Source organism: Halobaculum sp. MBLA0143 (genome assembly GCF_041361465.1).
In the GTDB taxonomy this organism is placed as follows: domain Archaea; phylum Halobacteriota; class Halobacteria; order Halobacteriales; family Haloferacaceae; genus JAHENP01.
Map to the genome: position 1 here is coordinate 1,525,150 of NZ_JBGKAC010000001.1, position 56,373 is coordinate 1,581,522.

At 69.5% G+C, this 56,373-nt stretch carries 57 protein-coding genes (2 of these 57 cut by a window edge); 30 read left to right on the forward strand and 27 right to left on the reverse strand.

Features of this window, described 5'->3' with window-relative positions; genetic code table 11:
* Both RYH79_RS07890 and RYH79_RS07895 read right to left on the reverse strand, forming a co-directional pair.
* Nucleotides 1-104 carry the 5' end (the start) of an ATP-binding protein gene (locus tag RYH79_RS07890; RefSeq protein WP_370897892.1) on the reverse strand. The gene continues 1,579 nt to the left of window position 1, outside the view, so the window shows 104 of its 1,683 coding nt (coding positions 1-104); its start codon is at nt 102-104; its stop codon lies off the left edge, out of view.
* Nucleotides 101-1,849: a PAS domain-containing protein gene (locus RYH79_RS07895; RefSeq protein WP_370897894.1), complete on the reverse strand. Its 1,749-nt coding sequence runs from the start codon at nt 1,847-1,849 to the stop codon at nt 101-103. Before RYH79_RS07895 ends, RYH79_RS07890 begins: the two co-directional genes overlap by 4 nt.
* A gap of 506 nt (nt 1,850-2,355) precedes the next feature.
* On the opposite strand from RYH79_RS07895, the gene RYH79_RS07900 reads away from it, so the two are divergent.
* Together RYH79_RS07900 and RYH79_RS07905 are read left to right on the forward strand one after the other, a co-directional pair.
* Nucleotides 2,356-3,420, forward strand: a complete 1,065-nt coding sequence (locus RYH79_RS07900; RefSeq protein WP_370900815.1) for a sensor histidine kinase — start codon at nt 2,356-2,358, stop codon at nt 3,418-3,420.
* Nucleotides 3,417-5,027, forward strand: coding sequence for a bacterio-opsin activator domain-containing protein (locus tag RYH79_RS07905; RefSeq protein ID WP_370897896.1), 1,611 nt, complete (start codon nt 3,417-3,419; stop codon nt 5,025-5,027). The genes RYH79_RS07900 and RYH79_RS07905 overlap by 4 nt, the downstream gene beginning before the upstream one ends.
* A gap of 7 nt (nt 5,028-5,034) precedes the next feature.
* Here RYH79_RS07905 and RYH79_RS07910 read toward each other — a convergent pair whose 3' ends face one another.
* Nucleotides 5,035-5,622 carry a response regulator transcription factor gene (locus tag RYH79_RS07910; RefSeq protein WP_370897898.1) on the reverse strand — a complete coding sequence of 196 codons (588 nt, stop codon included), beginning with the start codon at nt 5,620-5,622 and terminating at the stop codon, nt 5,035-5,037.
* Between the two features lie 167 nt (nt 5,623-5,789).
* On the opposite strand from RYH79_RS07910, the gene RYH79_RS07915 reads away from it, so the two are divergent.
* Nucleotides 5,790-6,167: an ArsR/SmtB family transcription factor gene (locus RYH79_RS07915; protein ID WP_370897900.1), complete on the forward strand. Its 378-nt coding sequence runs from the start codon at nt 5,790-5,792 to the stop codon at nt 6,165-6,167.
* Here RYH79_RS07915 and RYH79_RS07920 read toward each other — a convergent pair.
* The 12 genes from RYH79_RS07920 to RYH79_RS07975 all read right to left on the reverse strand — a co-directional run bounded on the left by RYH79_RS07920 (nt 6,134) and on the right by RYH79_RS07975 (nt 16,670).
* The gene (locus tag RYH79_RS07920; RefSeq protein ID WP_370897902.1) at nt 6,134-7,201 is read right to left on the reverse strand and encodes a nicotinate-nucleotide--dimethylbenzimidazole phosphoribosyltransferase; all 1,068 of its coding nucleotides are present in this window, start codon (nt 7,199-7,201) and stop codon (nt 6,134-6,136) included. The genes RYH79_RS07915 and RYH79_RS07920 overlap by 34 nt on opposite strands.
* A 1-nt stretch (nt 7,202) precedes the next feature.
* Nucleotides 7,203-7,931, reverse strand: coding sequence for a cob(I)yrinic acid a,c-diamide adenosyltransferase (locus tag RYH79_RS07925; protein ID WP_370897904.1), 729 nt, complete (start codon nt 7,929-7,931; stop codon nt 7,203-7,205).
* 31 nt (nt 7,932-7,962) lie between these two features.
* The gene (locus tag RYH79_RS07930) at nt 7,963-8,775 is read right to left on the reverse strand and encodes an adenosylcobinamide amidohydrolase (protein ID WP_370897906.1); all 813 of its coding nucleotides are present in this window, start codon (nt 8,773-8,775) and stop codon (nt 7,963-7,965) included.
* Nucleotides 8,759-9,775 (reverse strand): pyridoxal phosphate-dependent aminotransferase, encoded by a 1,017-nt coding sequence (locus RYH79_RS07935; protein ID WP_370897908.1) that lies wholly within the window; start codon nt 9,773-9,775, stop codon nt 8,759-8,761. Before RYH79_RS07935 ends, RYH79_RS07930 begins: the two co-directional genes overlap by 17 nt.
* Before the next feature lie 46 nt (nt 9,776-9,821).
* The gene (locus RYH79_RS07940; protein WP_370897910.1) at nt 9,822-10,448 is read right to left on the reverse strand and encodes an NTP transferase domain-containing protein; all 627 of its coding nucleotides are present in this window, start codon (nt 10,446-10,448) and stop codon (nt 9,822-9,824) included.
* Nucleotides 10,433-11,182, reverse strand: a complete 750-nt coding sequence (gene cobS / locus RYH79_RS07945) for an adenosylcobinamide-GDP ribazoletransferase (protein ID WP_370897912.1) — start codon at nt 11,180-11,182, stop codon at nt 10,433-10,435. The genes RYH79_RS07940 and cobS overlap by 16 nt, the downstream gene beginning before the upstream one ends.
* On the reverse strand, nt 11,173-12,090 hold the full coding sequence (locus RYH79_RS07950; protein WP_370897914.1) for a CobD/CbiB family cobalamin biosynthesis protein: 918 nt from the start codon (nt 12,088-12,090) through the stop codon (nt 11,173-11,175). Before RYH79_RS07950 ends, cobS begins: the two co-directional genes overlap by 10 nt.
* Before the next feature lie 146 nt (nt 12,091-12,236).
* Nucleotides 12,237-12,611 carry a P-II family nitrogen regulator gene (locus tag RYH79_RS07955; protein WP_370897916.1) on the reverse strand — a complete coding sequence of 125 codons (375 nt, stop codon included), beginning with the start codon at nt 12,609-12,611 and terminating at the stop codon, nt 12,237-12,239.
* Nucleotides 12,608-14,044 carry an ammonium transporter gene (locus RYH79_RS07960; protein WP_370897918.1) on the reverse strand — a complete coding sequence of 479 codons (1,437 nt, stop codon included), beginning with the start codon at nt 14,042-14,044 and terminating at the stop codon, nt 12,608-12,610. Before RYH79_RS07960 ends, RYH79_RS07955 begins: the two co-directional genes overlap by 4 nt.
* A 231-nt stretch (nt 14,045-14,275) precedes the next feature.
* A complete protein-coding gene (locus RYH79_RS07965; protein ID WP_370897920.1) occupies nt 14,276-14,860 on the reverse strand; it encodes a magnesium transporter in 585 nt (194 codons plus the stop codon).
* Nucleotides 14,861-14,946: 86 nt separating this feature from the next.
* Nucleotides 14,947-15,504: a magnesium transporter gene (locus RYH79_RS07970; RefSeq protein WP_370897922.1), complete on the reverse strand. Its 558-nt coding sequence runs from the start codon at nt 15,502-15,504 to the stop codon at nt 14,947-14,949.
* The gene (locus RYH79_RS07975) at nt 15,501-16,670 is read right to left on the reverse strand and encodes a potassium channel family protein (RefSeq protein ID WP_370900817.1); all 1,170 of its coding nucleotides are present in this window, start codon (nt 16,668-16,670) and stop codon (nt 15,501-15,503) included. The genes RYH79_RS07970 and RYH79_RS07975 overlap by 4 nt, the downstream gene beginning before the upstream one ends.
* A 306-nt stretch (nt 16,671-16,976) precedes the next feature.
* Between RYH79_RS07975 and RYH79_RS07980 the strand changes: the two genes are divergently transcribed.
* The 5 genes from RYH79_RS07980 (at nt 16,977) to RYH79_RS08000 (ending at nt 19,784) form a co-directional block, all read left to right on the forward strand.
* Nucleotides 16,977-17,501 carry a DoxX family membrane protein gene (locus tag RYH79_RS07980; protein WP_370897923.1) on the forward strand — a complete coding sequence of 175 codons (525 nt, stop codon included), beginning with the start codon at nt 16,977-16,979 and terminating at the stop codon, nt 17,499-17,501.
* Between the two features lie 13 nt (nt 17,502-17,514).
* On the forward strand, nt 17,515-17,811 hold the full coding sequence (locus RYH79_RS07985) for a hypothetical protein (protein ID WP_370897925.1): 297 nt from the start codon (nt 17,515-17,517) through the stop codon (nt 17,809-17,811).
* A 3-nt stretch (nt 17,812-17,814) separates the two neighbouring features.
* Complete coding sequence (locus RYH79_RS07990; RefSeq protein WP_370897929.1) at nt 17,815-18,078, forward strand: hypothetical protein; 264 nt, start codon at nt 17,815-17,817, stop codon at nt 18,076-18,078.
* A gap of 409 nt (nt 18,079-18,487) precedes the next feature.
* On the forward strand, nt 18,488-19,198 hold the full coding sequence (locus RYH79_RS07995) for a ferredoxin--NADP reductase (protein WP_370897930.1): 711 nt from the start codon (nt 18,488-18,490) through the stop codon (nt 19,196-19,198).
* A gap of 331 nt (nt 19,199-19,529) precedes the next feature.
* Complete coding sequence (locus tag RYH79_RS08000; RefSeq protein WP_370897931.1) at nt 19,530-19,784, forward strand: hypothetical protein; 255 nt, start codon at nt 19,530-19,532, stop codon at nt 19,782-19,784.
* Between the two features lie 13 nt (nt 19,785-19,797).
* Here the strand turns inward: RYH79_RS08000 and RYH79_RS08005 are convergent, their stop codons facing one another.
* From RYH79_RS08005 to RYH79_RS08015, 3 genes are all read right to left on the reverse strand, one after another.
* Complete coding sequence (locus RYH79_RS08005) at nt 19,798-20,760, reverse strand: CPBP family intramembrane glutamic endopeptidase (RefSeq protein ID WP_370897932.1); 963 nt, start codon at nt 20,758-20,760, stop codon at nt 19,798-19,800.
* Between the two features lie 26 nt (nt 20,761-20,786).
* Nucleotides 20,787-20,990 (reverse strand): hypothetical protein, encoded by a 204-nt coding sequence (locus RYH79_RS08010; RefSeq protein ID WP_370897934.1) that lies wholly within the window; start codon nt 20,988-20,990, stop codon nt 20,787-20,789.
* Between the two features lie 142 nt (nt 20,991-21,132).
* Nucleotides 21,133-22,032, reverse strand: coding sequence for a DUF5694 domain-containing protein (locus tag RYH79_RS08015; RefSeq protein ID WP_370897936.1), 900 nt, complete (start codon nt 22,030-22,032; stop codon nt 21,133-21,135).
* Nucleotides 22,033-22,436: 404 nt separating this feature from the next.
* On the opposite strand from RYH79_RS08015, the gene RYH79_RS08020 reads away from it, so the two are divergent.
* A complete protein-coding gene (locus RYH79_RS08020; protein WP_370897938.1) occupies nt 22,437-23,558 on the forward strand; it encodes a pyridoxal phosphate-dependent aminotransferase in 1,122 nt (373 codons plus the stop codon).
* 2 nt (nt 23,559-23,560) lie between these two features.
* On the forward strand, nt 23,561-24,748 hold the full coding sequence (locus tag RYH79_RS08025; protein WP_370897940.1) for an aminotransferase class V-fold PLP-dependent enzyme: 1,188 nt from the start codon (nt 23,561-23,563) through the stop codon (nt 24,746-24,748).
* A 474-nt stretch (nt 24,749-25,222) separates the two neighbouring features.
* Here RYH79_RS08025 and RYH79_RS08030 read toward each other — a convergent pair whose 3' ends face one another.
* Nucleotides 25,223-25,651 (reverse strand): SHOCT domain-containing protein, encoded by a 429-nt coding sequence (locus RYH79_RS08030; RefSeq protein WP_370897942.1) that lies wholly within the window; start codon nt 25,649-25,651, stop codon nt 25,223-25,225.
* A gap of 117 nt (nt 25,652-25,768) precedes the next feature.
* Nucleotides 25,769-26,950 (reverse strand): redox-regulated ATPase YchF, encoded by a 1,182-nt coding sequence (locus tag RYH79_RS08035; RefSeq protein ID WP_370897944.1) that lies wholly within the window; start codon nt 26,948-26,950, stop codon nt 25,769-25,771.
* 496 nt (nt 26,951-27,446) lie between these two features.
* Between RYH79_RS08035 and RYH79_RS08040 the strand changes: the two genes are divergently transcribed.
* Both RYH79_RS08040 and kynU read left to right on the forward strand, forming a co-directional pair.
* On the forward strand, nt 27,447-29,048 hold the full coding sequence (locus RYH79_RS08040; protein WP_370897946.1) for a DNA polymerase Y family protein: 1,602 nt from the start codon (nt 27,447-27,449) through the stop codon (nt 29,046-29,048).
* 74 nt (nt 29,049-29,122) lie between these two features.
* A complete protein-coding gene (kynU, locus tag RYH79_RS08045; protein ID WP_370897948.1) occupies nt 29,123-30,538 on the forward strand; it encodes a kynureninase in 1,416 nt (471 codons plus the stop codon).
* A gap of 84 nt (nt 30,539-30,622) precedes the next feature.
* On the opposite strand, the gene RYH79_RS08050 is transcribed toward kynU, so the two are convergent.
* Both RYH79_RS08050 and RYH79_RS08055 read right to left on the reverse strand, forming a co-directional pair.
* Nucleotides 30,623-31,486, reverse strand: coding sequence for a cytochrome C biogenesis protein (locus tag RYH79_RS08050; protein WP_370897950.1), 864 nt, complete (start codon nt 31,484-31,486; stop codon nt 30,623-30,625).
* A complete protein-coding gene (locus RYH79_RS08055) occupies nt 31,483-32,061 on the reverse strand; it encodes a TlpA family protein disulfide reductase (RefSeq protein ID WP_370897952.1) in 579 nt (192 codons plus the stop codon). The genes RYH79_RS08050 and RYH79_RS08055 overlap by 4 nt, the downstream gene beginning before the upstream one ends.
* Before the next feature lie 102 nt (nt 32,062-32,163).
* On the opposite strand from RYH79_RS08055, the gene RYH79_RS08060 reads away from it, so the two are divergent.
* Together RYH79_RS08060 and RYH79_RS08065 are read left to right on the forward strand one after the other, a co-directional pair.
* Nucleotides 32,164-33,384, forward strand: a complete 1,221-nt coding sequence (locus tag RYH79_RS08060; protein ID WP_370897954.1) for a DUF3179 domain-containing protein — start codon at nt 32,164-32,166, stop codon at nt 33,382-33,384.
* Nucleotides 33,385-33,453: 69 nt separating this feature from the next.
* Nucleotides 33,454-34,500, forward strand: coding sequence for a zinc-binding dehydrogenase (locus RYH79_RS08065; protein WP_370897956.1), 1,047 nt, complete (start codon nt 33,454-33,456; stop codon nt 34,498-34,500).
* Between the two features lie 124 nt (nt 34,501-34,624).
* Here the strand turns inward: RYH79_RS08065 and RYH79_RS08070 are convergent, their stop codons facing one another.
* Genes RYH79_RS08070 through RYH79_RS08080 form a run of 3 tightly spaced genes read right to left on the reverse strand, consistent with a single transcriptional unit; the run spans nt 34,625 to nt 37,090 of the window.
* Nucleotides 34,625-35,233, reverse strand: a complete 609-nt coding sequence (locus tag RYH79_RS08070; RefSeq protein ID WP_370897958.1) for a TetR/AcrR family transcriptional regulator — start codon at nt 35,231-35,233, stop codon at nt 34,625-34,627.
* Nucleotides 35,234-35,240: 7 nt separating this feature from the next.
* A complete protein-coding gene (locus tag RYH79_RS08075) occupies nt 35,241-36,032 on the reverse strand; it encodes an ABC transporter permease subunit (protein ID WP_370897960.1) in 792 nt (263 codons plus the stop codon).
* Nucleotides 36,029-37,090: an ABC transporter ATP-binding protein gene (locus tag RYH79_RS08080; RefSeq protein WP_370897962.1), complete on the reverse strand. Its 1,062-nt coding sequence runs from the start codon at nt 37,088-37,090 to the stop codon at nt 36,029-36,031. Before RYH79_RS08080 ends, RYH79_RS08075 begins: the two co-directional genes overlap by 4 nt.
* A 116-nt stretch (nt 37,091-37,206) precedes the next feature.
* Here RYH79_RS08080 and RYH79_RS08085 point away from each other — a divergent pair, with 116 nt between their 5' ends.
* From RYH79_RS08085 to RYH79_RS08105, 5 genes are all read left to right on the forward strand, one after another.
* Nucleotides 37,207-37,434: a hypothetical protein gene (locus tag RYH79_RS08085; RefSeq protein WP_370897964.1), complete on the forward strand. Its 228-nt coding sequence runs from the start codon at nt 37,207-37,209 to the stop codon at nt 37,432-37,434.
* Between the two features lie 70 nt (nt 37,435-37,504).
* The gene (locus RYH79_RS08090) at nt 37,505-40,837 is read left to right on the forward strand and encodes a DEAD/DEAH box helicase family protein (RefSeq protein WP_370897966.1); all 3,333 of its coding nucleotides are present in this window, start codon (nt 37,505-37,507) and stop codon (nt 40,835-40,837) included.
* 129 nt (nt 40,838-40,966) lie between these two features.
* Nucleotides 40,967-41,359, forward strand: coding sequence for a hypothetical protein (locus RYH79_RS08095; protein WP_370897968.1), 393 nt, complete (start codon nt 40,967-40,969; stop codon nt 41,357-41,359).
* Nucleotides 41,359-41,778 carry a hypothetical protein gene (locus RYH79_RS08100; RefSeq protein ID WP_370897970.1) on the forward strand — a complete coding sequence of 140 codons (420 nt, stop codon included), beginning with the start codon at nt 41,359-41,361 and terminating at the stop codon, nt 41,776-41,778. Before RYH79_RS08095 ends, RYH79_RS08100 begins: the two co-directional genes overlap by 1 nt.
* Nucleotides 41,765-42,625, forward strand: coding sequence for a PH domain-containing protein (locus RYH79_RS08105; protein ID WP_370897972.1), 861 nt, complete (start codon nt 41,765-41,767; stop codon nt 42,623-42,625). The genes RYH79_RS08100 and RYH79_RS08105 overlap by 14 nt, the downstream gene beginning before the upstream one ends.
* A gap of 3 nt (nt 42,626-42,628) precedes the next feature.
* Here RYH79_RS08105 and RYH79_RS08110 read toward each other — a convergent pair whose 3' ends face one another.
* Nucleotides 42,629-43,249: a hypothetical protein gene (locus tag RYH79_RS08110; RefSeq protein WP_370897974.1), complete on the reverse strand. Its 621-nt coding sequence runs from the start codon at nt 43,247-43,249 to the stop codon at nt 42,629-42,631.
* 106 nt (nt 43,250-43,355) lie between these two features.
* Here RYH79_RS08110 and RYH79_RS08115 point away from each other — a divergent pair, with 106 nt between their 5' ends.
* From RYH79_RS08115 to RYH79_RS08140, 6 genes are all read left to right on the forward strand, one after another.
* Nucleotides 43,356-44,924 (forward strand): FAD-binding domain-containing protein, encoded by a 1,569-nt coding sequence (locus tag RYH79_RS08115; RefSeq protein WP_370897976.1) that lies wholly within the window; start codon nt 43,356-43,358, stop codon nt 44,922-44,924.
* Nucleotides 44,925-44,958: 34 nt separating this feature from the next.
* Nucleotides 44,959-47,796: a DEAD/DEAH box helicase gene (locus tag RYH79_RS08120; RefSeq protein ID WP_370897978.1), complete on the forward strand. Its 2,838-nt coding sequence runs from the start codon at nt 44,959-44,961 to the stop codon at nt 47,794-47,796.
* Nucleotides 47,797-48,385: 589 nt separating this feature from the next.
* Nucleotides 48,386-49,669, forward strand: a complete 1,284-nt coding sequence (locus tag RYH79_RS08125) for an ornithine cyclodeaminase, nickel-pincer nucleotide-dependent (protein WP_370897980.1) — start codon at nt 48,386-48,388, stop codon at nt 49,667-49,669.
* A gap of 66 nt (nt 49,670-49,735) precedes the next feature.
* Nucleotides 49,736-50,104, forward strand: coding sequence for a universal stress protein (locus RYH79_RS08130; RefSeq protein WP_370897982.1), 369 nt, complete (start codon nt 49,736-49,738; stop codon nt 50,102-50,104).
* 2 nt (nt 50,105-50,106) lie between these two features.
* The gene (locus RYH79_RS08135) at nt 50,107-50,643 is read left to right on the forward strand and encodes a GNAT family N-acetyltransferase (protein WP_370897984.1); all 537 of its coding nucleotides are present in this window, start codon (nt 50,107-50,109) and stop codon (nt 50,641-50,643) included.
* Nucleotides 50,644-50,791: 148 nt separating this feature from the next.
* A complete protein-coding gene (locus RYH79_RS08140; RefSeq protein ID WP_370897986.1) occupies nt 50,792-51,367 on the forward strand; it encodes a response regulator in 576 nt (191 codons plus the stop codon).
* A 4-nt stretch (nt 51,368-51,371) separates the two neighbouring features.
* Here the strand turns inward: RYH79_RS08140 and RYH79_RS08145 are convergent, their stop codons facing one another.
* Nucleotides 51,372-51,824 (reverse strand): universal stress protein, encoded by a 453-nt coding sequence (locus RYH79_RS08145; protein ID WP_370897988.1) that lies wholly within the window; start codon nt 51,822-51,824, stop codon nt 51,372-51,374.
* Nucleotides 51,825-51,975: 151 nt separating this feature from the next.
* On the opposite strand from RYH79_RS08145, the gene RYH79_RS08150 reads away from it, so the two are divergent.
* The 5 genes from RYH79_RS08150 to RYH79_RS08170 form a co-directional block, all read left to right on the forward strand.
* A complete protein-coding gene (locus RYH79_RS08150; protein WP_370897990.1) occupies nt 51,976-52,452 on the forward strand; it encodes a universal stress protein in 477 nt (158 codons plus the stop codon).
* A gap of 156 nt (nt 52,453-52,608) precedes the next feature.
* On the forward strand, nt 52,609-52,836 hold the full coding sequence (locus RYH79_RS08155; protein ID WP_370897992.1) for a hypothetical protein: 228 nt from the start codon (nt 52,609-52,611) through the stop codon (nt 52,834-52,836).
* A 192-nt stretch (nt 52,837-53,028) separates the two neighbouring features.
* A complete protein-coding gene (locus RYH79_RS08160; protein ID WP_370897994.1) occupies nt 53,029-54,336 on the forward strand; it encodes an NADH-quinone oxidoreductase subunit B family protein in 1,308 nt (435 codons plus the stop codon).
* Complete coding sequence (locus RYH79_RS08165) at nt 54,333-55,868, forward strand: nickel-dependent hydrogenase large subunit (protein ID WP_370897996.1); 1,536 nt, start codon at nt 54,333-54,335, stop codon at nt 55,866-55,868. Before RYH79_RS08160 ends, RYH79_RS08165 begins: the two co-directional genes overlap by 4 nt.
* On the forward strand, nt 55,865-56,373 hold the 5' portion of the coding sequence (locus RYH79_RS08170) for a hydrogenase maturation protease (RefSeq protein ID WP_370897998.1). Its footprint extends 187 nt past the window's final position; 509 of the gene's 696 nt are visible here — the first part of the coding sequence; its start codon is at nt 55,865-55,867; its stop codon lies beyond the right edge, outside the window. The genes RYH79_RS08165 and RYH79_RS08170 overlap by 4 nt, the downstream gene beginning before the upstream one ends.

The window sequence follows — 56,373 nt, forward strand, 5'->3', positions numbered from 1 at the left end:
CCCGCACCCGGGACCGACCGCCGCCAGGCGGCGAGTCCACCGACGACCGAGAGCCCGGCCACGGCGACCACGTTGACGACCACGAGCGGATCGACCCCCGTCACGTGCTACCCCTCCGTGCCGGAACGGTGATTCGTCCGTCACGCACCGGGACGGACAGGGTGACCGCCCAGCCGCCGGCGTCGGACGGATCCGTCGGGTCGTCCGTCCCAACCTCGCCCGCACTCGACCCGTCGTCCGTTCCGACGCCCGTCCGGCCGTGTTCTGTGACGCTCCCGCCGAGAGTGTCGGCGACGATCCGGGCCACCGCGACCGCCGCGTCGGGGTCGATCGCGTCGACACTCGTCGTGTCGACATCCGGCGCGTCGACATCCGCCGCGTCGACACCCGCCGCGTCCGTCGGGCGGTCCCCCGCGACTCGGATCTCGACGCCGTCGGCCGTCGTCGTGGCCGTCACCGTCGCTCCGGTCGTCGCCTCCGTCAGCGACTCGACGGCCGTCCGGACGAGCGGCGCGTCGGCAGCAGCGACGGTGACGCCGTCGTCGACCGCCGACGTGTCCGTGTCGTCGACCGCCGACGTGTCCGTCCAGTCGACCGCCGACGTGTCCGTCCAGTCGACCGCCGACGTGTCCGTCCAGTCGACGCTCGCCTCCGCGAGCAGCGTCGACAGCCCCACGGGACCGTCTGCACCGCCGTCTGCGAGCGCCCGTTCCAGGCTCCGGACCCGCCCGACGACCGTCGTCAGCGTGGTTGCCGTCTCCTCCGGGTCCGCGTGGGGCGCCGACTGCGTCCGTCTCCTCGAAGCCGTCTCTGCGACGGCACTCATCCGGTCGTGGACCGTGTCCGCCAACAGCTGTGTGACGAGCCGGAGACGACGCTCCCGCTGTCGGCGGTCGGTCACGTCTCGACAGACGAACAACCGGCCGGCACGGTCGCCGCGGTCGTCCGTGACCGTCGTGACGGAGACGGCGAGGTGTCGCCCGGCGTCCGTCCGCGTCCGGAAGTCCGCGCCACGCCCGGCGACCAACGACGGCGCGACGGCGGACAACGGCTCGCCGACGGCCGCCGCTGTCGGCCCGAACACGGACTCGGCGGTCGTGTTGAGATCTCTGATCACGCCGTCGTCGTCGGCGACGACGACCGCCGCCGACATCTCGGCGATCGCTCGGTCACGCCCGACTAGACTCGCCGCCGGCACCCGTTCGAACGGATCGTACCGAGCGACGATCACCCACAGCAGCCCGACGGAGCCGGCGAGCGCCGTCGAGAGAGCGACGACCCCCGGCACGATGCTGGAGGCAGTTGGGAGCAGCGCCACGACGGCGAGCCCGAACCCCTGGCCGGTCGGCACGGACGTGTCGCCGACGGACCCCCAGGCGACCGTGACGGCGACGACGGCGACGATCCCTCTGGCGATCAGGAGGCCGGAGGCGCCCGCGACCGAGACGACCGTCTCCGGCGTCGGCCCGCCGGTCCGGGTGACGAACGCCCCCGCGGCCGTCAGACAGACGAACGCCGTCGCCAGCCCGACCTGGAGCGGTCTCCCGGCGAGCCGGTCACGACCAGTGTACCGGAGCACGAACCGGAGCCACGGCACGCTGACGGCCGCCAGCAGCCCCGTCACGGCCCGGTTCGCGATCTCGTCGACTACCGGCGTGTGCCAAGCCACGTCGGCGGGCAGGGCGGCGACACCGACCGCCAGCGCGGTCGCCGCGACCACGGCGACCACCGGCCGGAGTCCGCGAGCGACGGACGACTCCGAGCGGTCGAGCCGCCACACGAGTCCCGCGGCTGCGAGCGTCGTCAAGCCGGCGACCGCAGCCTCCGGCGGGAGCCGTGTCGGGCGCATCTTCGTGGTACTGTCTGTCGGTTGCGGTGAATTCCGAAGTAATCTTCGCTCCGGAGGGGAGCGACGGTAGTTGGAGGACCGAACGCCGGGAACCACGGCGTGAGGTCGGGTCGAAACGACAGGGGGGGGGAGGGAGTGCGTCGTGGCGGCTGACGGCCGGACCGGTGTGGGGGGTCCGAGGTCCGTCGACCAGCCGCCTCGGCGCGATTAGGCGTACAGCCCACCCACACCTATCACCCGTTGCTCGATGCGCAGACACCCCGTCGAGCGCCGAGTCTGCACTCGCAGACACGGGGGTGTGTCTGCACTGTTGGACTGTCGCCGTCGACGCCGACTCTGGACACACAGTAGCTGGGATTAATTGTCCGGAGTGTCTAATCGTTCGGTGTGCCAACTCGTGTGTCCGTCTGCGGGTCCGTGTCCCACCCCCGCTCGCTACGGGAAGTGTCGTTACCAGAGCCAGCCCTCCCTCACCGTCGCCGGGACTGGAGGGAGTGCGTGTGACAATGGCAGATAGCACTCCCGGCGACGGGGCCGGCGGCAAGGCACCGCCCGACCGCGAACAGGGGGTCGCAGAGTACACGGAGCCGGCGATCGCGTATCGGGAGGCGGACGACGACGGAGAGGCAGTCGTCGTCGACACGAACGCCGCCTTCGAGGCCGTGGCCACCGGCGACGGCGGCAGTCTCGCCGGACTCCTGGACGACTGTCTCCCCGACCGAGACGGTGAGGCGGTCGCCGGGCGGCTCGTCGCCGGCGACCGGACGGAACCGGTCGCGTTCCACGACCCCGACGCCAGTTTCCTCCCGCGAGTAGTCGTTCGCCGCGACACGGTGTGTCACCTCCTGTTCGTCGAACTCGAGCCCGTCGCCGACGCCGGGGACACGGACGGCGACGAGCCAGTGGCCGAGACGGACGCGCCGGCCGTCGGCGACTCCGAGGCGGTCGCACACGTCGTGAGCCACGACCTCCGGAACCCGTTGGACGTGGCGGGCGCCCACCTCGAGCTCGCGCGCGACGAACACGACGGCACCCACCTCCGTCGGGTTGCAGAGGCACACGAGCGGATGGAACAGATAATCAGAGACGTGCTGACACTCGCGCGGGGCGAGCGGGCGATCGACGCCTCCGAGGGGGTCGACATGGGCGCGGTCGTAGAGACCGCCTGGGAGAGCGTCGCGGCCGACGACGTGACCGTGACCGTCGGCGACGTGCCGACGACGACCGCCGACCGTCCGCGGGTGGAGCGACTCGTCGAGAACCTGCTGCGCAACGCCGTCGACCACGCGGGCGACACGCCGACGGTGGAGGCGGGCGGACTGCCGGACGACGCCGGCTTCTACGTCGCCGACGACGGGGACGGCATCTCGGCGACGGCCCGCGACGCGGTGTTCGAGCCGGGGTACACGGAGAGCGGCAGCGGCACGGGTCTCGGCCTGGCGATCGTCAGGCGGATCGCCGCCGCCCACGGCTGGACGGTGAAGATCACGGACAGCGAGACGGGCGGCGCCCGCGTGGAAGTGTGGTTCGACGACCCCGAAGGACACACGACGGAGGGGACCACACAGTGACCGACGACCCCACACGAACCGACGGTGGGACGGAGACGGACCCCACCACGAGCGCGGGCCGCCCGGCGCTACGGCTCGACGCCTGCCCGTACGGCGTGGTGATCGTCGACGACGGCACCGTCGACGCGGTCAACGACATCGCCGCGGACCTGTTCGACGTCGACGCCGACGACGCCGTCGGCGCGTCCGTCGAGTCGGTCACGCCGGTGTCTGTCGAGTCGACGCTGCCGTCGTTGTTCGCCGGCGGCGACCCGACGACCGACCACGAGTTCGAGGAGTACTACCCGGAGCTGGAGCGGTGGCTGTCCGTGACAGTCGTCCCGACGGACGGCGGCTGTGCGGTGTACGTCGACGACGTGACCGACCGCGTCACCGCCGAGCGGGAGACGGAACGGCTCCGCGAGGAGTTGGACGACGTCGTCGGCGTGACGGACCTGTTGTCGGCAGTGTTGGTCGAGTTGGTGGACGCGACGGACCGCGAGGCGGTCGCAGAGACCATCGTCCGGACGCTGGGCGAGCGCGAGGAGTACGAGTTCGCCTGGCTGGGCGAACGGGAGCCGGGCGGCGACCGGCTCCGCGTCCGGGCGGCCGCCGGGGACACCGGGAACCTGTTCGAACAGGTGGAAGATCACCTCGGCGAGATCCCGGAACGGACGGCCGTGGAACGCGACGAGGCGCGAGTGATCCAACCGATCACGGAGTCGGAGGCGGTGCCGGCGCCGGTGCGGCAGGCGGCGTTCGCCGACGGCGTCCAGTCGTTCGTCGCCGTGCCGCTCACGTACGGCGGCACCGCCTACGGCGTCGTCGGCGTGTACGCCGCCGGGAAAGACGCCTTCTCCGAGCGGGCCCGCGAGGCGTTCGAGACCCTGGGGTCGATGGCCGGCTTCGCCGTCAACGCCGCCCGCAACCAGAACCTCCTGTTCGCCGACACGATCACGGAGTTCACCGTCGACGTGATGGACGCCACGGCGCCGTTCGTCGGGCTCGCCCGCGAGTTCGACGCGACGTTCGACGTGGACGGCACCGTCCCACAGGGACGCGACCGCGTGGTGGCGTACCTCACGACGGAGGGCCCCTCGGCGACGGCCGTCGCCGACTCGCTCGCCGACCACGACGAGGTCCGGGACGTGCGTGTCGTGACGGACACGGAGACGACCGCCCGGCTGGAGGTGACGCTCGGCGAGGGAACGCCGCTCCAGACGGTGGCGACGCTGGGCGCGTCCGTCGGGCGGGCGACGTACTCGGAGGGGCGAGGCCGGATCGGCGTCGAACTCCCGTCGGGCGAAGAGGTGCGACAGGTGGGTGAGGCGCTGCGGCGGCAGTTCGACGCCGACACGGTGTCGAAGGTGCAGCGCGACCGCTCGGTCACGACCGCCGGCGACATGCGGTCGGAGCTGGGCAGCGATCTGACGGAGCGACAGGAGACGGCGCTGCGGACGGCCTACCTCGCGGGCTACTTCGAGTCACCCCGCGACAGCACGGCCGAAGAGGTGGGTGAGGCGTTGGGGATCACCGGCTCGACGCTGTTGCACCACCTCCGGACGGGACAACGGAAGCTGTTGGACATCTACTTCGACGGCGAAGACACCGGGCGCCGCGGGGACTGAGCGTCGCCTACGCCTCCTCGCGCTCGATCTCGGCGAAGTTCTCCACGACGGACGTGTCCTCGCCGAGCAGCCGGCTGACGCGCTCCTCTAGCCGTTCGACGCGCGCCGCCAGCTCGCGGTACTCCTCGCGGTCGTCGCGGTGCTCCTCGGGGATCTCCGCCGCCAGGACGGCCCGCTTCGACTCGGCGCTGAAGAACTCCCCCAGCGTCTCGTACGCCAGCACGCGCCGTTGGTGTTCGACGGCCGCGTGGAGGTCCTCCCGGTTCATCGGCTTACAGAGGTACTCGTCGAACGGCATCTCTACCACCCCGAAGTCCGGGTCCACCGCCGTCACCATGATGATCCGGCCGTCGAACCCGCGGTCCCGCAGCTCCTCCAACACCTCGTCGCCGGACATCCCCGGCATGTGTCGGTCGAGCAACACGAGATCGACGGTCGACTCCGAGGCGATCTCCAGCGCCTGTTTGCCGGTGTAGGCCGTCTCCGTCTCACACACACCTTGGAGGCGCAACGCGTACGCGTCTGCCACCTCCTTCTCGTCGTCGACGACGAGTGCACGAATCTCTGCCGTCGAATCGACAGTCACCAGAGCCATTTTGCCGTTCGTAACGAACACAGCCACCTAACTCCACGGGGTCGCCGCCGACCCCTCGGACAGTACAGGGACCGGTCGTGTCTGCATACGCAGACAACCCCCCGGCGGTCGACTCCAGATACTGGGCTGGAGTGTACGTAGGGATGTAGGTCTCAGGAGTAAGTACGATGTCCGAGAGTGCTGTCAGTTCCCGCGTCGCCGAGGCGGCCGCACGACCGACCGCAGACGACGGTACGGAGGTCGCGACGGCCGGCCTAGAGCTTCTGAGTGACGACTGCGCCCGGTCGATCCTGTCGACGGTCGCCAGAGAGCCCGTGCCGGCTCGCACGATCTCCGAACGGCTCGACGTGTCGCGCACGACCGTCTACCGCCGGCTCGACCGGCTGGAGGAGGCCGGGTTGTTGACCGCGAACGTGGAGTACGACCCGGACGGCCACCACCGGAAGGTGTTCCGGTTGGCCGTCGACGAACTCGCCGTCACGGTCGGCCCGGACGGCGTCTCCGTCGAGTGTCACGACGACGACGACTCCGAGAGCCGTTCGTAGACGCGTTCGACCCGGCTCCGGACGGCCGCCAGCGCGCCCGCCTCGTCTGCGACCGCCAGCGCACCGCCGGCGCCGACGCCCTCCTTCCCCGCTCCCGCGGCGTACCCCGCCGCGACCGGGTGGTCACCCAACTCCGCCAGTGCCGGGTCCGTGACTGTCCACGCCAGCGACAGCGCCGTCCCGAGCCGGGCCAGGTCCGCCGTCTCGTCGGCCGCGACGTACGCGGTCGTCGCCGCCCGCAGCGGCGTCTCGACGCCCAGCCCACGCAGCAGTGCCGCGACGGCCGCCATCTGTGTCCCACCGCCCAGGACGACTGTCGTGTCCGTGGCCGTGGCGCCGCGGACGACGCCGGCGACGGCCGGTAACACCGGGTCGCCGACGGCCCGAACGGCCGCCAACGGCCGGCCGGCGAGGTCGCCGGGCGCGATGCCGCTGGCCGCGAGCGCGTCCGCGACCACCGTGTTCTTCAGCGCGGTCGGGTTGTCCGGCAGCGACGAGGAGACGGCCGTCGGCCGGCCCAGCGCCCGCAGCACTGCCATCGCCGTCGTCGTCCCGCCGGGCACGGTCTCGCCGATCACGACCCTGTCGGCCGACAGCGACCGTCCGACCGCCCGTGCTCGGTCGTAGGTTCCGGCCGCGTCCGGCACCGCTACGGCTTCGCGGATGTCTGCTCCCGAGCGGTCGGCGACACGTCTGGTCTGGGTCGCCGGCGACGCGGCGAGCCCGGCGTCGACCACGAGCGTTTCCAGTCCCAGCGTCTCCACGACCGCTCGCGACAACACCGCCGGCGTCGGACAGCCGTTCGGGCCGACCGGGAGCGTCGCCGCCGACCGGACGCGCCCGCGAGTCAGAATCTCCGTGTCGGCGACCGGAGTGTGGACCGCCGCCGCGGGGTCGCCGCCGGCGGCGCTGATCCCCTCGATCTCGCCGGTCGCCGTCGTGCCCGCGACCACGACCAACGCCGTGTCCGCCGTGTCGCCGTCCCGTGGCTCCGCGAGGCCGTCGTCGACGCTCGACGACCCCCTGCGGGTCACGTCAGAACTCCGTCCCCTTCCGGGCGCGGCCACCCTCGTCGAAGTGGTGGCGTCGTTTCTCGACGTGCGTGACGAGATCCGCCTCGCTCGTCGCGTACGTCGGCTCCTCGTGGCCGCCGGTCAACACGAGCTCCAGCTGTTCGGGGGCTCGTTCGATCAACTCGACCACGTCGTCGGGGTCGATCAGCCCCCGGTTGGCGGCGTACAGGATCTCGTCGAGGATCAGGAGGTGGACGCCCGCCTCCGGCGGGGCGTCGAGCGCGACCTGGGTCGTCGGGTCGCCGTCGGCGGCGGCGTCGAGCAGTTCACGAGTGCGCTCCAGTCCCGCCGCGGCGCGGGCCTCGTGGGCGTCCTCGTCGGTGCCGTCCAGCGAGCCGTGCCAGCCGTAGTGACCGGAGTTCTCGTAGCTGAACCCCGACAACGCCGCGATGGCGTTGTACTCGCCGCGCACGTCCTCGACGCTCGCGGCCCCGCCTTTCATGAACTGGAGGAGGTGGACGCGGTAGCCGTGACCGGCCGCCCGCATCCCCATCCCCATCGCGGCCGTCGTCTTCCCCTTGCCACCACCCCACCACACCTGGACGCGCCCGAACGCCTCCGGGGCGGCCGGGGTGATCGGCTGTGGCTCGACTGGCCCCGACGGCGCGTCTGCGTCCTGCTCTCCGTCTGCCGTCTCGTTCGTCGCTCCGTTCGACTCCGTCGCCGTCTCGTCGTGTGTGTCGTCTGTCATGTTGTGTCGTCGGTGTCGTGTGTGTCGTCTGTTATACTGTGTGATCGGTGTCGCTCCAGGCGTCGTCGCTGCGCGGGTCGAACGCGGTTGCGCGCTCGTCCGTGACGACACCGTAGTCGGCGTCGGCAACGGCGGTCGGCGGGCTCGCGTCCGCGTAGCGGGCCGACACGGTCGCCGTCACGGCCCGACGGACACACGCCCTGGCGGCGGCGCCGACCGTCGTCGCCGCGCCCGCGAACGACGCCGGCTCTCCGTCCGTCGCGGTGCCGACGATCACCGCGTCCGTCGTCGTCCCCGTGAACCCCGTCCGGGCAAGCAGCGTCGCCGTTTTCGCCTCCACGACCGTCGTCAGCAGCTCCGCCAGCACCCCGTCGTCCAACGCCCGGGTCGTCGCCACGACGACGTTCACCGTCCCGTCGTGGCGAGGGTGATCGTCGGTCGTCGTGCTGTCGTCCGACGTCGGTGACGAGGTCGTCGTCCCCGGGTCGTCGTCCGGCGTCGACCGAGTCGGCGCGTCGTCCGCTCGTTCGTCGTCGACTGCCAGCACCGCGGGGTTCGACACGCCGGCCGTCGCGTACGCGGCGACCGGGCCGTGTCGCGCCCCGCGGACGTGCCGCATCGCCACGCCGGTGAGGAGCCCGGGGCCGTCCGCGTCGAACCCCACGCGTCGCCGTCGCTCCCGGAGGTACGCCCGGAGGTCCGTCCGGTCGAACCCGGTCGGGACGGTGACGTTGTACGCCGCCGGCGCGTCGCGGTAGCCGCCGCCGAAGCCGGTCGACAGCCACCGCGTGTCCGGTCGCCGGAGGCGGAACACCTCCTCCCGCACCTCACTCTCGAACGGCACGCACCACCTCCAACAACCGGTCGTTCTCGGCCGGGCGCCGGACCGCGACTCTGACGTGGCTGTCCAGCCGGCGGAACGTCGTCGCGTCCCGGACGGCGACGCCCCGCTCGCGGGTCGCCGCGACGAAGTCGGCGACGGACTGCTCGCCCACGTCGAACGTCAGGAACGGTGCCCGAGAGTCGACCACGTCGAACCACTCCGACAACGCCGCCGCGAGCCGCGCACGCTCGTCGACCACCCGGTCGCGCGTCTCCCGGACGAACTCCCGTTGCCGGAGACAGTGAGTGCCGACCGCCAGCGCCGGCGTCCCGAGGTTCCAGGTCCGTCGGCTCCCGCGCAGCGCCTCGCCCAGTTCCCCCGTCGCGACCGCGTAGCCCGCACGAATCCCGGGGAGGCCGTACAGCTTCGTCAGCGCCCGCGCGACCACCACGCCGTCCGTCCCCGAGAGCGACGGCCGGTCGCGGAACCCCAGGAACGCCTCGTCTGCCAGCAACGGCGTGTCGGCGGCGCGACACCGACGGGCGAACGCCTCCAGTTCCGTCAGTTCGTAGCCCGTGCCGGTGGGGTTGTTCGGCGTGCACACCACTGCGAGCGCGTGGTCGGACGGGTCCGCGTCGGTGACGGTCTCCGCCGGGTGGAACACCGGTTCGCCGCCCTGGAGCCGCACCTCGCGGGCGTACTCGCCGAAGCTCGGCGCCGGAACGAGCACGCTGTCGCCGGGCTCGACCGCCAGCGCGACGGTCCGTCTGATCGCCGCCAGCCCACCGGGCGTCGGGACCACTGCCCCGGGGTCACAGTCGACCGCCGACGCCGCCGCCTCGCGGTAGTCGGCCGGCGGCTCCGCCGGGTAGCTCCGTGCGTCGTCGAACGCCGCGCGGTACGCCGCCTCCGTCCCGGGCGGCACCGCCGGGTTCGTGTTCGCCGAGAAGTCCAGCAGTTCCGGGTCGTCCGTCGAGCCGTGTGGTTCCCTATCGAGACGGCCCGCGGCGTCTCGTCTCACGGTGCACCCTCCGTCGTCGTGCCGTGTTCCGTCGTCGTGTCGTGGATCACGTCTCTGCACCTCGCTGTCGTTCCGCGAGCAGTCGCGCCGCGACGCGCCGGTCCCGCGAGCGGTTGACGTTCACCGCCAGCCGGTCGTCCGCACGGACGAGTCGCCGGTCCGAGCCGTCCGGCTCGCCGACGACGTTCACCCCCGTCGGCGCGAGCGAGCGTCCGTCGGGCGCGAACGTCGTGTCCAGAGTCGCTCCCAGCGCCCGGACGCGGTCCGCAGGGACACAGACGGACAGTGAGGGAGCAGTGCCGTCGGCCTCGGACGCGACACGCTCGTAGGCCGTCACGACCGTCTCGACGGCCTCGCCGTCGAGCAACGGCAGGTCGGCCGCGACCGTCAGCGCCGGCCGCGAGACCGCCGCGAGCGCGTCGTCCAGGTCCGCGACGTACCCCTCGCCGGCCGTCTCGACGACGGTCGAGGCTGCCTCGCGCTCGCGGAGGTGTGCCCGCGTCGCCGGCGTGTGCGGCGACACGGCGGCGACGACGCGGTCGACGCCGGCCGCGGCGACGAGCGCCTCGACCACGCGATCGACCATCGGTCGGTCCCCGACGGCGACGAGTGGCTTCTCCGTCGCCGTCGCCAAGCGAGTGCCGCGCCCGCCACACATCACGACAGCGTCCACGCCACCACCCCCGCGTGGATCGCAACGAGCCGCGTCAGTTCGTTCGCGGCCCCGAACACGTCGCCGCTCACGCCGTCGAGCGTGCGCCGGGCCCACCACAGCAGCGCGCCGGCGACGACCGCCCCCGTGGGGACGGCGACCAGCGTCGCCGCCGGCGCGGTCCACGACAGGGCCGTCGCCGGCGCGGCCGCGACCACGACCGGTCCGAGGTCGCGGGCGTCCGTCGTCGCCGTCAACGCCGACGCCAGCCCCTCGTGGGTGGCCGTCCCGAGACAGACGAGCGTCGCCATCGCGGTCTTGGCGGCCACCTCGCTCGCGACGACCACCGCGACGGCCGTCCGGACCGGCAGCGACCCCAGCGACAGCCCGGCCGCGAACAGCCCGCCGACGACGACCGTCAGCGCCAACGCCCCGCCGGCACCCAGGTCGCTGTCCCGCATCACCGACCGTCGTCGCTCCGGGTCGCCGTGGACCGCCGCGGCGTCACCCAGGTCCGCGACGCCGTCGGCGTGCGTCGGGCCAGTGAGGAGGTACGTCGCCACGACGAAGACGGTCGCGACGGTCGCGTCCGGTCCGGGGAGGAGCGTCACCGTCGCCAGGAGCCCCCCCAACAGCCACCCGGCCAACGGGAACGCGACCGGACGGTCGCCGAACGCCCGCCAGGCGACCTCCGACTGCCCGACCGGCAGTCGGGAGAGGAACCCCACCGCGCCGCGGACGGCCGTCAGGGCCACACGACCACCCCCACGAGCAGGCCGACCAGTCCGCCGGCGACGGCGACGACCCTGACCCCCCGGCGCGCTGCCGTCACCGTCGGCAGCGCCGGCCCGGCCACGAGGTCGTACGCCCCGGGCTTCCGGAGCCGCACTCCGAGCACGGTCGCCAGCGTCGCCATCGGCCACCCGGAGTTGGGCGAGGCCGGCTCGTCGGCCCACCGTCGTGCCCGCGCCAACGACCCCGGAGCGCGGCCGGCGACCGCCAGCAACGCCGCCGTCGCGCGCGCCGGCAGCCAGACGACGGCGTCGTCCAGCCGGGCGCTGGCCCGCCCGACCGGCTTCGAACGGTACCCCAGCATCGAGTCCATCGTGTTCACCGCCTTCACCCAGCCCGCGGCGGCGGCGCCGACGGCGAGTGAGACCTGCGCGCCGACGGCGAACGCCGACAGCGGCGCGACGAGCCCGTCCGCGAGGTTCTCGGCGGCGCTCTCGACGGCCGCGCTCCGGAGGTCGGCCGCGTCCAGTCCGTCCGTCTCCCGACCGACGAGCGCCCGCACTCGCTCGCGGGCGACCGCGAGGTCCGTCTCCGTCGCGTCGATCACGTCGCCGGCGACGGCCAACAGCATCCGGAGACTCGTCGTCGAGAACAGTACCGTCCCGGCCGCGACCGCGGTCGCCGCCTGCGCGAGCGTCGCGTCGCCGAGCCGCGCGGGACCGGCGACGACCGCCCAACAGACGCCGGCGGCGACGAGCGGCAACGCCACTGTGGCCGCGGCCCCGACGACCCCCGGTCGCGTCCACTCTCGGTCCAGCGGCGCGACCGCGCGTCCGAACGCCGCGACCGGGTGGACCCGACCGGGGAACTCGCCGACCACGGCGTCGGCCGCGTACGCCACTGCCACCGCCGCCGTCGCCGCCGCCGTCACCGGCGTCTCACCCCACCGTGTGTCCCGTGCATCGCTCCAACGTGGTGAACTTCGGACAAGAACACTTGAACCGCTCGGTGGTCGGTCGGCGACTGTCGAGCAGTCGAGCAGAAGGGTGATCCGGTCGGGCCGGGTCCGGGCGGCGTCTACACCGCGTCCGTCCCGGTGGCGCCCGTCCGGATCTGGTGGGCGTCCGCGACGGGTAAGACGAAGATCTTCCCGTCGCCGGGCTCGCCCGTGTTGGCGGCGTCGGCGATGGCCGAGACCACGTCGCTCGCGGGAATATCCGCGACGATACACTCGATCCGGGTCTTCTGGTGGAGGTCGACGGTGTACTCCTCGCCGCGCCACTGGCCGACCTTCTCCGGCTGTGACCCGCGGCCGGCGACGTCGGCGACCGTGAGCGACGGCGCCCCGACCTCCGCGAGCGCAGTCTTGACCGCCCCGAGCTTCTCCGGGCGGATCACCGCGACGACCATCTGGAGCTCCGCGTCCGTCTCCTCGTCGGGTGACTCGCTCACGCCCCGTCACCCCCGTCGACCGCGCCGTCGTCCGGCGCCGTCGGGTTCGCGTCCGCGCTCTCGCCGGACGTGACGCCGCCGTCCGTCGCCACCTCCTCGTCGGTGGTCGTGACGCCGCCGTCTGCGGTGACGGCGCCGGATTCGGACTCACCGAACTCGGGGTAGGCGGCGATGCCGTGTTCCACGCGGTCGAGCCCGGTGAGTTCGTCCTCGTCGGACACCCGGAGCCCGAACAGTTCGTCCGCGACGAGCAGGACGACCATCGACGTCAGCACGGTCCACGTGCCGATGACGGCGACGCCGACGATCTGCATGACGAGCTGCGACACGGAGAAGCCCGCCACGTCGAAGAACGGGATCAGCATCGTCCCGAGGAAGCCGGCAGAGCCGTGGACGGCGAACACGCCACACACGTCGTCGATTCCCAGCGAGTCGACGACCCAGCGGTAGACGATGGGCGTCTGTGCGCCGCCGAGCACGCCCAGGGCGATTCCGCCGACCCAGGTGACGTGGGCACACGCGCCGGTGATCGCCACGAGTCCGGCCAACAGGCCGTTGGCGGCGAACAACGGATCGGGCTTCCCCTCCCAGTACGTCGTGACGAGCGTGGACGCCACCATCCCGGCGCCCATCGCCAGCGTCGTGTTGAGCGCGACCCGACCGAGCTCCGCGCCGGCGAAGCTGCCGTCAGAGAGGAACAGCCCCTGTGTGCCGACGTTGAACGCGTACCACCCGAACGCCAGGAACAGCGTCCCGATCACGGCGAACAACAACGAGTGGCCGGGGATCGGCCGCGGGTTCCCCTCGCTGTCGAACCGACCGTTGCGCGGCCCGACCATGTACGCGGCTGTCAGCCCGGCGATGCCGCCGAGCGCGTGGACGACGGTCGCGCCAGCGAAGTCCTTGTAGCCGGCACCGATGGCCTGGCCGAGGTAGCCGGACGACGACAACAGGCCGTTACCGCCCCAGGCGAACCCCTGTGCGACGGGGTAGATCACGGCAACGAGCGCGACCACGTAGAACACGTAGGCGGCGTAGCTCATCCGCTCGGCGACCGCGCCGGAGACGATGGTGGCGGCGGTCATGGCGAACACGGCGCCGAACAGCCAGCCGATCCAGGCCGTCGGCGTCGTGATGTAAGTGAACGCCCCCGCGAGCGTGTACTCCGCGCCCGGCGTCGTGACGAAGCCGGCGACGGCCGCGACCCCGGCGCCCGCGACGTAGTACACCAGAACCCCGAGCGACCAGTCGGTCATGTTCTTCATCACGACGTTGCCGGCGTTCTTCGCGCGCACCTGGCCGGCCTCCAACAGGGCGAACCCGGGCTGCATGAAGAAGATCAGGAACGACACGACCAACACCCACACCGCGCTGGCCGCGTCCGTCACCGCGGTCACGTCCGACTGGAGGAGTACCCATTCGGGCGTCACCACGGATCACCCCCGCGTTCACTCTTTTCGGAAATCGGTGTAGTTTCGTTTGGATCCTGTCTCACACGGCACGCGTCTGTCCAATCCATCACGAGAAACTGTGAACATCAGCCAGTACTTAGCTGTTCGGGGGAAGGTGTCAATACGGAGCCTATCCATAATATGTGTCAAAGGGACTTAGAAGGGGTAGCGGTGCCGGACCGCGTTCGACTCGTCGCGCCGTCGGTGTGGCGATCAGAGTAGGTCGGCGAGCCAGCCCACCACCCGCACGGCGACGACGAGCGACGCCAGGCCGAACAGGTCGCCGGCGGTGGTGACGGCCGGGCCGACGAGGTCGTCCGGGTCGACGCCCCGCCGGAACCCCAAGAACACGACGGCGACGACGACGGCAGAGAGGACGGCGCCGGCGAGGAGCGCAGCGACGAGCGCCACTCCGGCGAACACCGCCGGCGACGCCGCCGGGCGTCCGAGCGTGGGCAACAGGAGCGCTGCCACCCCGGCCGCGAACAGACTGGAGAGCACGCCGACGGACAGCGACCCGACGACGACACGCCAGAGCCGTCCACGGCCGTCGCCGTCCAGCGTCGGTCCCACGAGCCCCTGGTGGAGCCCGGTGGACAGCCGGGAGCCCAGTGAGCCGTAGACGCTACCACGGATGGCCAGAAACGCCGGCACGACGACGAGGAGCCCCGGCACGGCCGCCAACTCCGCCTGCATCCCCGAGAGAATCGCGCCCGCGACCAGTCCGCCGAGCGCGCTGGCGCCCACCGTCGGGAGTGCGTTCCGGTACCCCTCCACGGCGACGCTGCGTACGGTCACGGTTGGAACCCAGCCGCCGCCGGCAAGTGTCTGTCGCCGCGGCACAGTTGCCCCGACACACACGCTGTCGGCCGCTCGACAGCCGTTCACACGAGCAGCGCGACCGCCAGGAACAACACGACCACGCCGAGCACGTCACAGACGTTCGTCACGACGGGGACGACGAACTCGTCGGGGTCCAACCCGAGCCGGTAGGCGACGTACGTCGCCAGGACGGCGACGACGGTCGCGGCGACGCCCAGGGCGACGCCGCTCGTGGCCGCGACGGCGACGACGGTGGTGACGGAGAGTCTGGGTGCGCCCGTGAGACTGACGACCGCCCAGCCGCCGGCGCCGACGACCGGGAACACGGTCACCGCGAGCCCGAGCGTGGCGGCGGCGTTGCCGACCAGTCGGTCGTCCGTCGGCGCGAACCGGAGCGTCCCGAGGTGGAACGCCGTCGACAGCCGTGCCGCGAGCACGCTCCCGAGGTTGCCCGCCGTCCCGATGGTGACGGGCACGAGCACGAGCAGCGTGGGGTAGCGCAACAACGTCGCCTCGAACGAACCCAGCGCCAGCCCACCCAGGAGCTCCAGCGTCGTCAGCGCCAACAACACCGGGAGGAGGCGTCGGACCGTGCCGCCGACGGACCAGTCACCGGTCATGCCGTCCAGTCGGCCAGCCGCGTGGCGCCCGCTCGGGTCCCCTTGGCGATCACCACGTCCCCGGCCGACAGCGTCGTCCCCGGCGGCGGCGACAGGACGTACCGCCGGTCGCTGTTCGCGTCTGCTCGCCGCACCGCGACGACCCGCATCCCGGTCTGTGTCTCGATCGCGGCGTCGCCGACGGTCGTCCCGTCCAGTTTCGACCCGGGGGCGACCGTCTCCCGCACGAGTACCTCGTCGGACTCCTCGACCACCTTCTCCACGACCGGGTGGCTGCCGAGCCCGCGGAGGACCCCTTCGCTGATCTCCAGGGCGGCGTCGCTGATCGCCTCCGTGCTCGCGCCGATCCGGAGGAGCCCGCGCAGCCGCACCGGGTCGGCCACGTCCGTGGCCGCCCGCAGCACCCACGCTTCGAACCGGGACTGGAGTGCGTCCACCTCCACCTCCAGTTCTCGCACCTCGCGGGCCAGGGCCGGGCTGTCGAACAGGACGCTGCCGTACGCCAGGTCGACCGCGAGTTCGCTGGCGTCTTTCATCGTCACGACCGTCTCGACGGCCCGCTCCAGGTCCGGGACGTCGGCGACCGCCGTCGCGGGGTCACCGTCGGCGCCCATCGCCGCGTCGTCGTCCGCCAGCGGCTCCCCGGTCGCGGTCTCGTACACGCCGGCGAGCCCGTCGGCCGGTCCGCGACACAGCAACACGTCGTCGGCCCGGACGACCGTGTCACGGTCGGGGTGTAACAGCCAGTCGTCCGCCCGGCGGACGGTGAACACCCGGACGCCCGTCTCCGTCTCCAGGCCGAGTTCGCCCAGGGACCGGTCGACGTAGTCGGCGCCGGCCGCGACGGGCACGCGGGCCAACGGCTCGACCGCCTCCGGCAGCGCGTCCGCGAACGCCGCCGGCAGCCCGATCTCGCCGAGCACGACCCCGGCCACGTCGCCGGCGGCGTCACTCACCTTCTCTGCGGCGTCGACGACACCGAACACGGGCGCTAGCCGTTCTGCCTCCTCCGGACTCCGTCCGGCCATCACCAGGCTCATCCGGGCCTGGAGCTGGAGGAGGTCCATCTCCTCTTCCAACGCCAGCGCCTCCTCCGCGAGCTCGCGGTCCTCGAACACGACGGCCGAGTACGACAGGTCGATCAACAGCTCCGCGGTGTCTTTCATCTCCGCGAGTACCGCCACCACGCTCACCGGCCTGTACGACACCGTCGGCCCGTCGTCATCGGTCACGTCCGGAGTGGCGTCGCCCGGGGGCTTGAATCTGCCCGCCGGGTCGGCGGCGGAGCCGTTCGCCTCTCGCCCGCCCGTTCTCTCTGCCACAGGCCGTCTCTACCGTCCCCTCCGAAGCCGGCAACAGTTGCTTCTATCCCGGCCGACTCCCGGCGGCTGGGAGCGCGAACCAGCCGTTGGGAAACGGCTTCTCGTTATACTACCCTGCCGGCGAGACGTAGAACCGTGAGGTGACAGCAGATGTCCACACAATCGGCGACTCGGCTCTCGGGGACGTTCGAGTTCACGTCGGGCGGTGAGCTCCAGAGCTACTGGATCGCGTTTCTCCGGCTGGTGACGGGGTGGTGGTTCTTCCACGCCGGGGTGACGAAGCTGATCGAGGACGGCCTGGCGTTCTCCTACGGGCCGATGTACCTGCGGGGGATGACGGGCACGGCACTCGGTCCGATTCCGGTGTGGATGGGTGAGAACCTGGCCCCGCTGATCCAGGCGGGGGTCCCGCTGGGCGAGACTGCCATCGGTCTCGGGCTGATGGTCGGGGCGCTCGTCCGGCTGGCGGCCTTCTTCGGGGTCTTCTTCATGACCCTGTTCTGGGTCGGCAACGCCGGCTTCGGCCACGGCCTGGTGAACGCCGATCTGATGGGGCTGCTCCTGTTCGTCACGACGATCGTGTTCGCGGCCGGCCGGCACTACGGTCTGGACGCGATCCTGGAGCGGACGGCGTTCGTCCAGCGACGACCGCGTCTGAGGTACCTGCTCGGCTAGGAGGTGACAGATCATGACACAGTACGACACCGTCGACCGAATCGCACTGGGCGTGAGCGGCGCGCTGGCGACGATCGGGATCGTCGTCTCGGGCGTCGTGGAGATCGTCGCCGGCGAGCCCTACGGGGCCGCGCCGGTGACGAACGACGCGGGCGAAGTGGTGGCGACTCCCGCGGTCGACCCGACGATCAGGACTGGGCTCGTGATCGCCGCACTGGTCGTGCTCCTGGTCTGGGGGCTCTACCGCGTCGCCACGACCGAGCCGGACCAGCCCAGCGAGACCGCGGACGGCCACGTCACCGCGGACTGAAGCGTGGACGCCGGTGACGCGGTCGTTCGCGGTAGTCGGGATTCCGTTCTCGCCGTCCTCGTCACGTTCGAGGAACGGCCGTCGGCGAGCGTTGTCGCCGCGTCGACACCCACCCCTGACGGGTCCGAAACCATCGTGCAGGAACCGGACACGGCGCTCGGAGACTGTGTGACCCTTCTCGAGCCTGTTGCCGAACGTGAGCTGACAGCCAACGGCGAGCGAGCCAGAGACGTGGTAGTCGACGTAGTGGACTACGGACAGTTCTGACGGCACTGAACGACGGCGAGGGACGAACCTACACGGAGACGGTCGGCAGGGTGATCGAGTACCTCGACGAGCCGGGACCCCGTTCTCGTCGGGTTTTCCTGTCCTTTTATTGGAGTGAATGCATACGATAGTAGCAGCACAGTCCGATTATCAGAGATAATACTTAGATAAGAATTTATTAAGAAGTAGAACGAAAGGAGACGTACGTCACGAGTTCGACCGTACAATCGGCAGGACTACCCCGTACTCACGGAAGGTTCGCGAGAAGCTAGACGAACTGGGTGTAGAGTACGCCGGGACGCTCGTGCCAGACGCCCACATCGATGGTCACGCCGCGGTTTCGGTAGTCGTCCGAGGACTGTCGACGGTGTATCACGCAGTTCGAACGAACTGAGGTTGGAGCACACGAATGACACACGAAGCAACAGTCGTCGACGCATATCGGATCACACCACAGGTCTCGGCATTTCGGCTACAGGTGCCTGGCCACGAGTTCGACTACGAGCCCGGCCAGCACACGACAATTCGGTTCGAGTCGGGCGGCGAGGAGGTCGTTCGGCCGTACACGCCGACGAATCTCCCTGGCTCGGACGAGCTGTCGCTCACGATCAAACGATACGACGACGGGTTGGCGTCGTCGTACATGCACCAGAAACGCCCTGGTGACACGGTGACGGTCGGCCCGATCGACGGCAGCCTGACGCTGGCCGACACTGACCGTGACGTCGCGTTTCTCGCCTCTGGCACTGGACTGACGCCGATGATGGCGATGGTCCGACAGTATCTCCGAGATGGATCCGGCCACGCACACGTGGTACTCGGTGAGAAGCGAGAGGAGACGATCATCCACCGCGAGACGCTCAACGAACTCGCCGCGAACAATCCCGAACTGGACGTCACGTTCGTGCTCTCAGATCCCAACTGGGAGTGGACCGGCCACGCCGGCTACGTTCAAGATCACCTCGAATCGTTGTTCGACGACTTCGACGATCGAGACTTCTACGTCTGTGGTGTCCCACCGATGGTCGTCCAGACGAAACACCGACTCGCCGAGTTGGGTGCACCGGAGGAGCGAATCCATAGCGAGGGCTGGGAGGATGGTGTCGTGGGAGACGAGTGATCGGCGACGTCGGTCAACACCGCCGAACCGAACAACTCCCTCGGCCGAGCAGATTGAAGAACTCACACCACCCTGACCGAGTGTGCTACTGGATTGAACACGGGATGAAGCTAACTATCACCCGGGCGTAGTACACACCACCCCACGGGGTCACACGACTGGTTCTCACCGATCTCCCTGATTACGACACAGCGACAGTCGAGTGTGAAACGAGTCGATTCGACCCGCTTGTTCGGGGTGTGATCGAGCCGAGCGGCCTACCCGAGCCGACCCGAATCGACCCGAGATCGCGTCTCCAGTGGCGCGCTCGGACACCCGAGTCGGCGTACGTGTGCGACGAGCCACCGGCCTTTCGACCCGTGAGACCCGACTAGGAGGTGCGCGTATCCGAACCACCGACGAGCGACGACGACCCTTGAGAGACCTCGAAGGAGCGACCGGCCACGGACACACCAGCCAGGCGCTCGACGACACCGCGCGACTGTGCGCGAAGCTTCGCAGTGACACGAGGGTAGTGCCGACCGGCCGGGCCAAGCTGCTCGTCGACGCCTCGACGACGACCGACGTCTCCGTCGGCGACAACTGACCAGCGTCGCGCGTCAGGGACCGACGAACTGCTCGGACACCGAGGCCACGTCTCCGTCGGTGTACCGACCCCACGCGAGGATCAGCCCCATCAAGAGCACTGTTGGCAGGAGAAAGACACTCGTCTCTCCCAGCCCCGGGGCAACCCGTTCGGCGGCGACGAGTTTCGGGTAACCGGTGCCAGGCTCCCCGACGACGATCCGCACCCAAGCGTTGCTGACGAAGTGGATACCCACAGAGAGCCCGAGTCGTCCGGTCACCACGTACGCCAACACGAAGTACGAGACAGACGCGAACGCTTGCACCGCACCGAACACCGGATTGGTGAACGCAACTGCAGCACCGAACGCGTGAATCACTCCGAACACGGCACCGACTCCCAGCAGGGACGCACCGACCGCGGTTCGGCGAGACACACCACGTCCCGCGAGCCCTTGAGCGACGTTGCGGATCGACAGACTCCGGAACACGTACTCTTCCCACAGCCCCACGACGGCGAACTTCACGACGACCGCGATCACCAGGGCGGTGAGTGAGACGACACCGGTCCCGATGCCGGGTTGCAACGTCGCGGTGAAGCTGAGGTCACCGACCGCCAGCCAAGCGGCGGTCACAGCCAGTTGGAACACCACGCCGAACACGATCCCGACGAGGAGATCCCGGACCCACGCACCACTGGGTTCGAGTCCGAGGTCCGCGAGTGACCGGTCGGCGAGTCGACACTCGGTGATCACGGCTCCGACCGTGCCAGCGAGCAACGCGAGGTTCGTCTCCGTCACCAACACCGTATCCGGGCCGACCGCCTCGATCAGCCGACCCAGTCCGATCCCGAGAGACGCGAACACGGCGACCGGAACGAGTATCCGCCAGATCGCCCGCGGTCGTCCCTCCGAGGTACGCCACACCCGCGCGAGCAACGAGTCACTGTCCGATCGATCCTGTTCGTCGGGCTGCACCCGTCCGTTCGTCGAATCCATGTACCGACTGTTCTCGGCTCCGATGTTCAGTTCCGAGGCTCCCCATCGGCAACTCTCTCGGTCTGGACTGTGAGACCGACCGCGAGCCGGTGTAGCTCGCCGACTCGCCAGTCGTCGCCGTCGACGAACGCCGTCGCCCGAGAGCCGTCTGGGCCGTCGCCGACCTCCGCGAGCCGGTCGGTCGGGCCGTCGACGGCGGCTAACGGGTCGTCGCGGACGTAGCAGAACACGGACGTCGCCCCACGCGCCCGACTGGTCGGCTCCGGTGCCCGTCCGAGGAGAAGCTGCGACGCCGGTACAGTGCGTTCCGGGTCAGTCGGCGGAGGTGACACAGTCGGGGTCGCCGAGACGCCTGGAGAGACTGGTCTCCCGTTACTCCACGCGGAGAACGGGCAACGGACTCACCGGGTGGAGGGCAGGCGACTCCGTCAGGAGGTGTCTGAGCACCCGGACGTGACCCGAGCCGACGACGAACAACAGTCGGTCGCCGGCGCCGTCGGCGACCCGCCAGAGGTGGTGTGCCATCCGCAGGTTCCTGTCGTACCAGAACGTTAGATTCACCGGGCTTCCGAACTGCTCGTCCGCCGCACGGAGACCGCGGTCGAACATCTCACGGTGGTTCTGGGACAGACGTTCCTCGTCGTTCTGGTACCGGAGCGCCTCGACGACCGTCTTCCTCTCGAGTTGTGCTGTCCTCTTCTGCTCCATCTCCTCGGGCTCGGGCCACGTCGGGGGGGTCTTTCTGGAAGTGTCGATCTCCCGGTCGTCGAACGGGTCCGTCTCCGGCACGTCTGGGAACTCGTCGACGGCCCGGACCCGGTCGTGCCCGAGTCGATCCGCCAGCCGGAACGCGATCTGCACCACCTCACTCCGGCACTCCGTGTCCGGTTCGTCCCGTCCGGGGTCGGGGGGCGTCACTCGGACCTCCTCGTCGTACGCCTGTCCGTCACGGTAGGTAGCGTACAGGTCGTTCACTGCCGACTCCCGGTCGTGTGGGCGTTCGACCGCGACGGTGTCCGGCCGAAGTGGTTCCAGACGGTCTGCCAGCGTCGAGAGCTGCGCCTGCTGGTCCGGCGCCAGTGGGTCTGGAACGGCCGGGTCGGCCTCGTCCAACCCGGGTTCGTCCATGTGGTGCGTGCCCAGCAACACCACGTCGATTCGTTCGTCAGGCGGGGACTCCGACTCCGGCCAACCCTCCGGCGGGTTGCGCGCGATCTCGCACGGGTCGACTTCGGGCAGTCCGTCTCTCGTCTGCTCGGGGTCCGGGGACACGACAGTTCGGTGGGGCCAACTCCACGTGAGTGCTCGCAGAACTGCGTTTCTGACAGATAGCATACAGGAGAGGCTACGCCCCGTACTCCCCGACGAGTGTCGGGTCGGGGCCGAACACGGGGACACGACGGGTACCGTCGAGCGAGACGGGGACAGCGACCCGGAGTGGATCAGTCGAGACGAGATCGGTACTGTCTCGGTCGAACCACTCCGGTACCAGCTCGTCGTCCGGTGACACCGGCTTGGACATACGCACCCACTACACGACGGGCACAGTCCGATAGATTCCGTGAGAGCCCGTGCTCGTTCACCGAACGATCACCTCGCCGGCCGCCCCGAGCGGCCACCTCTCGCCGTTCTCGCCGTGGCAAAGACATTTCACCGCTCGCGCCGCGAACGACAGTATGCCAGAGTTCTCCGACAGCGTCGAGCAGATCTCCATCAGCGGTATCCGCGAGGTGTTCGAGGCCGCCGGCGAGGACGCCATCAACCTGGGACTGGGCCAGCCGGACTTCCCGACCCCGGAGCACGCGCGGCAGGCGGCCGTCGACGCGATCGAGTCGGGCGCTGCCGACGGCTACACCTCGAACAAGGGCACACTGGAACTCCGCGAGGCCATCGTCGAGAAACACAAGCGCGACGAGGGGTTCACCGTCGACCCCGAGGACGTGATCGCCACCGCGGGCGGGAGCGAGGCGCTCCACCTGGCGATGGAGGCACACGTCGACCCGGGCGACGAGGTGCTGATGCCCGACCCGGGGTTCGTCTCCTACGACGCCCTGACGAAGCTGGCGGGCGGTGAGTCCGTCCCCGTCCCGCTGCGGGACGATCTCACCCTGTCGCCGGCGGCAGTCGAAGACCGGATCACGGACGACACGGCCGCGTTCGTCGTGAACTCCCCGGCGAACCCGACGGGGACGGTCGCAGACGAGGCGGACATCAGGGCGTTCGCCCGGATCGCGGACGAACACGACGTGTTGTGTATCTCCGACGAGGTGTACGCCCAGATGGTGTTCGACGGCACCCACTACAGCCCCTACGAGTTCGCGTCGTCGGACAACGTCGTCGTCGTCGGCGCCTGCTCGAAGACCTACTCGATGACGGGCTGGCGGCTGGGCTGGGTGACGGGCAGCACGGAGCGGATGGAACGGATGCTCCGCGTCCACCAGTACGTCCAGGCGTGTGCGTCGGCGCCGGCACAGTACGCCGCCGAGGCGGCGCTGTCCGGGCCACAGGAGCCGGTCGCGGAGATGAACGCCGCCTTCGAGCGCCGGCGCGATCTCGTCGTCGACGGGCTCGAAGACGCCGGGCTGGCGTGTCCCCGCCCGGCCGGTGCCTTCTACGCCATGCCGGAGGTGCCCGAGGGGTTCGTCGACGAGGTGATCGACCGTGGTGTCGTGGTCGTGCCCGGCGAGGCGTTCGGGGAGCACGGCGCCGGTCACGCCCGTATCTCGTACGCTACCGGGGAAGAGGAGCTGAAGGCCGCCCTGGAGATCGTCGCCGACGCGGCCGCGGCGGTCCGGTGAGCATGGAGCCGCCAGACCCACCCGCGTCCGTCGCCGACCGACCGCCGTTCACCCCTGTCGACCCCGGGATCGCGGACCTCGCGGATCTCCGGGCCGACATCCCCGTCACCGGCGAGGTCGCGTACTTCAACACCGGCGCGACCGGGCCGTCACCGACGTTCCTCCTGGACGCCGTCGACGGCTGGACCCGTCGTCACAAGACGGACGTGTTGGCCGACGGGGACGCCTACGCCGTCGGCTTCGCCGCCTACGAGGCGATCCGGGAGCGTGTCGCCCCGTTCGTCGGCGCGACGGCCGACGAACTCGCCTTGACGGAGTCGACCTCCGACGGGCTGAGCGCCGTGCTCGCGGCACTGGGACTCGAACGGACTGACGACGCCGTCGTCGTCACGACGGACCTCGAACACCCGGCCGCGGACGTACCGCTGGCACGGCTGGCCGAACAGGGCGTGACGATCCGGCGTGTCGAGACGACCGCCGGCCGGATCGACACGGACGCGTGGCAGACGGCCGTCGCGGACGCCGACGCCGCCGTCTTCTCGTCGCTGGCGTGGAACTACGGCACCCGGCTCCCGGTCGCCGAGCTGGTCGCGGCCGCCGAGGAGGCCGGCGCGTTCACGCTCGTCGACGCCGTGCAGGCGCCCGGCCAGCACCCCGTCGACGTGACGGCCTGGGGCGCCGACGCCGTCGTCGGTTCTGGTCACAAGTGGCTGTTGGGCGTCTGGGGGTCGGGGTTCCTCTACGTCGACGGCGACGCCGTCGCCGACCTCCGGCCGGCGCAGTTGGGCTACCGGAGCGTGACGGACCCCGGCGGCGCGTTCGAGCGGAAGCCGACGGCCGCGCGGTTCGAGCGCGGGACGACCGCGATCGGCGCCCACGTCGGCCTCGCGGAGAGCGTCGCCCTGTTCGACCGGCTCGGCGTGGAACACGTCCACGAGGAGGTGCTCCGGCTGACCGACCGCCTCGTCTCGCAGTTGCCCGCAGAACGGGTCGTCAGCCCGGCCGAGCCGGAGACGGGGCTCGTCACCGTCGACGTTCCCGAGCCGGAGGCGACCGTCGAACGGCTCCGGGACGACGGCGTCGCCGTCCGGTCGCTGCCCGACCCCGACTGTGTCCGGGTATCCGTTCACGCGTTCAACACGACCGCCGAGGTGGAGCGGCTGGCCGACGAACTGGCGGCGATCTGGTGAACGAGAGTCGACTGGTGAGTGGTGATGCACGGGCGGAGACGATCACCTCACTTCGGCGTCACGAGAGCGGCACACTGCGGCCGAGTGGTGTTCCGTAGCCACGCCCGACACAGGCAACACGGTCGTTCGACTCGTCGACGCACCGTTCGACGCGCACGAAACGTCCGCCGAGTTCGGCGTAGTGTCGTCGGCGGACGGTCCGTCACCGTCGATCACCGCTGCCAGCACGTCGCAGGGGACGGCGGGCTCGCTCCGGCCGTCGCCCACGTCGGACTGGGCCCACTCGGCGTGGTGCTCTGGCACACGCGCTGTCAGTCGTCCAACGCCACAGCGCGCGCCGCCGAGTACCGACGACGGGACGGGGTGAACGTGTCGGACGAACACCGGGCAGTCTCCCCGAACGCAGTGCACGAGTGTCTCGTGGGTGTCTCGCGCGGCTCGATCCGGTGCCGGTCGCACGACCGGCGTTCCGTGTCAGGTCCGTTCGCGCTCGCGGCGTCGCTCGCGTGTCCCGTCGCCGGTTCCCCCCGTGTCGCCCGTCCGTCGCGTGCCGCCCTCGGTCCGGATGTCGTCCAGGCTCAGCCCCTCCGTCGCCAGGAGGTCGTCGAGACGGCGCTCGAACTCCTGGCGCGACAGTTCTCCGTTGGCGTAGCGGTCTCGGAGGTCCGCAACCGGATCGCCGCTGGGCTCGCGTCTGGGCGGGGCGGGCTCACTGCCGTCGTCGACGTACGGCACGAGCTCCGGGGTGAGCACGATCAACGGGATCAGGATGAACAGCCCGATCGACGCCAGAAACGCGGAGAGGAAGCCGCCGACGAACGGCGCGACCGCGACTGCTCCAGACGCACCGATCGTGAGGAAGAACGCCAGCGCCGCAGCACGCCACCGACTGATCGTCTCCATGCGTAGATCTTTACTCGGAGACTCTTATCTCCACCGCCGGGTGTCTGGAGACGACACGCGCAGTCGAGAGGCGGGGTCGATCGGTCGGTCACGCACGCGGGGCGGACAGCGTCCCGTTCAGTTCGCCGTCGACACCACCTTCACGACGTCCCCCTCCGCCAGTTCGTGCCCTTCGCCGATCCGGCGATCCGAGCGAGCGTCGACGGCGTGGAGGTAGCCCTCGCCGATGTCCGTGTGGACGGCGTACGCCAGATCCTGGGGGCCGCTCCCCCTCGCCAGGAGGTGTGCGTCCGGCAGCATCCGGCCCTGGCCGTCCGTCCAGTGGGTCTCGCTCTCGACGGGGTAGACGGTGATTCGATCCAACAGGTCGTAGACGGCCGTGTTCAGCGCCGTCTGCACGCCCGTGCCGTCGTACTGTGTCATCACCTCGCCGATGCGCTCCAGTCCGGCCGCCTGTGAGTCGCTCAGATCGCCGCGGACCTCGAACGCCTCGTCGCCCGTGTCGTAGTCGATGGCGCCCGCCGCGGCGGCGCGCTGGAGCGCCAGCTCCCCGTCGGCGGTCGTCGGCACCACCGGCTTGTCCGTCTCTCGGAGGCGTTCGACGTTGTCCTCGGGTGCGATGTCCGCCTTGTTGGCCACGACGACGATGGGCTTCGTGCGCTCGCGGACCCGTCGCGCCAGCTCCGCGCGGTCGTCGTCGTCCCACGACCCCGGGTCCGCGGGGTACTCCATCGCCCGGAGGACGTACGTCACGTCGTGTTCCGTCGCGCCGAATCCCGTCAGCATGTCCACGAGCGCCTCGTCGATGTCGAAGTCCGGCGACCGGCCCTTGCGGACGACCGACTCCCAGTTGCGGTCCACGATCCCGGCCAGCCACTGGTCCATCTCCGACTCCACGAAGTCCACCTCCTCCACCGGGTCGTAGTCGCCCACCTCCACCGGCTCGCCTTCCGCGTTCGTCTCGCCGGCGGCGTCCACCACCTGGAGGATCACGTCCGCGTCCGTCAGCGCGTCCAGGAACTGGTTGCCCAGCCCCCGTCCCTCGTGGGCGCCCGGGACGAGTCCGGCCACGTCCAACAGCTCCACCGGGACGTAGCGCTTGCCGTCGCTGCAGTGGTCGCTGCCACACCGCTCGTCGCGCGCCAGACACGGACACTCCGTCCGGACGTGTGCCACCCCCCTGTTCGGGTCGATCGTCGTGAACGGGTAGTTGCCCACGTCCACCTCCGCGTCCGTCGCCGCCTCGTAGAACGTGGACTTGCCCGCGTTGGGCTTGCCCGCCAGCGCTATCGAGATCATGCAGGGGGGTTCTCGGGAGACGACCCTGTGGGTTTCGGTCGCTATTCGTCGTGTTCGGTGTGTTCGTCTCGTTCGAGTGACGATCCGCTCGTCGCGGGACTACGAACGGCCCGAAACCCCCGCTATCAGTTGTTGGCTCGGACGAGCATAGGACCACGAACAGGCTGAAAGCCCCGCCGGGCTGTGGGACGCTCACTCGCTGCGCTCCTCGCTTCGCTGCGGTGGCGTGCGGGCGACCCGCGAGGCGGGTGTGTACTGAACCCCGACTGTCGAACGAGGTGTCGTCGGTCGACAGTCGGGCGAGCGAACGCTCGTTGGGACTTCCGACAAGGTGGGAATGGAAGGGGCGCGGCTTCCACCCTGTTCGCACACACCGTGCAAACACAGAGTCCGACGAATCACGAGGGTTCCACCCGAACGACACAGACAGATACCCAGTTTCACTTCCGCCGTAGGAGCCGAAGGTTCACGTCTGCCCCACACGAAGCCCACGCGAATGACAGAGACGCTCCCCGGGGTAGACGACGGGCCGGGCGAGCGGGTGATCGTCCACGTCGACATCGACTGCTTCTACGCGAGCTGTGAACGACTCCGCGAACCACAGTTGATCGACGAACCGGTCGTCGTTGGGATGGGCTACGAACCGGGCGAGCGCCACGGCGCGGTGGCGACGGCCAGCTACGAGGCCCGGGCGTACGGCGTCGACTCCGCCCAGCCCATCGAGGAGGCGTTGGACAGACTGCCGCGGGTCGCGGACGCCGACCGGACGGACCCCGAGGCCCCCGACCCGACGGAGGCGGGCCACTACCGCCCGGTCGATATGGAGTACTACGAGTCCGTCGCCGAGAGGGTCAAGGGAGTGCTCCACGACCTCGCCGACACCGTCCGCGAGGTGAGCGTCGACGAGGCGTACCTGGACGCGACGGACGCGACGAGTTGGGCACCCGTGGGAGAAGGGGCAGTGGCAGAGGGAGACGGGAGCGACGTAGACACGGACGAAGACGCGGATACGAACGAACACACGGACGAAGACGTGGACTCGGAGCGCAGACTGGCGGCGGGGTACGCCAGACACGTCAGACAGGAGATCCGCCGGCGCGTGGGCGTGCCGGCGAGCGTCGGCGTGGCGCCGAACATGGCCGTCGCCAAGGTGGCGTCGGACCACGACAAGCCGGACGGGCTGACGGTCGTGGCGCCCGAGCGGGTGCGGTCGTTCCTGGCCCCGTTGCCGGCCGAGGACCTCCACGGCGTCGGCCCGGTGCGGGCCAGCGAGCTCGCGGCGATGGGGATCGAGACCGCAGGAGAGCTGGCGAGTGCGGACGCCGACCGGCTCGTGGAGCGGTTCGGCGACCGTGGTCGGGAGCTGTACGACAGGGCGCGGGGCCGCGACGACCGCGAGGTGACCCCACGCGGGCGGCCGAAGTCGTTGTCTCGGGAGTCGGCGTTCACGGAGGCGACGGACGACCCCGCGGCCAAGCGGGAGAAGGTGCGGGCGTTGGCGGCGGACGTGAGCGAGCGAGCCCGCTCCCGCGGGGCGACGTACCGCACCATCGGCATCAAGGCGGTCCAGCCGCCGTTCGACGTGAACACGCGGGCGGAGTCGCTGTCGGGGCCGGTGGACGACCCGGATCTCGTCCGCGAGGTGGCCCTGGAACTGCTGACGGAGTTCGAGACGGTGCCGGTCCGGAAGCTGGGCGTCCGGGTGTCGAACCTCTCGTTCGGCGGCGGCGACCAGGCGAAGTTGGGGGGGTACGACGGCGACACGGCCGGAGTGTCGAACGGCGGGGGGACCGCGGCCGGCGACGGCGGAGACGCTCACGACGTCGTCGGTGCCGGCGGTGCGACGCTCGAAGAGTGGGCGGAGACGGCGACGGGCACCGACAGCGCCGCGGACGGGGAGGCCGTCTACGCCGACGGAGACACCCCACAGACGCTGACGGCGTGGGCCGAACGCGGGGGGACGGCGTGGGACGAGTCCGACGCCGCCGCGTGGGACGAGCCAGACGACACGGACGCGGAGTCGGACCGCCGGTGTCGCGGTCCGGCACAGCCGTCACTCGACGCGTTCGAGCCGACTGGGGGGGACGGCGACGAGTGACCACGACGGGGGGCTGCCGGGGTTCGGCGTCTCGTCCGACAGGGACTAAGCGCCCGGCACCCGACCGGACAGGTGTGACAGACGACAACGACGACGGGCTCGCGGTCGGCGGCGCGGGCGACGACACGGACGCGCACGGCGTCGAGTGGCCGTCCGGCGACTCACCGGCGTACGCGGCAGGCGACGCCGATCCGTTCGACCCGGCCGTGGCGGCGGCGTTGGACGACGCGGACCCACTGGCGTCGTTCCGCGAGCGGTTCGACCCGCCGGACGGGGAGCTGTACGTCGACGGAAACTCGCTGGGCCCGTTCTCGGAGGCGGCCGGCGAGAGCCTCGACCGGGTGCGCGAGGAGTGGCGAGACCTCGGGATTCGCGGCTGGGAGGAGGGGGAGCCGGACTGGTTCCACTTCGCCGAACACCTCGGGGAGCTGTTGGCGCCGGTGGTGGGTGCCGATCCCGACGAGGTGATCGTCGCCAACTCCACGACGACGAACGTCCACACGCTCGTCGGGACGTTCCTGGACACGCTCCCGGGGACGCCCGCCGGGCCGGCGCCGGACGCCGACGCGCCGGCGATCCTGGTCGACGACCTGGACTTCCCGACGGACCACTACGCGATCCGGGCACAGCTCCGCCAGCGCGGGGTCGACCCGGACGAGAAGCTCCGAACCGTCGGCTCGCGCGACGACCGAACGATCCACCCCGCCGACGTGGAGACGGCGTTGGCGACCCACGACGACGTTGGAATCGTCTTTCTGCCGTCCGTGCTCTACCGCTCGGGACAGCTGTTCGACGTCGACCGGATCACGGCCGCGGCCCACGACCACGACGCCCTCGTCGGGTTCGACCTGGCTCACTCCGTCGGCGTCGTGCCACACGACCTCGCCGGCGCCGGCGTCGACTTCGCGGTCTGGTGTTCCTACAAGTACCTCAACGCCGGGCCGGGAGCCATCGCCGGGCTGTACGTCGCAGAGCGGCACCACGGCACGACGCCGGCGCTGGCAGGGTGGTGGGGCAACGACAAACAGACGCAGTTCGAGATGCGTCAGACGTTCGACCCCGCCGACGACGCGAGCGCCTGGCAGATCGGGACGGTGCCAGTGTTGTCTGCCGCGCCCATCGAGGGGGCGACGGAGACGATCCGCGAGGCGGGGATCGACCGGGTCCGACAGAAGTCGCTGGCGCTGACGGACTACCTGATCGCACTCGTGGACGCGCTGCCGGAGACGTTCGCCGTCGGGACACCCCGGGATCCCGCGGCACGCGGCGGCCACGTCGCCGTCGAACACCCCGAAGGACGGCGGCTCAGCCGCGCGCTCCGCGACCGCGGTGTCGTCGTCGACTTCCGGCCGCCGAACGTCGTCAGAGTCTGTCCGTCGCCGCTGTACACCCGGTTCGAGGACGTGCGCGCCGTCGCCGACCACCTCCGCGAACTCGCGGAGACGGAGGCGTACCGGGAGTACGAGGTCGACGACGGCGGCGTGACGTAGCGAGCGACAGAACGGGAAGTGAGCGAGCGACAGAACGGGAAGTGAGTGGGCGACGAGACGACAGGACGGTTCCGGACACCTGCCTCAGGCCAGCCCGAGTACGGAGAGCCCGTCGAACCGGAACAGGAAGAAGTACAGTTGGACGACGCCGGCGGCGGCCAACAGCACCCCCATCCCGCGTTCGATCAGGCTCGTCCGGCCGCGGGCGGCAGCCAACAGGGCGTTACGGCCCAGCGCGGCCGCGACCGTCACCGCGACCATCAGCAGGCTCATCCCGGCCGCGTAGGCGCCGAACGCCGCCAGCGCGGTCGGCGGCCCGGCCGCGACCGCCTGGACGCCGATGCCGACGAACACCGGAGCGGTACAGCCGGCCGCGGCGGCGGCGTACAACACGCCGAACGCGAAGAAGCCGCCGACGCTCCGGCGTCGCTCCGGCAGTCTGACCGTCGGCGTCGGGAGGTCGTACCCCAGCGCCGTCGCCGTCCCGACGACGATCAGGACGACCCCGACGACGAGTTCCAACAGGCTCACGCTACCCAACAGTCGGGAGCCGACGGCAGCCGTCACCCCTGCCAACAACCCGTACACGAGGAAGAACCCCAGACTGACGACCACGCCGACGACGGCCGCGCGGACGAGCCGCGCGGCCGTCTCGCCCGGGAGAACCGTGCCGAGAGCGTCGGCCGTTCTCTCGGCGACGCGACCGGTGCCCGGGCCGGCGACGGGACTGCTCGGGTCGGCAGCACGACTGTTCGAGTCGGCGGCAGCGCTCCCGTTCCCGCCGCTCGCGTTCGCGTCGGCAGCGCCGCCGTTGGCGCGGCCCTCGCCGGCCGTCTCGCCGAGGTAGAAGGAGACGTACCCGGGGAGCAACGGGTACGCGCACGGCGCGAAGAAGGTACCGGCGCCGGCGGAGAAGGCGAACGCCACGAGCGGGAGATTCGGGATCACGACTGGAGGGCACGCTCCACGCCGGCGACGAGCCGGTCGGTGCCGGCCAGGCCGGTGTGGCGGAGTGTGGTCTCGCCGCTCGGAGTCTGAACCACGACCGTCGGGATGCCGGTCACGTCGTACGCCTGGGTCGCCGCGAGCTCCGGGTCGCGGGCGACGGGCCAGGTGCCGTCGTGTCGCCGCCAGAAGGAGCGGATCGCCGCCTCGTCCGACTCCTGGGTGACGGAGACGACCGCGAGCGCCGTCTCGTCGAACCGTTCGCGGACCCGCCGGAGGTTGTCCATCTCCGGTTTACAGGGCGCACACCAGGTGGCGAAGAAGTCGACGAGCACCGCCCGGTCGGGCGGCGACAGCCCGACCGTTCCCGACGGCGAGCCGGGTGCCGACACCGTCGGGAGGACGAGCCCGCGGTCCGTCCCGGTGGGAGTGGCGTCCGAGCCGGCGGTGCTGCCGTCTCCCGCCGGCCCGCGGTCGTCCGGTCCGCCGTCGGCGTCTGGGCCGTCGACACCGACACAGCCCGCGAGCCCGGCGCTCGCCGCGGTGCCGACGGCGGCGAGGTAGGCGCGACGCTTCACGCTCACAGCCAGTGGGCTCCGGAACTTCAACGGTCTGGTGTCGTGTGCGGACAGCCCCCAGCCCCGGCGCGACTAAGCCACGGGACGAGAGTAGGTAACACGATGCACCGCCGCAGCTTCCTCGCCGGTGTCGTCGCCGCCGCGCTCGCCGGCTGTGCCGGCCGCGGCGGCGACGAGACGGCGACACGCACGGACACCGCGACAGCCGCCGCGACGGAGACCGCGACGGAGACCGACACCGCGACACCGCGCGCGGTCTCGGGTGACGTGAGACAGGTCGCGGGCGTCGACCTCCCCGTTCCGGACGAACAGCTGGCGCGGGGCGCGGGGGTGGACTCCATCCCGGCGATCACGGACCCCGAGTTCGGGACAGACTGGTCGGGCGTGTCGGTGACGGTCCGCAGTCGGATGACCGGCGAGGAGGAGACGCGCGAGCCACGACTCCGGGGGGACGACCAGGTCGTCGGTGTCGTCCGCGACGGCGAGGCGCGGGCGTACCCGTTGCGCGTGCTCAACTGGCACGAGGTGGTCAACGACACCTTCGGCGGGCCGTTGCTCGTCACGTTCTGCCCGCTGTGCGGCAGCGGCGTCACCGCGGTCCGCGAGGTAGACGGCCAGGAGACGACGTTCGGCGTCTCCGGTCTCCTGTGGAACTCCGATCTCGTCATGTACGACGAGGTGACGGACAGCCGGTGGAGCCAGATCGCCGCGACGGCGATCCAGGGGCCACGCACCGGCCACACCCTGGAGCTGGTCCCCTCGACGATCACCACGCTGTCGGACTGGCGGGGCAGCTACCCCGACACCCAGGTGTTGCGGCCGCCGCCGGAGTCGAGCACCGTCGTCGGCTCGGCCGCCGTCCGGGACTACACCCGGAACCCGTACGCCTCCTACGACGACGTCGACCAGATCGGGCTCGGCGAAAACGAGTTCGACGACGACCGACTCCGCCCCAAGACACGGGTGCTGGGGATCGCCTCCGACGGCACGGCACGAGCGTACTCGTTGGAGGCGGTCCGGGCGGCCGGCGGCGTCGTGGAAGACACCGTCGCCGGGACGCCAGTCGTCGTGGCGACCGGCGCCGACGGGACGACGCTACACGGCTGGCGCCGGACGGTCGACGGCCGCACGCTGTCCTTCTCGGCGACCGGCGACGGCCGGCTCGCGGCCGGCGACTCCGTCTGGCGTGCCGCGACCGGCACGGCCGTCTCCGGCCCCTTCGAGGGGACGCGACTGGCGCCGGCGACAGACACCGGACAGCTGTTCTGGTTCGCGTGGGCGGAGTTCCACCCGGAGACGACCGTCTACGGACGCGACGGGTAGCGCGGAGAGGGTGTACCGTCACCCACCGCGACCACGGAGTTGAAGTCGTGTCCGACCGTCGACACAGTCGTGCGCGCCGCTATCTACGATGGACCGGGAGAGATCAGTGTCGAGGAGGTACCGCGGCCGGAGATCGAGTCGCCGGGCGACGCGATCGTCAGGGTGACACACACGGCGGTCTGCGGGTCGGACCTCTGGTTCTACCGCGGGGACAGCGACCGCGAGGCCGGCTCTCGTGTCGGCCACGAGCCGATGGGGATCGTGGAGGAGGTCGGCGACGACGTGGTGAGTGTCGAGCCGGGCGACCGCGTGTTCGCGCCGTTCGTCGTCTCCTGTGGGGAGTGTGAGTTCTGTCGGAAGGGGCTCCACACCTCCTGTGTGAACGGCGGCGGCTGGGGCGGCGACAACGGGGGCGCCCAGGGTGAGTTCGTCCGGTCGCCACACGCCGACGGGACGCTCGTCAAGGTGCCCGACCGCGTCGCCGACGACGAAGACGTGTTGCGGTCGATTCTGCCGCTGACGGACGTGATGGGGACGGGTCACCACGCCGCCGTCAACGCCGGTGTCGGCCAGGGGGACGCCTGTGCGGTCGTCGGCGACGGTGCCGTCGGGCTGTGTGGCGTCCTCGCCGCGCGCCGACTCGGGGCACGCCGGATCGTCGCCGTCGGCCACCACCCCGACCGGCTGGCGCAGGCAGAGGCGTTCGGCGCGACGGACACCGTCGACGGCTCCGGCGACACGGACGCCGTCGAACGGGTCCACGAGCTGACGAACGGCGGCGTCGACCACGTCTTGGAGTGTGTCGGCGCCGCCTCCGCGATGGAGACCGCGACCGGGATCTGTCGCCCGGGCGGGACGGTCGGCTACGTCGGCGTCCCCCACGGGATGGACGCCGGGGTCGACCTGTTCGACTTCTTCGGCGACAACATCTCGCTCTCCGGCGGCGTCGCCCCGGTCCGGGCGTACGCCGACGAACTGCTGGCGGACGTGGTCGGCGGGACGCTCGACCCCGGGCCGGTGTTCACGGAGACGGTCGACCTGGACGGTGTCCCGGAGGGGTACGAGATGATGGCCGAGCGGGAGGCGGTGAAGGTGCTCGTCAAGCCACACGAGTGAACGCGAGAGGCGTCGCTCGCTGTCGTCTGGGGGCGTCGTCAGTTTGTGGGCATCGTGGGTCCGCAGGCGTCGTCAGTTCGTGGGCGCCCGTGAGCCCGTGGGCGCCGTCAGTTTGTGGGCGTCGTCAGTTCGCGGTCGTCGTCAGCCCGCGGGCCACGGCGTCGATCAACAGATCGCGGGTGGGTTCGTACAGTTCCTCGCCGATGTCCCGACGGTGGAGCGTGACGAACGTGACGGCGCGGACGGCGCTTGCGACCGTCTCGGGGTCCGGCCCGTGGACCGCCTCCGCCTCGTACCACGCCTCGACGTACGGCAGGAAGTACGCCAGCGACTGCTCGCGTTCGGCCGCGACCCCCTCCGGGCCGTAGTGGTCGCGGAGTCGGTCTAGTTCCTCGCGGTCGGTCAACAGCCGTTCGACGAGCGGGTTGGTCTCGATTTCCCCACACACCCGGCGCATGAACGCCGCGAGCGCCGTCTCCGGGTCGTCTTCCTCCTCCAGCGGGGCCAGCAGATCCGGCAGGATCTCCTCGCCCTCGCGTTCGAGAACGGCCGCGTACAGGTCGAGTTTCGAGTCGAAGAATCGGTAGAAGGTGCCGTCGGCGATGCCCGCCTCGTCGGTCAGCTCCGAGACGGTGGTCTTCGACCGGCCGTAGCGGGCGAACCGTTCGCGGCCGGCCGCCAACAGTCGCTCGCGGATCGCGGCCCGTTCGTCCTCGGTGAAGCCGTCTGGCATTCGCGTGTCAGTTCACGTCCCGGCGCGTGAAGTAGACACTGCTCGCCGTCCAGACGACGGCCGTCGCGGCCAGCAACACGACCGCGCCGCCGGGGTCGTGCGTCCCGCGGACGAGAATCGCCGTCGGGTCGTAGTAGTGCGTCGGCGAGAGTGCCCCCAGAGCCTCCAGGTCCGTGTCGGCGACGACGGACTCCACGAGGTAGAGCCCGAACACGACGCCCGCGGCGGCTCGCTGGGCGACCGCCGCCCGGTCGGCGACGACGGAGGCGCCGACGCCGACTGCGGCCGTCGCCAGGAGGTACGGCACGGACGCCAGGTGGACGACGACGAGATCCGTGACGGCGATCGACTCGCCGATCCAGGCGACGCTCGCGTACACGACGACCGGGACGAGGGCGTTGACGGCCACGAGCGGGACGAGCAAAGAGAGCGTCGCCTCCGCGAGCAGCCGGCGGCGCCCCATCGGGAGCGACAGGAGGAGATCCATCCGGCCGGTCTCTACGTCCCGGGCGACGACGCCGGCGGCGGTGTACGCGAAGTACACTCCGAGGAGCAACACCCAGCCGAAGGCGTACAGCTCTGTGGCGAGGAACCCCTCCACCGTCCCCAGCGTCTCGATCCCGAAGGCGGCCTGGAACGCCGGCGGCAGGCTCTCCGTGTAGGCGTCTAAGTCCACGTTCGCGGCCACGTCCGGGTACAGCGACACCATCAGCAGCGTCAGCACGGACAGCCCGCCGGCGACGACGACCGCACCACGGAGCCGCCGCCGCGCGGCGTAGCGAGCGAGCGCGAGCGTCACGCTTCACCTCCTGTCGTCGGCGTTTCGTCGTCGGAGGTGTCGGCGGTGCCAGTCTCCCCGTCGGAGGTGTTGGCGGTGCCAGTCTCCTCGTCGGAGATGTCGGTGGTGTCAGTCTCGTCGCCGGCCGCGGACGCGAGCTGGTCGTCCGCCTCGTCGTAGAAGCCGGCGAACACCCGTTCGAGCGGTGCTTCCTCCACGTCGAGCTCCAGCAGTCGGAGCGACGACAGCCTGTCGACTAAGTCGTTCACGTCGCCGGTGAACGTGAACTGCACGCGGGTGACGGGCTCGTCCGTCTCCCCGCCGGGGGTCGTCGCCGGCTCGACCGTCAGGTCGTGGACGCCGGCGAGCCGGAACCGACTCCGGTCGTGGTCGCCGGCAGCCAGCAGTCTGACAGTCTTGCCGGAGCGGTCCAACAGCGTCTCCACCCGTTCGACCGTGACGAGCCGTCCGTCGCGCAACACGCCGACGCGGTCACACAGCCGTCGCACCTCCCCGAGAACGTGCGAGGAGACGAGCACGGCCTTGCCCGCGGCGCGCTCCTCGGCGACGAGCGTCTCGAAGCGCCGTTGCATCAACGGGTCCAGCCCCGCGGTCGGCTCGTCTAACAGGAGCAACTCCGGGTCGTGGGCGAACCCGCGGACGACCGCGAGCTTCTGGCGCTGGCCCGTGGAGTAGCTCCGCACCGGGCGGTCCAGGGGCACGGGGAACCGCTCCAACAGTTCCGCGCGTCGTTCGTCGCCCTGGACCGCGCCGTGGAGGTCCAGCGCCGCGCGTCCGGTCGCCGTCGGGTCGAACGCGGGGTTGGCGGGGACGTAGCCGATCCGTCGGCGAGCCTCGACGTGGGCCGCCTCGTCGCGCACGTCCGCGCCCAACACCGTCGCCGTCCCCGCCGTCGGCGACTGGAACCCCAACAGCGTCCGGATCGTCGTGGACTTGCCCGCGCCGTTCGGGCCGAGGTAGCCGAACACCTCCCCCTCTCGAACCTCGAAGCTCACCCCGTCGTTCGCTCGGACGTCGCCGTACGCCTTCGTCAGCCCGGACACGGTGATTGCGCTCACGACTCCACCGACTCACTACGAACGTATGAACGTTTTCCCCAGTCGTTCACACGAGTCGGACGCACGTCTGACCGGGGCCGGAAGCCACAAATCCCCCTCGACACGAGTGTGACAGCATGGAAACAGGACGGTCGGGCGACGGGGGGGGCCGGCCGACGGGGTACGTCGTCGGGGGCACACTGTCTGCGCTCGTGTCGCTGCTCCTGTTCGTCCCGTTGGCGGGGCTCGTCGCCATCTACTGTGGCTACCGGGCGTACACCGCCGGCGAGGAGGCGTTCGCGTACCTGCTCGGGGTCGGCGGCGGGATCCCCGTGTTGTTGTGGGCCGTCGGGGTGGTGGGATAAACGCTCTCCCGCAACGCGTATACTTTATCAGAGGCTAGTCTTGAGCAACGGACTTTCGGTGTACTCAGATATGCCTGATGACGACTCTCCGGATCACGAAGACTTCCAGCGGGCACTCGGTGAGCTTCTCCCGGTCGTCCCAGTCGTCTCACCGTCGTACCTGGCAGAGGGTGTCGGCTGTACCCAGGCCGAGGCTCGTGCATGGCTGCACGGACAGTGGAGCGAAGGTGAACTCCACCGCCGCAAGATTGGCGGGTCGACTTTCGTCTACTATCCGAGCGAAGAAAACACAGGTTCGACAGAACAGCCCGCTTCCGAGGCAGAGTCATCCAAATCTGTCGAGGAAGACACCGACGCCGGTGAACGGGTGCTGTTCTTCCCAGGGCGGCGTGAGATTGCCGTCGACCAGCCGACGGACGACACGCGAGAGTCGCTCTCGGGTGTCGCACATCTCGTCGACTCTGCTGCCGACAGCTACCTGTACAAGATAGGCTCGGGGGACGTGTGGACTGCTGCCGTCGATTCGTTCGACGAACTACGAGAGACCCTCCGTGGTGTCGTTGGTGACGAGAAGTGGGACGGTGGGTTCGAGAGTCGGATCGAGGACGACTGGCGGCGCGCACACCAGTTCGAACTCCAGACGGAGACGGACGACGCCGGCCGGGAGTTCACCGTCCTCGAAGCTGAAGATCCAGAGACTGTCGAAAACGTCGTCAAGCGGAAGCTCGAACACAACGAACACTACACGGAGTTTCTCTCTGAGACCGAGGTACGCCTACGGCGCGGTGCGACCGCGGCGGTGAAAGAACAACTGTACGAGGAGGGGTATCCTGCGGTTGACAGCCGCCGAATCGACGAAGGCGAGAGTCTCGACGTCGAACTCGTCCCCGAGATCAGTCTACGCGACTACCAGCAGGAGTGGATCGACCACTTCGTCGAGCGAAAGGCGGGCGTGTTCGTCGGCCCGTCCGGGTCCGGTAAGACCGTCGCGGCGATGGGTGCGATGGCGGCGGTCGGCGGCGAGACGCTGATAATCGTCCCGAATCGGGAGCTAGCCGGGCAGTGGCAGGAGGAGCTGTTGGAGAAGACGACGCTCGAACGCGACCAGATCGGGCAGTACCACGGCGGGCAGAAGCGCATTCGGCCGGTGACGATTGCGACGTACGACACCGCCGCGATGTCGAGACACCGGGAGCTATTCAACGAGCGGGAGTGGGGGCTCGTGGTCGCAGACGAGTGCTTCAGCGGCGACACAGAGGTCGTCACCGAGTCCGGTCGCACTACGTTTGCCGAGCTAGACGACGAGCACGGCTTCTCTGAAGGGTGGACGGAAGGTGTCGATCTCTCCGTGCAGACGTACGATCCCAATGTGGGAGAGTACCACATGACAGAGGTGACAGGAGTCTACAAGACGACAGCTCCGGTACAGCGCATCGCCACCGACGACGGTCGAGAGATCACAGCCACGCCGTCGCACACGCATTTGATCTACAACCCGGAGACAGCAGAAATCGAGGAGTCGAAGACGCTCTCGGAAGGCGACTGGCTCGTCTACCCCAGGAGTCGGAACGTTCGCCTGTCGGGCGACTACTCCCACCCTGCGGCGGAGCTGACAGGGTGGATGATCGGTGACGGGAGCATGACCGACTCCGGGGCGATGAAGTTCTCGTTTGCCAAGCGCCCAGAAGAGCAGGCGTCGGTCGTCAAGCGTCTGTGCGATGCTCTGGATCTCGACTACTCGACGTACTGGAACGACCGCGGCGACTACACCGTCCGTGTCCCGGCAACCGACAAACTCCCGTACGACGGCACTCCAGGAGCGAAGACGAACACCGTCCGTATTCCGGCGGAGTCGTACATGTGGTCGGAAGAGAGAGTCGCCGCACTCGTCCGTGGGCTCTTCGACGCCGAAGGGTGGGTGGACGAAGAGACGAGCAGAGTGCAGATCGGGACGACATCCCCGGGGCTGTCCCAGGACCTCCGGTTCCTCCTGCAACGCCTCGGGTTCGATCCGCGGTCGCAGACACTTGAACGTGAGGAGCCTCACGCGGACATGCACCGCCACGTTCTCTCTCCCGAGCAGTCGTGGGAGTTCGTGGACATCGTGGGCAGCAGATTCGTGCACAAACGCGAGAACGTCAACTCAGACGGTGGGACGAACAGAGGGATTCCCACAGCAGGGCTGTTCGAGTCGGTGAAGACGGAGCTGGGTGTCACGAACGAGACCCTCGCAGAGATGCTCGGGATGAGTCGACAGGGAGTGGGTGAGGCGATTCGCGAAGAGTACGAGTACCCTGCCCAGGAGCTGCTTGGACTCGCCGACGGCCTGGAGCGTCTGGCGCTCGAAACGCTCGAGGGGGCCGAAGCAAAACGGAAGCACTGGAATATCTCGTATGCGGAGCTGTCAGAAGCATCGGGCGTCGACATGAGCTACTGCCGGAAGCTACTCGAAGGAATCCACGATGCCCCCGAGACGACCGAGCGGGTCGAGCGTGCTCTCGAGACAATTGTAGAGCAGCGTCGTTCGGCGGCGACGGAGTACGCCGAGCGAATTCGCTCGTTGGCGAACTTCGGGGTCACCCGCGTGACCGACATCGAACCGGCCGGCGAGGAGACGGTGTACGACTTCGAGACGGAGACGCACACGTTCGTCGCCGACAACCTCCTCACCCACAACTGCCATCACGCCGTCGCAAACACTTGGAAGCGGTTCCGAGAGATCCAGTCGGTCGCCCGGTTGGGGCTATCTGCGACGCCCGTCCGGGAGTCTGGTGACGCGAAGGAAATCTTCTCGCTTATTGGGCCACCGGTGGGACAATCGTGGAGCCGACTGTTCAGAGAAGACTGGGTGGCAGAACCGTCCGTCGAACTATTGCTCGTTCCCTGGGGATCGGACGCGGCACGGACCCGGTACGAACGAGCGGAAGGTGCGAAGAAGTTGATCGAAGCTGCCCGAAACCCGAGGAAGTCCGAGGTGATCGAGGAGCTTCTTCGAGAACACGACGAGGAGAAGACGCTGATCTTCGTCGACTGGATCCGGCAGGGGCGCGAACTGTCCGAACGCCTCGGGATTCCGTTCGTCTACGGCGAGACGAGTCACGACCGACGACAGACGATTTATCAGCAGTTTCGTGACGGCGCGATGGACGCACTGATCGTCTCTCGTGTCGGCGACGAAGGCTTAGACCTCCCCGACGCCGAGGTTGCGATTCTCGCGTCGACGATGGGATCCTCGCGGTCGCAGACGGGCCAGCGCGTTGGCCGGACGATGCGTCCGATGGGGAACGCGAAGGTGTACATCCTCCTGACGAGGGGGTCGAGCGAAGAGGACTGGGGCCGAGAGAGCACCCAATACCTCGCAGAAAAGGGGATCGACATCGAGAAACGTGAGCTAGATGGGTGAATAACTTACACTTGGAGTGTAAGTCACCCCCGCCTTCGATGGCGTTTTGAAGGCTTCAAATCCCATCTTCAGCTAGATGTCAGAGTAAGTAGAAAAAGACATAAGTCATAGTGGGTCTAGCTGCCGTCTGTGACGGACGAGATGAAATTCGAGGATCTCCTCGTGGACGAAGAGGAAGTCAACGAGGAACTCCTCACCGAGACCGTGATCGACTACGTGCAGATCGGTGAGCAGAGCGGAGAGTTGATCCCGAAGCCTGCGTACGACGACCTCACCGCGAAAGAGAAGATTGTCGTCGCGCTGCTCGCACACCGCGCGCGGTTCGGCTTGGACATGGTTGAAGACGAGTGGATCAAGCCGGGAGCAATCGCCTCGATGACGGGTGTCAAGAAGGGGACCGTCTACCCCACCGTCCGCGATCTGGCAGACGATGGGATCGCACGGAACTCCGACGACGGGGGATACATGATCCCGTCGGTGAACGTCGAGCAGGCGCGAGAGTACCTGAGAGGTGATGCGTGATGTCAGGCGAAGAACAGACGGTCACCGATCTCGCGGCGGAGGTCGACGACCTCCGGGAGCGCGTCGAACACCTGGAGGCACTGATCGAGGAAGACCCGGAGTCAGTCGGAGCAGCGCCGGACGTCTCGTCGTTCGTCGCCGACGCCGACCCGTCGTCACACCCCGAGCGTGCGCTGCTCTTGGCCTACTATCTCGAACAGTACGAGGGACAGGAGACGTTCACGACAGGCGACATCGAGGATGGGTACAGTGAGGCCCGGATGCAGACGCCGGCGAACCTCAGTGACACGCTCGCGGGTTGTCGGCGGAAAGGCTGGCTGCTGGAGGCTGGCGAAGACGAGGAGACACAGGCCAAGCTGAGACGGCTCACGAGAGGCGGAATCGAGGCCGCCGAGGAGATGACCGATGAGCCTCGATGATCGTATCCGAGACGAGATGGTGGTGGAGAGCCGGTCCCAGCTCGAAGAGAACTTCGAGAGGGTCAGTGATCTGATCGATGTACGACAGGACGGGTCGGTCAGAGTGGGCAACGGTGACGAGTTGACCTGGAAGCAACGTGCGCTGCTCATCCTCATCGGTTCCCGGTTAGCACACGAAGCGGACGCAGCAGACAGCCCTGAGATCAGTTACTCTGAACTGTACGGTCGGCTCGACATCTCGAGTTCGTCCGTTCGTAATTTCATCGGCAGCCTCCACGATCAGGAAGTCGTCAAAAAGCCCGACGGGGACTGGATCTACCGTCCGGTCGATCTCTCGGGGGTCAGTGGTGTCGACCTCCCGAGACAGGATCTCGAACAGCCGAGCGAAGAGGACGACTCGTTCCTCGGCGATGTCGAGCCGCGAGAGCCGTCCTACGAGGATCTCGTCGAGAGTGTAGAGCGGACGTACGCGAGCGGGCTCTACAGTGCGACGATGATCCTGACCCGGAAGCTGTTCGAGAATCTCCTCGTCGACATCATGCGAGGTCACTACGGTGTCGGTGACTCTCTAGACGAGTTCTACGACGAGGATCGTGGTCGGTTCAATGGGTTCGCCGTAATTCTCGAAAACTTTGGCGAGAACGCTCAAGCGTTCAACCCTTACGACACCTCTCTGGCACAAGGTAAGTTCCTCAGCGAGATCGACGACTTCAGAGAGGAAGCAAACGCTGACGCACACTCTATCAGTACTACTCGTAGCAGCGAAGAGATGGAGGAGTACTCACGCAAGGCGAGGAGGATTGCAAAGGTGCTGTTTCACGCGAAACGGCGCGCAGTAGAGGAGTAGCGGCTACTCGTCGTTTTCGAGGAGTTCCTCCTCAACGTACTCATCGCCAGTGCGTGTCATTTGGTAGACTGGAGACCCATCGGACTCGTCGATCTTGCTGATATGTCCGTCACGGACCTGATAGCGCAGGTCGCGTGACACGTTCGACCCGAGTTCGATCCGTGCGTCCTTGGCTTCCTGTTGAAGTTCGGGCTTGGTGAACTCGCCGTCACCCTGCTGCGTGAGGAACCACCCGACGAGCAGTGCCCGGTCTTTCTTCGTCGGGCTGTCGGTCATCTTGTAGTACTCCGGGAGAGTGCGGTCGGCTGTTCGTCTGTTTGTTTCACTGTTGTCGGCGCTCGTAGTGTCGGAGTCCGTCAGACTCTCGGCCTCGTTGCCGGACACCTGGGCGGCCTCCCCGTCGCTGTACACTGTCGGAGCTGCAGCCGGCCCGGGTGACTCCGCGGCCGCACGAATCGTCTCCTCGTCGAGGTGTTCCAGAACTTCGTTCTGTAGGACATCGTACCAGAACTCGACCTCGTCTGCTCGACCGCTGAGTTCGACAGACACCTCGCCGACGCTGACGCTGATCGACAGTTCGGATTCGTCGCCATCGACGACTTCGCCGTCGTGTTCCTCTGACATACTAATTCTGTTGTGCTACCCGAGCCGATATAAACATACCTGCTTCGAGAGGAGCCGAACTGTCTCGAGCCAGTGTTAGGTATCTCCAGACCCAAACAGCGACCGAGTGACGAACCCCGACACCGTCCCGACGGCCTCACAGATCCACACCGTCACCGACGGCGAGCCGGGGACGGTCGTCTGGCACCGCGAACACCTCCGGATCGCGGACCAGCCGGCCGTCGCCCGCGCGGCCGACGACGACCGACTCCTCCCCCTGTTCGTGTTCGACCCCGCCTTCTACGGCGACCGGGGGATGGCGTGTGACGCCCGGATCGAGTTCCTCCACGAATGTCTACGCGACTTGGACGAACAGTACCACGACGTGGGCGGCGCGGGGCTGACGTACGCCCACGGCGACCCGGTGGCGGTGATCGAGCGGTTCCGCGAGGCTGGCTGGGACGTGCTCGCGGCAGAGAGTCCGACCGGACGGTACGGGCTGGAACGTGACGAGCGCGCCCGGGAGGCGGGCGTCGAGTTCGTCGCCGGCGACGGACTGGTCCGGGACCGCGAGCGGACGCGGCAAGACTGGAGCGACGAGGTGGAGTCGTGGCTGGCGGCCGACCAGTACGACTGGGACCCGGCGAGCGTTCGACTGGGCCGGATCGACACCGAGGTCACGCCGGCGTCGGTCGCCGAGCGGTACGACCTCTCGCCGACGAAGACGAAGGTTCCGACCGGCGGGACGACGGCCGCCCGCGAGCAACTGCGGGAGTTCCTCGGCCGGATCGGCTCGTACCCGAGCAACATCTCCTCGCCGACGGACGCCCGCGACGGCACGAGCGGACTGTCGCCGTACCTCCGATTTGGCTGTCTGTCCGTCCGGCAGGTGTACCAGACCGTGATCCAGGAGACCCCGGCCGGTCGCGGCCGGGAGATGTTCGTCTCGCGGCTGTTCTGGAACCTCCACTACCGCCAGAAGCTGGCCGACTGGCCGGGGTGGGTCGACGAGGCGGTCAACCCGGTGTTACGGGGGTTCAACGCCGACGAACACGATCCCGACCTCGTCGCGGCCTGGAAGGCGGGCGAGACGGGGTTCCCGATGGTGGACGCGAGTCTGCGGTGTCTCCGGGAGACGGGCTGGCTCAACTTCCGGATGCGGGCACTCGGGGTGAGTGCCTACTACCACCTGTTGCAGCAGCCGTGGTGGATCGGCGCCGACTACTACCACGAACACCTGATCGACTCCGTCGCCGCGATCAACTACACCCAGTGGCAGTACCAGTGCGGGCTCGTCGGCAAGCCGACGGTGCGACTGTACAACCCGATCAAACAGGTGCGCGACCAGGACCCCGACGGGGAGTTCGTCAGGCGGTGGGTGCCGGAGCTGCGGCCGTTGCCGGACGAACACCTCCCGCGGCCGGAGAAGACACCCGTGAGCGTCCAGTCGGAGTGTGGTGTCCGGATCGGCGAGGACTACCCCCGGCCGGTCGTGGAGTACGAGGCCGCGAAGGAACGCTTCTGGGAGCGGTACGACGCGGTGAAGCCGGAGGCGGCGGCGGCGCTGGCAGACGAGACGGTCGCCGACCGGGCGTCGCTGTCGGGCGGCCGAGCGGCGGCGCGGGCCATCGCCGAGGAACACGGCGAGACGGACGCGGAGACGGGCAGTCAGGCGACGCTCGGCGGGTTCGAGTGAAACCGTTAACAGCCGCGCGCCACTACCACGGTCGATGACAGAACGCGCCGTCGCGGGGGGTGTCGACGCCTTCGCCGCGCTCTCTGAGCCGGTGCGGGCGGCGCTGTCGGACCGGGGGTTCACGACGCCCACGGAGCCACAGCGGCGTGCCATCCCGCGGCTCGTCGACGGCTCACACGGGCTCGTCGTCGCCCCGACGGGGACGGGGAAGACGGAGACCGCGATGCTGCCGGTGTTCTCGGCGCTCGCCGACGCGCCGCCGGAGGGGATGGGTGCGCTGTACGTCACGCCGCTCCGGGCGCTCAACCGAGACATGCGCGAACGGCTGGAGTGGTGGGGCGAGACGTTGGACCTCGACGTCCAGGTGCGACACGGGGACACGACGGACTACCGCCGGCAGCGCCAGGCCGAAGACCCGCCGGACGTGCTCGTCACGACGCCGGAGACCCTCCAAGCGATGCTGACGGGGTCGAAGCTCCGGGCGGCGCTCTCGGACGTGGCCCACCTCGTGATCGACGAGGTTCACGAACTGGCCGCGTCGAAGCGAGGCGCACAGCTGACGATCGCGATGGAACGGCTCCGCCACCTCGCCGACGACTACCAACGGATCGGACTGTCGGCGACCGTCGGCGACCCCGGCGAAGTGGGACGGTTCCTCACCGGCGACCGTGGGTGTGAGATCGTGGAGATCGACGCCGGCAGCGCCGTCGACTTCGAGGTGGTGTCGCCGGAGCCGACGGACGCCGACGAACGGCTGGCGGGCGAGCTCGCCACCGACGCGGAGATCGCCAGTCACGTCCGGACGATCCGCGATCTCGTCCGCGACCACGAGTCGACGCTCGTGTTCGTCAACACCCGCCAGACGGCAGAGGCGCTGGGGTCGCGGTTCAAGAAGCTCGACGAGCCGATCGAGGTCCACCACGGCTCGCTGTCGAAGGAGGCCCGGATCGACGTGGAAGACCGGTTCAAGGCCGGCGAGATCGACGGCCTCGTCTGCACCTCCTCGATGGAGCTCGGCATCGACGTGGGGCGTGTCGACCACGTCGTCCAGTACAACTCGCCGCGGGAGGTGACGCGACTGCTCCAACGGGTCGGCCGCGCCGGTCACCGTCGTGACGAGGTGTCCAGTGGCACCGTCGTGACGGAGCACCCGGACGACACGCTGGAGGCGATGGCCATCGCCCGCCGGGCGGTCGACGGCGAGGTGGAGACAGCCGGCATCCACCACGCGAGTCTCGACGTGGTCGCCAACCAGATCGTCGGGGTCCTGATGGACCGCGAGGACGGCGTCGGCGCCCGCGAGGCGTACGAGCTCCTGACACGGGCGTACCCGTTCCGCGACCTGACGAGCGAGCAGTTCCGCGAGGTGGTCCGGGAGCTGGCCGGCAATCGTGTGCTCTGGTTGGACGAGGAACGCGACCGGATCGAGACCAGCGGCGGCACCTGGCAGTACTTCTACCGCAACCTCTCGATGATTCCCGACGAGGAGACGTACGAGGTGTACGACATCTCCTCGCGCCGCCAGATCGGCACCTTAGACGAGCGGTTCGTCGTCAACTTCGCCGAGCCGGGCGAGACGTTCATCCAACGCGGCGAGATGTGGCGGATCAACGACGTGGACGACGACGAGACCCGCGTCAACGTCGCCCCCATCGAGGACCCCGCCGGCGAGGTGCCATCCTGGACCGGCCAGGAGATCCCCGTCCCGCAGGGCGTCGCCCGCGAGGTTGGCGAGATGCGGTCCGTCGCCGCCCCGCAGTTCGCCGGCGGCGCCCGCCCGGAGACGGTCGCCGGGGAGTTCACGTCGCGGTACCCCACCGACGAACAGACGGCGCTGACGGGGCTCGAACAGATCCAGCGTCACGCCGAGACGGACCACCCCGTCCCCACCGCCGACCGGCTCGTCGTCGAGGGACGCGGCCGCGAACTCACGCTCAACTCCCCACACGGTCACGAGGTGAACCGGACGCTCGGCCGCCTCCTGTCCGCGCTGATCGGCCAACGTACCGGCTCCTCGGTCGGGATGGAGGCGGACCCCTACCGGATCGAGTTGGAGGTACCCTCTCGCGCCAGCCCCGGCACCGTCATCGAAATCTTAGAGGAGACCGACCCGGACCACGTCGAGGCGTTGCTGGAGCTCGCCCTGAAGAACTCGGACACGCTGAAGTTCACGCTCGCGCACGTCGCCGCGAAGTTCGGCGCGCTCAAGCGCTACGACGCCGACCGTCGCTTCGGTGGCGACCGGCTGTTGTCCGCGCTGGAGGACACTCCCGTGTTCGACGAGGCCGTCCGCGAGGTGTTCCACACGGAGCTGGCGGTCGACCGCACGGCCGACCTGCTCGGGGAGATCCAGTCGGGGGAAGTCGAGGTCGTCGCCGCGCGCGACCACACCCCGCTGGGAACCGGTGGCCGATCCAGCGGCCGCGAACTGCTCGTCCCGGAGAACGCCGACGCGTCCGTCGTCGAGACGATCAAAGAACGCGTCCTCTCGGACCGCGTGATCCTCCTGTGTGTCCACTGTGAGGACTGGCGCAGCGAACGCACCGTCGGCAGTGTCTCCGACGAGCCCACCTGCCCGGACTGTGGCTCCACTCGAATCGCCGCGCTCAACCCCTGGGACGACGAGACCGTCGAAGCCGTCCGCACGACCGACAAAGACGACGAACAGGAACGGCGCACCCGCCGCGCCCACCGCGCCGCCAACCTCGTCCAGGAACACGGTCGACGCGCCGTGATCGCACTCGCCGCCCGCGGTGTCGGACCGACGAACGCCGCCCGCGTCATCGGCAAGCTCCGCGAGGACGAGACGGAGTTCTACCGCGACCTCCTAGAGCAGGAACGGGAGTACGCGCGGACACAGCAGTTTTGGTAAAACACCGACCTTTTTGCCGTTCGGGTGCGCGCCTGCGGCGCGCACCACTCACGGCAAAAATGTCGATCAAAAAGGCGCTCACTCGGTCGCTTCGCTCCCTCGTTCGCGTCCGGATCGTCGTGCGCTACTGCCTCCGCACCGCTCCCGCACCGCTCCCGCACCGCTCCCGCACCGCTCCCGCACCGCCTCCGCACCGCCGAAATTGGCCTTCGACTCCCGCTCGCGTCCGGATCGTAGTGCGCTACTGCCTCCGCACCGCTCCCGCACCGCCTCCGCACCGCCGAAATTGGCCTTCGACTCCCGTTCGCGTCCGGATCGTAGTGCGCTACCGCCCCCACACCGCTCCCGCATCGCAGAGTTGGTCTTCACACCTCGCTCGCGTCTGGGCTCTAGCGTTCTACCACCACCGCACCGCCAGAATCCGATTTTGGGCGCGCGCGTCTCGAGTTCGAGACTGTCCCGCTCCGCGACCAAGTCACACCACTCCGCGACCGCGCCCGCGCCGCGAGACGAGACTCGCGGGCAGTCGGGGGTGACGAGTGTCGCGCGCATCCGAACCCTCAAGCCCACGCTCCGCCACCGAGAACGCATGCCGGAACGGACGGTCGAACTGACGGGACACATCATCGACTCCGGAATGATGCAGCGCGCGTTCGGGGTCGTGATGGACATGGGCGGCCAGTTCCACGTCGAGACGTTCGACGTGGGCTCACAGAAGGACAAACACAGCTACTGTCGGATGCGTGTCGAGGCCGACGACGAGGACACGCTCCAGTCGATCCTCCACGAGCTCCACCAGAACGGCGCGAGCGTCGCCGACCCGGTGGACGCCCGGACGGAGCCCGCGCCGGCCGACCACGTCGTCCCGCAGTCGTTCTACTCCACCACGAACCACCGGACGGAGGTGCGCTACGACGGCGAGTGGATCGAAGTAGAGGGGACGGAGATGGACTGTGCCGTCGTCGTCGATCCCGAGGGGAGCGGTGCGGCCGGGGACGACGGTGACGGCACGACGGACGAGGGTCCGCGAGCGTACACGGAGCCGCTGTCGGGGGTGGAGGCGGGTGATCTGGTCGTCGTCGGCGAGGCCGGCGTCCGGGTTCACCCTCCCGAGCGCCCTCGCGACGCCGAGGGCCCGTTCGGGTTCATGCAGGGCGGCGTCTCCAGCGAGCGCCCCTCGGAGTCGCTCGTCCGCGAGATCGCCGAGGTGGTCGTCGAGACGCGCGCCGACGGCGGCGACGTGTTGGTCGTCCCCGGCCCGGCCGTGATCCACGCCGGCGGCCGCGAGGCGCTCGCCGAACTCGTCCGCGAGGGGTACGTCACCGCCGTCTCCGCCGGCAACGGGTTCGCCGTCCACGACCTGGAACGGGACCTGTACGGCACCTCGCTCGGGATGGACGTAGAGACGCTGGACCACCCCCGGACGGGCCACAAACACCACATCCGCACCATCGGCGAGGTCATCCGCGCGGGGTCGATCCCCGAGGCGATCGAACAGGGCGTCGTCGGCTCCGGCGTGATCTACGAGTGCGTGGACAACGACGTGCCCTGGGTGCTCGCGGGGTCGATCCGCGACGACGGCCCGTTGCCGGACACGATCACGGACACGGTCGCGGCCCAGGACGCGATCCGCGAACAGGCTCAGGACGCGGATCTCGTGTTGATGCTCGCGACACTGCTCCACTCCGTCGCGGTCGGCAACTGTCTCCCGTCGGAGACCCCGACGATCTGTGTCGACATCGACCCGGCGACGGTGACACAGCTCGTCGACCGCGGCTCCGCCCAGGCGACCGGGATGGTGACGGACGTGGGGATGTTCCTCCCCCGGCTGGCGGAGGCGGTGACGGGCGAAGCGGAGGAACCGACGGGGTGAGCGGACGCACCGCCGGCCGTGCGGGGCGACGACACGTTTTACTCGCCCGGCGTCGCACCGGGAGACGTGAAAGTACTTCTGGGAGTCGGCGGCAGTTCCGACTCGCTGACGGCGCTGGAGGCGACCGTCGAGCGGGCGCTGGCGGCCGACGACGAACTGACGGTCGCGGTGGTGGAGAATCCGCGGTCCGACATCGACCCGGACGAGGTGGAACGACGCGTCCGTGAGGAGCTGTCGACGGTGCCCGTAGAGGCGGAGGTGCGCCGCGTGGAAGGGGACGGCGGGAGCCGACTCGTGGAGATCGCGGAGTCGGAGGGGTTCGACCAGATCGCGCTGGGCGGCGGCCAGACGAGTCCGATGGGGAAGATCAACATCGGCTCCATCGCCGAGTTCGTCCTCCTGAACGCTCCGGTGTCCGTCCACCTGGTTCGGTGACCATGAGCAGACCCTACCCAGACACGGCCGCCGGGCCGTACGACCCGCCGCCGCGGTCGTTCGCCGACCGCGAGGACCGGACGATCCAGGTCCGGGTGTTCGACGGCTCGCAGGCGGAGCTGGACGCACTCGTCGAGATGTACGACGGGTTCGACGCCGCAGACCGCGCACAGGGGATCCCCCCAGGCGGAGAGCGCCGGATCAGAGACTGGCTGGACGCCGTCACCGGGCCGGGCTGTCACAACGTGATCGCCTGGGACGACGACACGGTCGCTGGCCACGCTACGCTCGTCCCGGACGACGACGCTCACGAGCTGGCGATCTTCGTGGACCAGCCGTACCAGGGCGCCGGAATCGGCACCGGGCTGATCGAGAGCCTCCTCGGGCACGGCGCCGACGAAGGGGTCCGTCGCGTCTGGCTGTCCGTCGAACGGTGGAACCGCGCCGCGGTGGGCCTGTACGAGAAGGTGGGGTTCGAGACCGCCGGCGCCGAGTCGTTCGAGATGGAGATGGCCGCTCGTCTCGACCCGCCGGAGTGACTGCAGCGTGTACTCTCTACCCACGAACGTGTAACTTTATCACATATAGACCGATTTCTACACACAGTGTGGCTCGTCACCGTGGGACCTCGGCGTGTGCTACCGCGTGATTTAGGAGGGTGAAGCCACTCTCTCGGAACGAGTTCAGATGGCACCCACGGAGTCGTCGCCGACGGTGCTGATCGTCGACGACGAGACGGATCTGACGACACTCTACGCCGCCTGGCTGGAGTCGGAGTACGACGTGGTGACGGCGACGAGCGGCGCGGAGGCGTTGGCGACGCTGGACGGGGGGATCGACGTGGCGCTGCTCGACCGTCGGATGCCGGAGACGAGCGGCGACGAGGTGTTGGCAGAGATCCGTCGCCGGGACATCGGCGCGCAGGTGGCGATGTTGACCGCAGTCGAGCCGGACGCGAACATCACGGAGATGCAGTTCGACGACTACGTCACGAAGCCGGTCGAGCGCCAGGAGGTCCACGCCACAGTCGAGGTGTTGTTGGAACGCCGGACGTACGACCGCCACAGCCGGAGGTTCTTCTCGCTGGCGTCGAAGAAGGCGGCCTTGGAGTCGGCCAACGAACACGACACCGACGAGTACGACGAGATTGTCGACCGGATGGGGGAGATCCGCGACGAGATGGACGACACCCTAGAGACGCTGACGGCGAAGCAGGCGTTCACCCAACTCGACGCCGGGATCGGCGTCGAGACCGATCGGTAGCCGGCTACACGGACAACACCGGCTGGCTGGCGTACAACAGGACGTACTCCGCGGCTTTCTCCAACACCGCGCCCGGCTCGCCGGAGACGGGTTCGCGGGGGACGACCAGGAAGTCGGCCTCGACTTCCTCTGCGGTGTCGAGAATGGCGCTACCGGGGTGAGTGGTCTTCCGACGCGTGGAGTAGCCGTACGCGATGGCCGTCGACACGTCGACACCGGCGTCCGCACACTGCTCGCGGACGGTGTCGGTGAACGCCTCCGTCTCCTGGGCCACGTCCTCGCGGGCGACGGCGTCCGTCTCGATGGCCCGCACCACCTCCTCGCCGAGGACGTAGACGGCGTGGACGGTCGCTCCGTACCGGTCCGCGAGCGCGACCGCGTACTCGACCGCCTCCAGCGACTCCTCGCTGCCGTCGACCGGGACCAGCACGCGATCCAGTTCGAGCGTGGCGTCCATACGCGCCGGGTGGACTGGTTCGGCCATAGGCCTTCCCCTCGCGGCGACGGCGTTGTGACGGCGGGGTGACGACGCGGCGACGGCACGCGGCCGACGACGCGGGCCCGCCGCGACCCAGTCGCTTATGTCGACTGCCGGACAACCCCCCCGCGTGTTCGACACCATCGTCGTCGCCACGGACGGCTCCGCCAGCGTCCAACGGGCGGTCGCGGTGGCGCTGGATCTCGCGGAGGCGTTCGACGCCGCGGTCCACGCGCTGTACGTCGTCGACAGCAGCGAGGTGGACTCCTCGCCCGCGGGCGTCCGCGAGCAGATGCGCAACGCGCTCCAGGAGCGCGGCGGCGCCGCCATCGTCGACGTCCAACGGCGCGGGGCGGAGTTGGGGTGTGACGTGACCGGCGTCGTCCGCGAGGGACGCCCGGCCGACGAGATCGCCGAGTACGCCCGCGAGATCGACGCCGACACGGTCGCCGTCGGCACCCGTGGTCGCCACGGGGAGAACCGTTTCCTGATCGGCAGCGTCGCAGAACGCGTCGTCCGGGCGTGTCCCGTTCCGGTCCTCACCGTCCGCCACTTGGAGGACAGCGACGCCGAGCCCGTCGCCGAGACCGGAGCGTCGGAGCGCTGAACGTCCGTCGGGCCGCGACACCGTCTTCCGGCCGTCGGTATCCGTCGCTCGACCCGTCGATACTCGTCGCTCGACCTACCGGTATCCGTCGGTAGTTACCGCCTAACGCCGTGAAATCGGTGGATAACTATACCCCCTGCCTACCGAGAGGGAAGTATGGCCGAAGTCTACGACTACGTCCCGTCCGCGGCGGCACAGGAGACGGCCTACCGAATCGTCTGTGGCGGTGCCAGCGTGGACCCGCCGGTAGACCAGGATCGCGTGCTGGAGCTGATGACACTTCGCGGCTACGACAACGAGGAGACCCGACGGGCACTCCAACGGCTGTTGGCGGTAGAGGCCGTCCGAGTCGGTGAAGACGGGATCCAGCCGAACCACACGTGACACCGTCCGTCGTGAGTGTGCCGACTGGTTCGCTACCGCGCGTGCGACGCTCGACCCCGCCCGTCGCGTCCCCCGTCGCTCCGTCCAACTGATAAAGTCCCACCGTAGCGTGGCTGAGGGCTGATTCACGTTCGGTTCCTCCCGTACAGTAGCCTCGGCGACGCCCTCTGGTGTCGCCGACGGAGACGACACATGAGTGTCGACACACACACTGACGGATGGACCGAGGAGACCCCACAGACGGACTTCCTGGCACGCTGTCGAGACGCCGAGGCGGGGACGATCGTGGAGACGGCCGCAGACGAGATCCGCGCCGCGCTGTCGCGGGTGCCCGACGGCGACGCGACGGTCGCGTGGCTCCAGGCACAGAGCTGTTCGGGCTGCACCGTCTCTACGCTCCAGAGCGAGTTCCCCCGGATCGAGGGGGTGCTCGGTGAGTTCCGCGAGGCGGCGAGCTTCCACCCCACGCTGATGGCAGCGGCGGGCGAGGAGGCGATGGACGCGCTGGCGGAGCCGCCGGACGTGTTGATCGTCGAGGGGTCGGTGCCCGTAGAGACGCCGTTGGCGGCGACGCTCGGCCGCGACGAACGGGGCAACCGCAAGCCAGTCTTGGACTGGGTCGTCGAGCTGGGGGAGGCGGCAGACATCGTCGTCGCCGTCGGCACCTGTGCGGCCTACGGCGGGCTGCCGGCGGCGGGTCGCCACGACAGCGACGACGGCGTCGGCACGGACCCGACCGGCGCGCGCGGGCTCCAGTTCGACGGCCGAGAGCCCGGCGGCGTGTTCGGCCCGGCGTTCGAGACGGGCCGTGGGCTGCCGGTCGTGAACGTCCCCGGCTGTCCCGCCCACCCGGAGCACGTCCTGTTGACGCTGGCGACGGTGCTGGCGGGCCACGATCCCGAACTGGACGAGTACAACCGCCCGTTGCCGATCTTCGGGCCGCTCGTCCACGACGACTGTGCGCTCCGGGAGGAGTACGAGGCCGGCAACTTCGCCCAGTACCCCGGCGACGACGGCTGTCTGTACGACCAGGGGTGTGCCGGCGTGTACAGCTACTGTGACGACTCCGTCCGGCTCCGCAACGGCGGCACGACGATCTGTCGCCGGGTGGGGGCGCCGTGCATCGGCTGTGTGGAGCCGGCGTTCTGGGACCGGTTCACCCCCTTCTACGAGCCTGGCGAGGACGACGGCTGTGCCGGCGCCGACGCCCCCTCCGTCGGCGAGGTGAACGCCGACGACGACCCGACGGAGATGGCCGCCGTCGGGTGGCTGTCGGCTGGGCTGGCGAGCGTCGTCACACTCCCGTTGGCGCCGGTCGCGGCCGGCGTGGGCGCCGTCGGTCGGTTCTTCGGCGACGACGACGGCCACACGGTGTCGACGGAGTGGGACGAGAGCGCCTCCGCCGCCGGGTCTCCGGCCGTCACCGACGGTGGACCGTGTGGCGACTGCGCGGCCACCGGAGCGACGGACCGGAGGGACGAACGAGGAGGGGGTGAGTGACCGTGCCGGAGATCGAGATCGACCCGACGACGCGGATCGAGGGCCACCACTCCACCACGCTGCACGTCGAGGACGGCGAGGTCGCCCGTGCGGAAAGCGAGATGAACATGTTCCGTGGGATCGAGAGCGTCACCCACGGCCGGGCGCCGTCGGACGTGCCGCAGGTGACACAGATGGTGTGTGGCGTCTGTTTCACCTGTCACCGGCAGGCGGCGACACTCGCCTTGGAGGAGGCAGCCGAGCGGGCCGGGGTGTTCGACGGCGTGCCGCCGAACGGCCGGCTCCTGCGCGACGTGATGGAGGCGACGTTCCTGTTGTGGAACCACGCCGTCCACCTGTTCGTGCTCGCGGGGCCGGACTACTCCGACGCGGTCGCAGACACCGGGTTCGACAGACTCGACCCCGCGGACGGCGACGGCTACCGGACGGCGCTGGAACACCAACGGTCGTTGCTCCAGGCGTTCACGGAGTTCGGCGGCCGTGCCCCCCACCCGCTGACGTACGTTCCCGGCGGCGTGACGGCGGACCCGGACCCGGAGACGGTCGGCGAACTCCGGGAGACCGTCGCCGGGTTAGACGAGTGGCTCGGCCCGACGGACGCGCTGCCGGCGACGCTGGAGCGGGCCCGCGACCGCGACCCGGTCGGGGACCACCCCGGACTGTACGACCTCTGTTCCGTGCTCGTGGGCGCGAGCGAGGCGGGTGCAGACGGGTTCGGGGTCGGCCCCGGACGGTTCTACGCCAACGGGATGTTCTACGGCACGGACGGGGGTGACGACCACGTCCTGCCGCGGGGGGTCGTCGACGGGGACGGCCGCCGGCGGCCCTCGCGGGCGGAGCTGATCGAGGGGATCACGGAGGACGTGAGCCACGCGTGGTACACGGCAGCCTCCGGCGGCCGGATGGACGAGGCGCCGGCGCCGACGCCCGAACCGGACGAGGACGGCGCCTACTCCTGGGGGAAGGCGCCCCGCTACCACGGCGAGACGATGGAGACAGGACCGCTCGCACGACTCGTCGCGGCCGACCGAGACCCACACGGCCTGCGCGAGCGGCTCGGCAACGACGAGACGGGGTCGTCCACGTTCGACCGGCTGGCCGCCCGGGTGCAGGAGACACTGCTCGTCCGAGACTACCTCCGCGAGTGGCTGGAGGCGGTGGATCCGGACGCGCCCGTCCGGGCGGCGTGGACCGACGAGTTCAGCGGCAACGGCGTCGGGCTGTGGGGTGCCTCTCGGGGGGCGCTGTCCCACTGGGTCAGTGTCGACGACGGAGCGGTCGACGCCTACCAGATCGTCACGCCGACGACCTGGAACCTCGGCCCGCGGGACGGAGACGGCACTCCAGGGGTGTTCGAGGCGGCCGTCGAGGGGACACCCGTCTCGGACGTGTCGGAGCCGACGGAGGTGATGCGGACGATTCGGTCGTTCGACCCGTGTCTGGGCTGTGCCGTCCACGTCGAGAGCCCCGAAGAACGGTTCGAGACACAGATCCAGCCGCACGCGCCCGGCGCCGGGGGTGACCGCGGGTGACCGTCGTCGACGGGGACACGGCGGCGACGACTGTAGACGGGGAACTGGCGGCCGCGAACGGCGTCGTCGTCGGTGTCGGCAACCCGACGCGGGGTGACGACGGCGTCGGCCGAGCGGTCGTCCGGGCGACGGAGGGCGTGCCGGCGACGTTCGCGTCCACGACCGCCTTCTTCGCCCTGGAGGCGGCAGACGGGCGCGACCACGCGGTCGTCGTCGACGCCGTCGACGGCGACGGGCTCCCGGGGACGATCCACCGCTACCGGCTGGACGCCGGCGACGACGCCGTCCCGCGGGTGGCGCTCCACGACGTGACGTTCGCGGACGCGCTGGCGGCCGGCGACGACGTGTACGACCTCCCCGATCGGCTCGTGTTGCTGGGGGTGGTCCCGGAGAGTCTGGAGACGCGAATCGGACTGAGCGACCCGGTCCGGCGGGCGGTGCCGGCAGTGGCGACACTCGCCCGCGCGGAGCTGGTCGAGACGACGCCACACGACGGCGGTGACAC

Bases quoted from the DNA above. Each gene is read 5' to 3' on its own strand.
- RYH79_RS07895 (WP_370897894.1), bottom strand. From the start codon at position 1,849: ATGCGCCCGACACGGCTCCCGCCGGAGGCTGCGGTCGCCGGCTTGACG.
- RYH79_RS07900 (WP_370900815.1), top strand. From the start codon at position 2,356: ATGGCAGATAGCACTCCCGGCGACGGGGCCGGCGGCAAGGCACCGCCC.
- RYH79_RS07910 (WP_370897898.1), bottom strand. From the start codon at position 5,622: ATGGCTCTGGTGACTGTCGATTCGACGGCAGAGATTCGTGCACTCGTC.
- RYH79_RS07915 (WP_370897900.1), top strand. From the start codon at position 5,790: ATGTCCGAGAGTGCTGTCAGTTCCCGCGTCGCCGAGGCGGCCGCACGA.
- RYH79_RS07925 (WP_370897904.1), bottom strand. From the start codon at position 7,931: ATGACAGACGACACACACGACGAGACGGCGACGGAGTCGAACGGAGCG.
- RYH79_RS07970 (WP_370897922.1), bottom strand. From the start codon at position 15,504: ATGACCGGTGACTGGTCCGTCGGCGGCACGGTCCGACGCCTCCTCCCG.
- RYH79_RS07975 (WP_370900817.1), bottom strand. From the start codon at position 16,670: ATGAAAGACACCGCGGAGCTGTTGATCGACCTGTCGTACTCGGCCGTC.
- RYH79_RS07980 (WP_370897923.1), top strand. From the start codon at position 16,977: ATGTCCACACAATCGGCGACTCGGCTCTCGGGGACGTTCGAGTTCACG.
- RYH79_RS07985 (WP_370897925.1), top strand. From the start codon at position 17,515: ATGACACAGTACGACACCGTCGACCGAATCGCACTGGGCGTGAGCGGC.
- RYH79_RS07995 (WP_370897930.1), top strand. From the start codon at position 18,488: ATGACACACGAAGCAACAGTCGTCGACGCATATCGGATCACACCACAG.
- RYH79_RS08005 (WP_370897932.1), bottom strand. From the start codon at position 20,760: ATGGATTCGACGAACGGACGGGTGCAGCCCGACGAACAGGATCGATCG.
- RYH79_RS08020 (WP_370897938.1), top strand. From the start codon at position 22,437: ATGCCAGAGTTCTCCGACAGCGTCGAGCAGATCTCCATCAGCGGTATC.
- RYH79_RS08025 (WP_370897940.1), top strand. From the start codon at position 23,561: ATGGAGCCGCCAGACCCACCCGCGTCCGTCGCCGACCGACCGCCGTTC.
- RYH79_RS08030 (WP_370897942.1), bottom strand. From the start codon at position 25,651: ATGGAGACGATCAGTCGGTGGCGTGCTGCGGCGCTGGCGTTCTTCCTC.
- RYH79_RS08035 (WP_370897944.1), bottom strand. From the start codon at position 26,950: ATGATCTCGATAGCGCTGGCGGGCAAGCCCAACGCGGGCAAGTCCACG.
- RYH79_RS08040 (WP_370897946.1), top strand. From the start codon at position 27,447: ATGACAGAGACGCTCCCCGGGGTAGACGACGGGCCGGGCGAGCGGGTG.
- RYH79_RS08060 (WP_370897954.1), top strand. From the start codon at position 32,164: ATGCACCGCCGCAGCTTCCTCGCCGGTGTCGTCGCCGCCGCGCTCGCC.
- RYH79_RS08070 (WP_370897958.1), bottom strand. From the start codon at position 35,233: ATGCCAGACGGCTTCACCGAGGACGAACGGGCCGCGATCCGCGAGCGA.
- RYH79_RS08085 (WP_370897964.1), top strand. From the start codon at position 37,207: ATGGAAACAGGACGGTCGGGCGACGGGGGGGGCCGGCCGACGGGGTAC.
- RYH79_RS08090 (WP_370897966.1), top strand. From the start codon at position 37,505: ATGCCTGATGACGACTCTCCGGATCACGAAGACTTCCAGCGGGCACTC.
- RYH79_RS08100 (WP_370897970.1), top strand. From the start codon at position 41,359: ATGTCAGGCGAAGAACAGACGGTCACCGATCTCGCGGCGGAGGTCGAC.
- RYH79_RS08105 (WP_370897972.1), top strand. From the start codon at position 41,765: ATGAGCCTCGATGATCGTATCCGAGACGAGATGGTGGTGGAGAGCCGG.
- RYH79_RS08110 (WP_370897974.1), bottom strand. From the start codon at position 43,249: ATGTCAGAGGAACACGACGGCGAAGTCGTCGATGGCGACGAATCCGAA.
- RYH79_RS08120 (WP_370897978.1), top strand. From the start codon at position 44,959: ATGACAGAACGCGCCGTCGCGGGGGGTGTCGACGCCTTCGCCGCGCTC.
- RYH79_RS08125 (WP_370897980.1), top strand. From the start codon at position 48,386: ATGCCGGAACGGACGGTCGAACTGACGGGACACATCATCGACTCCGGA.
- RYH79_RS08135 (WP_370897984.1), top strand. From the start codon at position 50,107: ATGAGCAGACCCTACCCAGACACGGCCGCCGGGCCGTACGACCCGCCG.
- RYH79_RS08140 (WP_370897986.1), top strand. From the start codon at position 50,792: ATGGCACCCACGGAGTCGTCGCCGACGGTGCTGATCGTCGACGACGAG.
- RYH79_RS08145 (WP_370897988.1), bottom strand. From the start codon at position 51,824: ATGGACGCCACGCTCGAACTGGATCGCGTGCTGGTCCCGGTCGACGGC.
- RYH79_RS08155 (WP_370897992.1), top strand. From the start codon at position 52,609: ATGGCCGAAGTCTACGACTACGTCCCGTCCGCGGCGGCACAGGAGACG.
- RYH79_RS08160 (WP_370897994.1), top strand. From the start codon at position 53,029: ATGAGTGTCGACACACACACTGACGGATGGACCGAGGAGACCCCACAG.